At 41.3% G+C, this 57,671-nt stretch carries 40 protein-coding genes and 1 tRNA gene (1 of these 41 running past the window's edge); 8 read left to right on the top strand and 33 right to left on the bottom strand.

Translation table 11 applies throughout. From position 1 onward, the window contains the following. The 9 genes from I2I13_RS03875 to I2I13_RS03835 form a co-directional block, all read right to left on the bottom strand. Positions 1-775: the 5' end (the start) of a TonB-dependent receptor gene (locus I2I13_RS03875; RefSeq protein ID WP_148364068.1), read on the bottom strand. 2,291 nt of this gene lie to the left of the window's left edge; 775 of the gene's 3,066 nt are visible here — the first part of the coding sequence; the start codon lies at positions 773-775; its stop codon lies off the left edge, out of view. Between the two features lie 181 nt (positions 776-956). Beyond that, positions 957-1,847, bottom strand: a complete 891-nt coding sequence (locus I2I13_RS03870; RefSeq protein ID WP_008642866.1) for a PfkB family carbohydrate kinase — start codon at positions 1,845-1,847, stop codon at positions 957-959. 196 nt (positions 1,848-2,043) lie between these two features. Continuing rightward, positions 2,044-4,200: a GH92 family glycosyl hydrolase gene (locus I2I13_RS03865; RefSeq protein WP_195648842.1), complete on the bottom strand. Its 2,157-nt coding sequence runs from the start codon at positions 4,198-4,200 to the stop codon at positions 2,044-2,046. A gap of 22 nt (positions 4,201-4,222) precedes the next feature. Beyond that, positions 4,223-6,331 (bottom strand): family 43 glycosylhydrolase, encoded by a 2,109-nt coding sequence (locus I2I13_RS03860; protein ID WP_195648841.1) that lies wholly within the window; start codon positions 6,329-6,331, stop codon positions 4,223-4,225. 103 nt (positions 6,332-6,434) lie between these two features. Then, positions 6,435-7,613: a glycoside hydrolase family 76 protein gene (locus I2I13_RS03855; RefSeq protein WP_195648840.1), complete on the bottom strand. Its 1,179-nt coding sequence runs from the start codon at positions 7,611-7,613 to the stop codon at positions 6,435-6,437. A 56-nt stretch (positions 7,614-7,669) separates the two neighbouring features. Further along, positions 7,670-8,845, bottom strand: a complete 1,176-nt coding sequence (locus I2I13_RS03850; protein ID WP_195648839.1) for a SusE domain-containing protein — start codon at positions 8,843-8,845, stop codon at positions 7,670-7,672. Between the two features lie 38 nt (positions 8,846-8,883). After that, complete coding sequence (locus tag I2I13_RS03845) at positions 8,884-10,497, bottom strand: RagB/SusD family nutrient uptake outer membrane protein (protein ID WP_195648838.1); 1,614 nt, start codon at positions 10,495-10,497, stop codon at positions 8,884-8,886. Between the two features lie 27 nt (positions 10,498-10,524). Beyond that, on the bottom strand, positions 10,525-13,641 hold the full coding sequence (locus I2I13_RS03840) for a TonB-dependent receptor (RefSeq protein ID WP_195648837.1): 3,117 nt from the start codon (positions 13,639-13,641) through the stop codon (positions 10,525-10,527). A gap of 151 nt (positions 13,642-13,792) precedes the next feature. Then, on the bottom strand, positions 13,793-15,604 hold the full coding sequence (locus I2I13_RS03835; RefSeq protein WP_195648836.1) for a glycoside hydrolase family 2 protein: 1,812 nt from the start codon (positions 15,602-15,604) through the stop codon (positions 13,793-13,795). A 387-nt stretch (positions 15,605-15,991) separates the two neighbouring features. Between I2I13_RS03835 and I2I13_RS03830 the strand changes: the two genes are divergently transcribed. Continuing rightward, on the top strand, positions 15,992-19,999 hold the full coding sequence (locus I2I13_RS03830) for a two-component regulator propeller domain-containing protein (RefSeq protein ID WP_195648835.1): 4,008 nt from the start codon (positions 15,992-15,994) through the stop codon (positions 19,997-19,999). Positions 20,000-20,122: 123 nt separating this feature from the next. On the opposite strand, the gene I2I13_RS03825 is transcribed toward I2I13_RS03830, so the two are convergent. The 4 genes from I2I13_RS03825 to I2I13_RS03810 all read right to left on the bottom strand — a co-directional run bounded on the left by I2I13_RS03825 (position 20,123) and on the right by I2I13_RS03810 (position 24,863). Next, positions 20,123-20,204, bottom strand: a tRNA-Leu gene (locus tag I2I13_RS03825). Between the two features lie 73 nt (positions 20,205-20,277). Further along, positions 20,278-21,312 carry a S41 family peptidase gene (locus I2I13_RS03820; RefSeq protein WP_195648834.1) on the bottom strand — a complete coding sequence of 345 codons (1,035 nt, stop codon included), beginning with the start codon at positions 21,310-21,312 and terminating at the stop codon, positions 20,278-20,280. A gap of 45 nt (positions 21,313-21,357) precedes the next feature. After that, positions 21,358-22,218 carry a DUF3316 domain-containing protein gene (locus I2I13_RS03815; protein WP_008642868.1) on the bottom strand — a complete coding sequence of 287 codons (861 nt, stop codon included), beginning with the start codon at positions 22,216-22,218 and terminating at the stop codon, positions 21,358-21,360. Then, on the bottom strand, positions 22,218-24,863 hold the full coding sequence (locus I2I13_RS03810; RefSeq protein WP_195648833.1) for a DNA gyrase/topoisomerase IV subunit A: 2,646 nt from the start codon (positions 24,861-24,863) through the stop codon (positions 22,218-22,220). The genes I2I13_RS03815 and I2I13_RS03810 overlap by 1 nt, the downstream gene beginning before the upstream one ends. A 384-nt stretch (positions 24,864-25,247) precedes the next feature. Between I2I13_RS03810 and I2I13_RS03805 the strand changes: the two genes are divergently transcribed. From I2I13_RS03805 to I2I13_RS03790, 3 genes are all read left to right on the top strand, one after another. Then, positions 25,248-26,309 carry a hypothetical protein gene (locus tag I2I13_RS03805; protein WP_195648832.1) on the top strand — a complete coding sequence of 354 codons (1,062 nt, stop codon included), beginning with the start codon at positions 25,248-25,250 and terminating at the stop codon, positions 26,307-26,309. A 243-nt stretch (positions 26,310-26,552) separates the two neighbouring features. Continuing rightward, entirely contained in the window at positions 26,553-28,094 is a 1,542-nt protein-coding gene (locus I2I13_RS03795) for a glycine--tRNA ligase (RefSeq protein ID WP_074559048.1), read from the top strand. A gap of 11 nt (positions 28,095-28,105) precedes the next feature. Further along, entirely contained in the window at positions 28,106-28,666 is a 561-nt protein-coding gene (locus I2I13_RS03790) for an FKBP-type peptidyl-prolyl cis-trans isomerase (RefSeq protein WP_195648831.1), read from the top strand. 126 nt (positions 28,667-28,792) lie between these two features. Here I2I13_RS03790 and I2I13_RS03785 read toward each other — a convergent pair whose 3' ends face one another. Next, positions 28,793-29,806, bottom strand: a complete 1,014-nt coding sequence (locus I2I13_RS03785; RefSeq protein ID WP_148364043.1) for a LacI family DNA-binding transcriptional regulator — start codon at positions 29,804-29,806, stop codon at positions 28,793-28,795. Positions 29,807-29,986: 180 nt separating this feature from the next. Here I2I13_RS03785 and I2I13_RS03780 point away from each other — a divergent pair, with 180 nt between their 5' ends. The 4 genes from I2I13_RS03780 to I2I13_RS03765 are packed head-to-tail and all read left to right on the top strand — an operon-like array spanning position 29,987 to position 34,231. Then, positions 29,987-30,919, top strand: coding sequence for an aldo/keto reductase (locus I2I13_RS03780; protein WP_148364042.1), 933 nt, complete (start codon positions 29,987-29,989; stop codon positions 30,917-30,919). Between the two features lie 15 nt (positions 30,920-30,934). After that, the gene (locus I2I13_RS03775; RefSeq protein WP_195648830.1) at positions 30,935-31,858 is read left to right on the top strand and encodes an amidohydrolase; all 924 of its coding nucleotides are present in this window, start codon (positions 30,935-30,937) and stop codon (positions 31,856-31,858) included. A 38-nt stretch (positions 31,859-31,896) separates the two neighbouring features. Next, the gene (gene fucP, locus I2I13_RS03770) at positions 31,897-33,189 is read left to right on the top strand and encodes an L-fucose:H+ symporter permease (protein WP_195648829.1); all 1,293 of its coding nucleotides are present in this window, start codon (positions 31,897-31,899) and stop codon (positions 33,187-33,189) included. A 25-nt stretch (positions 33,190-33,214) separates the two neighbouring features. Then, the gene (locus I2I13_RS03765) at positions 33,215-34,231 is read left to right on the top strand and encodes a zinc-binding alcohol dehydrogenase family protein (protein ID WP_195648828.1); all 1,017 of its coding nucleotides are present in this window, start codon (positions 33,215-33,217) and stop codon (positions 34,229-34,231) included. A gap of 114 nt (positions 34,232-34,345) precedes the next feature. Here I2I13_RS03765 and I2I13_RS24670 read toward each other — a convergent pair whose 3' ends face one another. The 19 genes from I2I13_RS24670 to I2I13_RS03675 form a co-directional block, all read right to left on the bottom strand. After that, positions 34,346-34,504: an AAA family ATPase gene (locus I2I13_RS24670; protein WP_334313148.1), complete on the bottom strand. Its 159-nt coding sequence runs from the start codon at positions 34,502-34,504 to the stop codon at positions 34,346-34,348. Next, entirely contained in the window at positions 34,465-34,725 is a 261-nt protein-coding gene (locus I2I13_RS03760; RefSeq protein ID WP_334313147.1) for an AAA family ATPase, read from the bottom strand. The genes I2I13_RS24670 and I2I13_RS03760 overlap by 40 nt, the downstream gene beginning before the upstream one ends. A 153-nt stretch (positions 34,726-34,878) precedes the next feature. After that, positions 34,879-35,688, bottom strand: coding sequence for an N-acetylmuramic acid 6-phosphate etherase (gene murQ / locus I2I13_RS03755; protein WP_195648827.1), 810 nt, complete (start codon positions 35,686-35,688; stop codon positions 34,879-34,881). Positions 35,689-35,719: 31 nt separating this feature from the next. Further along, entirely contained in the window at positions 35,720-36,571 is an 852-nt protein-coding gene (locus I2I13_RS03750) for an ATPase (protein WP_195648826.1), read from the bottom strand. A 46-nt stretch (positions 36,572-36,617) separates the two neighbouring features. Continuing rightward, positions 36,618-37,901: an MFS transporter gene (locus I2I13_RS03745; protein WP_195648825.1), complete on the bottom strand. Its 1,284-nt coding sequence runs from the start codon at positions 37,899-37,901 to the stop codon at positions 36,618-36,620. A 15-nt stretch (positions 37,902-37,916) separates the two neighbouring features. Continuing rightward, a complete protein-coding gene (locus I2I13_RS03740) occupies positions 37,917-39,248 on the bottom strand; it encodes a SpoIID/LytB domain-containing protein (RefSeq protein WP_148364019.1) in 1,332 nt (443 codons plus the stop codon). A gap of 12 nt (positions 39,249-39,260) precedes the next feature. After that, on the bottom strand, positions 39,261-41,711 hold the full coding sequence (locus tag I2I13_RS03735) for a DUF4922 domain-containing protein (RefSeq protein WP_195648824.1): 2,451 nt from the start codon (positions 41,709-41,711) through the stop codon (positions 39,261-39,263). 13 nt (positions 41,712-41,724) lie between these two features. Then, positions 41,725-43,197 (bottom strand): sodium:solute symporter, encoded by a 1,473-nt coding sequence (locus I2I13_RS03730; protein WP_195648823.1) that lies wholly within the window; start codon positions 43,195-43,197, stop codon positions 41,725-41,727. Between the two features lie 92 nt (positions 43,198-43,289). Continuing rightward, positions 43,290-44,564 (bottom strand): lamin tail domain-containing protein, encoded by a 1,275-nt coding sequence (locus I2I13_RS03725; RefSeq protein WP_195648822.1) that lies wholly within the window; start codon positions 44,562-44,564, stop codon positions 43,290-43,292. A 261-nt stretch (positions 44,565-44,825) separates the two neighbouring features. Next, positions 44,826-45,860 carry a DUF4857 domain-containing protein gene (locus I2I13_RS03720; RefSeq protein ID WP_195648821.1) on the bottom strand — a complete coding sequence of 345 codons (1,035 nt, stop codon included), beginning with the start codon at positions 45,858-45,860 and terminating at the stop codon, positions 44,826-44,828. Between the two features lie 42 nt (positions 45,861-45,902). Beyond that, the gene (locus I2I13_RS03715) at positions 45,903-46,571 is read right to left on the bottom strand and encodes a hypothetical protein (protein WP_004305102.1); all 669 of its coding nucleotides are present in this window, start codon (positions 46,569-46,571) and stop codon (positions 45,903-45,905) included. A gap of 24 nt (positions 46,572-46,595) precedes the next feature. Then, on the bottom strand, positions 46,596-47,483 hold the full coding sequence (locus I2I13_RS03710; RefSeq protein ID WP_195648820.1) for an ABC transporter ATP-binding protein: 888 nt from the start codon (positions 47,481-47,483) through the stop codon (positions 46,596-46,598). 22 nt (positions 47,484-47,505) lie between these two features. Then, complete coding sequence (locus tag I2I13_RS03705; protein ID WP_195648819.1) at positions 47,506-48,072, bottom strand: PepSY-associated TM helix domain-containing protein; 567 nt, start codon at positions 48,070-48,072, stop codon at positions 47,506-47,508. Further along, on the bottom strand, positions 48,059-48,646 hold the full coding sequence (locus I2I13_RS03700; RefSeq protein WP_004322225.1) for a hypothetical protein: 588 nt from the start codon (positions 48,644-48,646) through the stop codon (positions 48,059-48,061). The genes I2I13_RS03705 and I2I13_RS03700 overlap by 14 nt, the downstream gene beginning before the upstream one ends. A gap of 203 nt (positions 48,647-48,849) precedes the next feature. Next, on the bottom strand, positions 48,850-50,466 hold the full coding sequence (locus I2I13_RS03695) for a fimbrillin family protein (RefSeq protein ID WP_195648818.1): 1,617 nt from the start codon (positions 50,464-50,466) through the stop codon (positions 48,850-48,852). 37 nt (positions 50,467-50,503) lie between these two features. Beyond that, entirely contained in the window at positions 50,504-52,015 is a 1,512-nt protein-coding gene (locus tag I2I13_RS03690; RefSeq protein ID WP_195648817.1) for a DUF6850 family outer membrane beta-barrel protein, read from the bottom strand. Then, positions 52,008-53,240: a DUF4876 domain-containing protein gene (locus tag I2I13_RS03685; protein WP_195648816.1), complete on the bottom strand. Its 1,233-nt coding sequence runs from the start codon at positions 53,238-53,240 to the stop codon at positions 52,008-52,010. The genes I2I13_RS03690 and I2I13_RS03685 overlap by 8 nt, the downstream gene beginning before the upstream one ends. A 4-nt stretch (positions 53,241-53,244) precedes the next feature. Beyond that, positions 53,245-56,082 (bottom strand): TonB-dependent receptor, encoded by a 2,838-nt coding sequence (locus I2I13_RS03680; RefSeq protein WP_195648815.1) that lies wholly within the window; start codon positions 56,080-56,082, stop codon positions 53,245-53,247. Positions 56,083-56,322: 240 nt separating this feature from the next. Continuing rightward, the gene (locus tag I2I13_RS03675; RefSeq protein ID WP_004299708.1) at positions 56,323-57,330 is read right to left on the bottom strand and encodes an aspartate-semialdehyde dehydrogenase; all 1,008 of its coding nucleotides are present in this window, start codon (positions 57,328-57,330) and stop codon (positions 56,323-56,325) included. Positions 57,331-57,671: the final 341 nt, after the last annotated feature.

Genomic DNA, 57,671 nt, shown 5'->3' with positions numbered 1-57,671 from the left:
CGAAAGAAGTGTTGATATTCACCAGTGTCTGTCCTTCTTTGGCTTTCTTTGTGGTGATGATGATCACACCGTTCGCACCGCGAACACCGAAGATAGCCAGAGATGACGGGTCTTTCAGAATCTCCATAGATTCAATATCCTCCGGATTCAGAAAATTAATGTTGTCGTTGAATAGCCCGTCGACAATGTACAGCGGTTTATATCCGTTGATGGAGTTTGTTCCGCGAATACGTATTTCCGGATCAGATCCGGCCCGGCCGGAGTTGACAATCTGCACACCTGCTACCTTTCCCTGCAGGGAAGACAGCGGATTCATAGCCGGTTTGTTGGCTATTTCTTCTCCTTTGACGTTGGTGATGGAACCTGTCAAGTCTCTTTTCTTTGCACTACCGTATCCGATAACGACTGTTTCGGCTAGCACTTGTGAGTCTTCTTTCAAAGTGACATTGATTACATTCTGTGCCCCCACTTTAACAGTCTGTGAAGTCATTCCCACGTATGAAAATGCCAGCACGTCCTCCGGTGTGACAGAGATTGAATATTTACCGTCCATATCCGTGATGGTTCCGGTGGAAGTTCCTTGTACGAGTACCGATGCACCGATCAATGGTTCATTGGCAGCATCCGTCACTGTTCCTGTCACCGTCTTTGTCTGTGCAAAGACCGATGTGGAGGTCAATAGCAGGCAAAAAAGCGTCATGATGCTCCTTGACCTGATGGCTTTTTTCTGAAGATGTTGTAAAAGTCTAGTCCTCATTGCATTAAATTTTTCCATTTGTTATTATTTAGGTTGAAGTCTTTTTTCTGCCGTCTTTTGGCGAGAGTAACAAAGGAAACAAACGAAATTCAAAAAAGATTTGGGAAAAAAGAGAGGATGCTTGTTTTTAACACAAAAGGGTGAGGAGACTGTTGAAAAAGTTCAGACATGAACCGGTGTGGTTCATGCCTTTCCTGTTTTAAAACATTTGTTCCGCAGTGGTCATACATTGAATGACATCTTCTTTGCTGCCATTGAAAGGACCTGATTTCTCTATTTTTAATGTAGACATGGCGGCTGCAAAACGACCGGCTTCTTCGATGCCGGCACCTGATACCCGTTGATATAAATAGCCGATGGTATACGTGTCTCCACATCCCGTTGCGTCTACCACTTCTCTGGGCTTATAAGCCGGAATACGATAGAAGTCTTTTCCGTCGAAGATAAGTGAGCCCATGCCGCCTAATGTGACTAATACTTCTTTCACTCCCCATTCATATAATTGGCGGGCAGCTTCATGCGGGTCGGAAAGACCGGTCAGTACTTCCATTTCATGCTCGTTGACTTTGAGGAAATGAATATATTGCAAGGCTTCTCTCTTATCTGTCCAGTCCACCGGATAGACGTGGGTGTCACGCACTTCACGTAAATAGCCTTGTGAGTCTACTGCAATCAACCCTTTTTGAGATAGTTCTTTGATTACTTCCAATGAGAAGTCGTCAGCCAGCAGAGAGCCGAGATGGTAGATTTGCGCATCTATCTCTTTCAACTGACTGGCTGTGAACGGATCGGCTTTCGCTAATACCCGTTGGGTACGGTCGTCCGGATTGGCTCCATAGATGTTCTCGAAGTATACGGAGTGTTTGCTCGGTAAGGCGGTTACGTTAATACCCACTTTGCGCAGCTGCTCTACAACTTTCATTTCAGTGGCACCTACTGCCGTTACCAGCGCATAATCGATATCATTAAAATGGCGGATGGCATGTGAGCAATAAAAAGCTGTTCCTCCCGGCATGTAGACAGTGTTTTGAGGAGTGACTACTTTGTCTAATGTGATGTGACCGATGCAGCAAAGTTGATGTTTATTCATGTTTAACTAATTCAATTCAAAAGCCTCCAAGATAGTATCCTGAAGGCTTCTAGTTTATTTTACTTAAATCAATGAGCTTCTAATTCTTTCGCAAAGGTATTTTTTTATTCTGATAAACCTAGTTAAAGTGGCAAAAAAACACCCAATCTCATACCTTAATCTTTTTGAAATTCGTCTTTTTCTTATGATTTACCATTCATTCCACACTAATTATCAACTCTTTTCCTTCTTTCAACTTATCATGTGTTATGAAGTAATTTTCAACTTTTTCATTGTTATAAGTTATGTTTGTTATCTTTTCTCCATTTCCTTTTTTGCTGATAGTGAAATCTTTGCCATTCAAATTAAATATTGTCTTGTCGAATAAGGGTACAGTGATAATATACTTAGGGTCAGCAGGTGAATATGTATATAAGCCTATGGCATTCAATACATACCATGAAGACATCTCTCCTGCGTCATCCATGCCGCAATATGCTAATTTCTCGGGTCCCATGCGATAATAATCGTTCAAGATCTTATTCAATATTTTCTGTGACTTTTCCTGTTTGCCTACAAAATAATACATATAAGGAATGCTATGCCCAGGCTGGTTCCCATGACAATATTGACCGATAAAAGTAGTCAGATTATGTGCTTCATATCCCTCCCATGGGATCGTAAATAATGAGTCTAATTTCGTTTCAAATGCCTCTTTGCTGGGGAATAAATTGATGAGACCTTGAGGATCGTGGAGAGCAAAGAATGTGGATTGCCATCCATTAGCTTCACGATACATATATTCATAAAATGGTCTCTTGGGGTCGAATGGAGTAACCCATTCTCCATTTTCCAACCGGGGACGCATCTGCTGTGTGGTAGAATCGAATAAATGTTTATAGCTATCTGTTCTCTTCATTAGCTTTTCATAATTTTGCATATCGCCCAATTCTTTTGCCAGCAAGGCAGTGGCATAATCATCGTATGCATATTCCTGTGTTTTTGTCACAGCTGCTTTTGCTACTGTTTCCAATTTGGGATCTTTAATATCCATTTCAGATATCCATCCTCGCTCCATATACTCTTTAATATGAGGTCTGCTACCTTCGCCCTCTGCAAAAGCATTGTTTAATAGTATTTTATATGCTTTCTGCACGTCAAAATCACGGATGCCTCTTAAATAACTCCCTGTAACAAAGGCAGACGCATGATCTCCATGGAAAAATCTCGGCATAAATCCTTTAATTTCTCCATAATCGGTAATAGACTTTATGACATCCGCCGTGACATCAGGAGAGACCATACCCAACAAAATCAACTTATTGCGATAATCATCCCAAAAAGAAGGTTCACTATAGTAACGAAATCCTTTGTTTACCACCTCGCCTTTGGCATTCACATATTCTCCATTTACATCGCTCAATAATATAGGCCATAAGAATGCTTTGTAAAGAGCGGAATAAAAGGTTTCTTTTTGTTCCTCCGTACCACCTGACACCTGAATTTTAGATAACAGCCCTTCCCATGTGTCGCTTGCCTCATTTCTTACTTGCTCGAAATCTTTATTGAGTATCTCTGCCTCCAGATTTTCCTTTGCATTTTCGACACTAACATAAGAGAAGCCAACCTTCATTTCGAGAGGATCATCTATGCTTTCATTGTTGATAAAGTTTATAATACGAACTTCCGCATCTCCATCTTTCAATGATTCTATATCCTTGATCTTATGATTAGTAACTGCATAGAAATAGAAAGTAGGTCCTGTTTGTTGATAGCCGCTGAACACGTTATCGCCCGACTTCTCTATATTCCAGCCTCTTATATACTCATTAGAATGGGATAGGTCGGCCAATAGTTTTTTCTCTTTCCCTTTTTTATAAGTATATTTGTGATAACCACATCGTAATGATGAAGTCACCTCCGCATTAATATCATATTTTTCGAGATAGACCTGATAATATCCGGGACTTGCCGATTCGTTATCGTGACTATACCCCGTATAATAAGATTTTGGATTGACATTTCCGCTTACCGCTATCAATGGAACATAACAGAGATTCCAATGCCCTTTGCTAGTATGAACAAAAGCATGGATAATAGTATCTTCATACTGATAGCCTGAGCCGCTTCGCCACATAGTGACGGGAGTTACTTGTACCATAGAGTTAGGTAAGGATGCACCCGGAAAAGTCTCCCCTCCCCATGCCCTGCGAGTGGGATTGTACCCTAAATCTATACTGTCCCACAAGGTGGTAGTCCCTATAAATGGATTGACATAATCGGTCAAACGTTTGTTCTTACCCTTCTGAATTGAACATCCTACGGTAATAATTAGAAAGGCGAGGATAATAATAGTTTTAATTTTTCCAAACATATATCTTTTATTTAATCATTTTTCATCTGAATACAGGAGCGTTATATCCAGTGTAAGTGGGATATGTGTTATTCACAACAGGCCATCCATTTATCCAATTTACTTTATCAAGCATCAGGCAACGATAATCGAGCTCGTCAACATATCCATGATACAGAATCCAGTCCTGCCCCGTATCGTCTGTGATAATGCGCGAACAATGTCCGGTTGAAGAGAATCGGTTATTGCCTTTCAACATCAACTCATGCTTCACATCATTCATATCTTCCCCTTTTTTATTGGTATATGGGCCCATGATGTGATTCGATTGTCCGACAACTAAACTGTATGTACCACCTTTATGATATTGCCCGGTAGATAATATCAGATTGTATACTCCGTTTCTCTTGATAACATAGGCGGCTTCGTATTGACCTCCGGCGACTTTCTTTCTTACTGCTCCTTTCTTGATAGACATTCCATCGGTAGTTAGTTCTATCACGCTAATTTCACGGAAACTGCCCCAAAACAGGTAGTTGCGACCATCTTCCTGATAAAGGTATGCATCAATGGAAATGTCAACTCCCTGCTCGTTACTGTCTATTAGTTTGCCATAATCGGTAAAAGGACCGGTTGGCGAAGATGAAGTAGCGATGCCGATGGCATGTTTCCATTCGGGTGCAGGCTGTGAATAGTATATTATATACTTGCCATTCACCTTGCTTACAGTAGGTGCCCAGATACCGGCATCACTCACTCCTGTTATTTGAGGATGGGTTTCATTTGTGAAGATGGAACCTGCTCTTGTCCAGTTAATAAGGTCCCGCGACTTCATAATAGGTGCATTTTTCATATTAGCATCTGTCAGAGAGTGTTCCGTCGCATACAGATAGAAATATCCATCATCTCCCCTTATCACATCGGGGTCGGGTAAGGAGAAGGCTGTAAATACAGGATTTTGGTATTTGGCAGTATAATCTCCATGATAAGTGATATCCAGAAAATCATGAGTGTAATTCTTCTCGGCTGTCATTGAGATCAAAATAGTGGTATAATACCTGTTTAAATCATTTTCATCACATAGCTCGGCAGGAAATTTAAACTGCGCCCCATCCCATTGTCCGTTTGCGGTAGGAACCATGTCTCTGTAGCCGGGTCTGTCAATGGCTGGTCTTTGTCCGAATTCAGGCCCAAGTTGTCCCCAGGCTTCTTCTTGTTCGTTCATAGTGAAGATTATTTTGTATCGTTCGTCAAAGCCCCAGTCGGTAGCGAATAATTGTACATTATAATCTTTTAGCTCCCAGTAGCCCTTTGAAATATAATTAAATTCATTTTCCCGTCCTGTCCAGCTAAAACGAATTGCTACCTTGTTTATTTTCTCTATGGTAGCCTGGTATGTACCAAAGTTCAGACGGATACGATAAGTGCCTGTCTGTGTTACTGTTGCTCCAGAAAATTGCTGTCCGGTAGTTTCGTTCAATGTTATACCATCTTCTTTCAGGTTGAATGTTCTTTTTTGCTCACCTAATTGCGAATAAAAAGAATAAGGTTTGTTAGCTTCCAGTTTCGTGTATATTTCATAAATAGTGGAATTATTATATTCTACTTTCTTCACTTCCTGACCGTCTTCTGCTCCCTCACCGGTTATGTATAATTTTTCTCTATCTTTGATGATGCCACCTAAATCCATTGGCAGAACGAAAGTAATACTTCGATATTCTTCAGACAGAATAGACTTTGAACCTTTAATGGTCTGTATAGTCCATTTTAGTTTTATATTGTTGCCGGCAATACCTCCGGCAGCGGTTGCGATATCTTTAAGTTTGCGTTGTGTGATTCTGATATTGGTATTCACCCCTCCATTATCTGATGAAACCTTATATACAGGAGCTGAAAAATTTCCATTCTCTTTATCGAATAGAATCGTGTAATTTACATCTTTTGTTTCGCTTTTTGACCATTCGAATAACAGGTATGTAACAGATTGTAATACAATGTAATCATCATTAATCGGGGCGTTAAGATTCTTCACTGCAATTAGTTCCTCATCTTCTATTTTATCTTTGTCGCCACAAGCAATTAAGTTGATTCCCAACAGACTTATTATGATAGCTAAAGTGAATAAAGACTTCGAGGTTATGTGTTGTTTCATCTGATATTATTTATAATTGGATAGAACAGGGTGCTATTACCCTGCAATCTTGGATAATTGCAGGGTATAAATAGATAAATACTTTATTTGTTATAGATTTTACTTAATCTACAAATCCATTTTTTTCTAATAAAGCCATAGCCTCTATAGTTGTTGTACCGCTAATGGCGGAACGTAAGTCGCCCCATGCTGTATCACCTTGTGGCATTTGCCACCACGTAGGACTCATTTTGATATCCGGTTTTTCGGTACCAAGAGTCCATAGGTAATTCGCATTATTCTTCAGGAAAGCAACAAAACGCATTCTGTCACCGTCCGAAAGGTCCGGATGCTGTATAAGTATGGTAAAGTAGCGTACAAATATACCTTTGAAGAGGTTACAGTCGTGTCCGCCGCCATCACCGGTTTGTTCGCCATAATCCCTCATAACCTTGTAGGCGGTGTTTACATTATTTGCTATATGATAACGGGCTACTTTCACAGCATCATTAAAATATACTTTCTCTTTGGTTATATTATATAACTCGATAGCTGCTCCCATAAATGTTCCTACATCATACGAATAGTCCCCATTTGTAGTGTCATAATTTTCAAATATCCGGCCTGTAGACAATACAGTACGGTGATATTTCATCCATTCATATATCCGTAGTGACCATTGTAGATTAGTGAATCCGTTTATGGTCTCATCCGGGTATTTTTGTGCAAATCTGGCTGCAATAATAGCTGCAGGTCCGTTTGATGGTATACCTTTCCCCATACTTTCAGCATCAGTTCCTACTTTCCATTGGATACCTCCGCCGTCGTAATCATTCCAACCTTCGGTAATCCATGTCCATAGATCGTGAGATGATTTTAAGAACCGGTTATCATTGGTTGCATAGTATGCACGTAGATGAGCCATTGCATGCCAACCCATATCGTCATAGAAATCGTGTCTCCATTTGCCTCCGTTTTTATTTTTTACCCCATCATAAAAATCCCAGATTACTTTTTTATACTTTTCATCATGGGTACGCAGGTAAGCATCTACTACCACATCCAGACCATGAGCTTCGGGCCAGTAGTCATTTTGTGCTATTTGTCCGTCGAATGTATTGTTGAAACACCCCACAGATGTATTCCAATACCTGTTTACAAAAGTCGTTGAAGCGCTGTCGGCTGCTGCTGTCCACGAGTACTTAGGAAACTGATTTACTTCTATATATTCATCATCGTATGAGCCACACGACATCAGAGAACATGAAAATGTAAGGAGAATCCCGAATAATATATTTTTCATAATTGCTTCTGTTTTTAGCAGTCTGTTTCTCGTAAGAGAAACAGACTACGTATGGTTTAGTCACCTGTATTTATATTAGTAAAGTCGTGAGTGTAATTTTTCTCAGCAGTCATAGATATCGTAACATCTGTGAAATATTTGCTAAGATTATTTCTGTCGCAGAGTTCTTCCGGGAATTTGAATTGATTGCCATTCCATTGACCATTATCGGTAGGAGCCATATCACGGTATCCGGCTCTATCTATGCTAGGTCTGTTATCAAAGAACTTCTCTTTTATTTGTCCCCAGTCTTCTTGTTTCCCGTTTACGGTAAATTCAATCTTATAACGTTCGTCAAAGCCCCAGTCTGTCTTTTGTAGTTGCACATTATAGTTCATGAGTTCCCAAACACCTTTCTCGGTATAATTGAAAATACCGCGGACATTTGTCCATGAATTACGTATAGCAACCCTATTAATCTCTTCGAAAGAAATCTTCTTGTTCTTGAAATCAAGTTTAATACGATAGACACCTGCTTTATCTACTGTATAAGTAAGCGCTTCGCCTCCGGCAGTTTCTTCAAGAGATTCTCCATCTTCTTTTATTGATATGATCCTGTCTGAGTTGGCTTGTAATCTAGTGTAGAAATAGAATGGTTCGCCGGCCTCTAGTTTGGTATATATTTCGTAATAAGTGCTCGATTCTGTCTCTATCATCTTCACACGTTGTCCTTGTTCAGAACCTGCTCCACCAATGTACAATCTTTCTCCATCATCCAAATCCTCGAGACCTGCCATGCGGAGTAAGGTAATTGTTCTCGATTCTTGAGCCAAAGCGAAATTCATTCCTCTGTTTGAGCGCACGGTCCACTTTACAACTGCTTCTTCTTCAGATTTTGCACCGGCAAGCCGGGCTATTCTATTCAAGCCTTTTTGCGTAATGGTAGCTCCGGTATTCAAACCATTACCATCTGCCTGATAAATATATATGGGGTTAGAAAAGTCTCCGTCAAGTTTGTCGAACAATATATCGTAATAAACCACGCTATTATCTTCCGCTTGGGCTTTCTCCCATTCAAAGTACAGGTTTGCTACATCTTCTATTACCGCATATCTATCTTCAACCGGTTCGTATAATTTAGGAACTGAAGTGACAGATACATTCTCAAATTCTTTCACTTTCTCACAACTTGTAAATACTCCTAATGCTAATGTCAGGAAGGTTATGGACGTAAATAATATTTTGTTTTTCATCTTTTTATATATTAAATGATTAAAAATAAGCGTCATGATTAATATCCGGGGTTCTGGCCCAGATTGGGATTGATAGTAAATTGTTTTCTCGGCACAGCCCATAAATAATCGCGATCCCTGTTGAATGAGTTCTCATGATAGGAGAAGTAGGTCAGATCACCGCCGCTCAACTTAAATTTGGCTCCTCTGAATGGCTCATTCAGAACTTCTTCTGCTATTTTCCAACGGCGTATATCATAAATACGCGTTCCTTCCAGTGCCAGCTCTACGCGTCGTTCGTCCCTGATAATTTGCCGGATATCTCCACTTGTTGGATAGTCCATTGCCGCAGGTGTTTCATTGAATCCGGCACGGCGGCGGAGCTGTGTTATTGTTTGCTCCCAGATTTCGGGAGTCATTTTCTCCAATTCGTACATAGCTTCTGCGTACATCAATAAAACATCAGCATAGCGCAGTGTTACAAAATTGATATTGCAACTCCATGAAGTACCTACTGTCCATGCACTTGGACTCGGATCATAATACTTCCTATAGAAATATCCGGTTTGCGAACCACTGGCATGACCAATCTTGTCTTTATTATCTTTTGATGCACCGTTAGGATTTACATTTACAGTATAGGAAGAGCCGTCTCTTTTTTGCACTATGCTACCATGACGAACGATTGTCATATCCATACGCGGATCACGGTTTTCATAAGCGCTTTTTGCTTCATCCCATTTGCTTCCATCTCTCATGAGATAAGTGTCTATAAGGCTTTGAGCAGGACTTGCGACTATGTATTGCACCGATTCCAAATTGAATGGAACATATGTTGATATTTCACTCCATGTACGTACTTTAGGCACATACTGGATATCCAGAATTATTTCGTTATTATATTCATTCGCTTTATAAAATAGTTCCTGATAATTAGAGTGAAGCGAGTATCTTCCATAGTCAGCCTTGTCAATCAACTTTTCTGTATACTTTTTCACTCTCTCCCAATCGTTGAAATTTAAGGCTACACGGGCGTTAAAAGCTACTGCCGCTCCGCATGTAATCCGGCCTCTATCGGCTCTTGCATACCGTTCTTTGGTCGGCAGTATTTCTGCTATCTCTTCCAACTCCTGATGTATCCATTCTACGATGGTAGCCTGTTTGGTTCGTCCAATGGTTCTTGCAGTTTGTTCATCAATATCCTGTGTAAAGAATGGTACATCTCCATACCAATTTGTCAATTGGAAATAGAGGAAAGCACGAATAAAGCGGGCTTCAGCTTTCATCCTGTTTTTGAGATTTTCATCCATTTCTACTCTATCGATATTGGCTAAAAGTGTATGGGTTGTTTTTATCCCACCATATATCTCACCCCAAACTTTATCGAAAAGACCTGTCGAGGATGTAGCCTGTCCGTTACTGATCGTTTTGATATCATCACCACCGTATCCGTTATAGAGGTTGTCACTCAATCGTTCGTCACGGAATACCCATTCCGTACTATTCATCTGGTGATATGCCATATGTAAAAGCGAAGATGCTTTTTCTTCTGATGTCCAATAGTTTTCGTCAGTAAATTTATTTGTAGGGGATACATCCAGATCGACGCAGCCGGATGAAAATATGCAAATAAACAGACACCATGAAAAATATTTAATTATTGTTGTTTTCATATATTATACTATATCTGATTATTGTATTTAAAATACGATCTCAATACCACCACCATAATATTTCAATGTAGGATAGTTACGTCCACTGTTTGCACCACCGGCATTCATGCTGTTACCAAATTCAGAAGACTCCGGATCGATAAATTTATTTTTTGTGATTGTTAATAAATTCTGTCCGGTTGCATATACCCGTACTTTGCTCATACCTATTTTCCTTGTTATAGTTTCCGGAATAGTATAACCAATTTGTAAGTTTTTCAATCGCAGATATGCTGCATTGTAAATGTTTCTGTCGGATGAATGCTGGTAATTGTTCGCATAGGAGGATGTTGCATAATCGTTTATCAGCCGTGGATATTTGGCATCTGTGTTGCTCGGACTCCAATAATCTAGCTGGTGTTCGAACATGACAAAATAATAACTTCCATGAAATGGCTCAACCATTTCACCACGTAATGCCATATCGCGTTTGCCTACACCTTGCCACAGCATATTGAAATCAATCCCTTTCCAGTTGAGTAAATAGTTGAATCCAAATATATAGCGGGGGAAAGCATTGCCCAAGATATAACGGTCGTTATCATCTATAACTCCGTCCCCATTGCGATCTACATACTTCACGTCTCCAGGTGACAAGTTTGCTCCAATAAACACTGCTGAATTTCGTATTTCTTCTTCGTTCTGATATAGTCCATCGGTTTTAAATCCATAATAACTATGCAGAGGAACGCCTTCGCGAACAATACGTTCTATTCCGTCGACTTGAAAAATATCCTGTTTGCCATATTTGATTACTTTATTAAAAGAGTCGCCTATATTGAATCCGAAGTTATGAGTAAAGTCGGAATGATTCAGACGATAGTTGATAGACAATTCCCATCCTCTGTTTCTCATTTCTCCAATATTTTTATAGGGCACAGCTCCTCCTAAAGTACTCGGAGTTTGTGGAACTAATAAAATATCGGTAGTGTATTTATTAAAGTAGTCGAAAGATAGACTCAATGTATTTTTCAGCAAAGTAGCATCAAAACCGATGTTGAATGTCTTTGTCTTTTCCCATGACAATGATTCATTGCCAAAGGTATATCCTGTACCTGTTACCGGAGTTTTATTAAATCCATATTGATTTTTGTAAATATCGTATGTGGTGAAGTACTGGTAGTCTGGCACAGACTGCGTTCCCAACAAACCATACGAACTTCTAATTTTCAGGTCGCCTATTTTTTCTTTCCAGAAAGAGAAAATTTCTTCTTCTGAGATTCGCCATCCAAGAGTTGCTGATGGGAAGAATGCCCATCGATGTCCTTTTGCCAATAATGACGAACCATCGTAACGCCCACTCACTTCAACATAGTATTTGTCCATATATGAATAACCCAAACGACCCAACCACGAATGAAGAGCACGTTCTACAGTTCCACCAGGTGTATTGTAGCTACCGGGATCTATTTCGGTGTCATCTGTATCTGTATAGAGATCAGGATCGACATATTTTCTTTTTATCTCATTAGCTTCTCTGCGGTATGACTCTGTTGTATATCCAAATACCCCCGTAACATTATGTACTTTGTTGAAAGTACGGTTATATTCTAGTAGGAATTGGGTATTCAACATTGTTATTTTTCCGTTATAGTCTTCAATACTATAGTCTTTCTTATCACTCTCATTTGTTATTTTATCCCTATCGATATAATCATATACTGGGTGATAACGTCTTTTTATAAGACGGTGTTCCGACCTTAGGTCATAGCCTAATACGGCCTTCGCTTTCAATCCTTTCCAAATGTTTAGCTCTCCGGATACAACCCCTTGAAAATGGTCGTCATTGTTTGTTGTAAGACCGCCATGATATAAGGTTGCAAGGAAATTACCTCCAGTGGTTATGTCTGTATTGTAATATTTTCCATCTGCATCGGGGTATATGTCATACGTGTTGTATGTTGGTACACGCATCACATCTGACAACCACAAGCCACCTCTGTCCGAGCGTCCTTCTTGCCTGTCGTATGCCAATAATGCAGTCAGTTTCAAACGTTTAATGTCAGTTACAACATTACTTCTGAAATTGTATCTTTTAACACCAAAGTCCTGTCCCTTATAGTTACTTTCCTGATCGTAATATCCGAAAGAAATATTGTAAGAGGTAGATTTAGAGCCTCCTTGTACGCCTAAATTATAACTTTGTTGCAGAGCATTCTTCAGTATAGCTTTATATCCCCACTCACTATCTCCTTTGGCAAACTGATGTATTTCCTCTGCAGTATAAATAGGATCTTTTCCTGCGTTTACATACGAGTCATTGCGCAACAATGCGTTTTGATAACCCGGTAGCGGCTTCAATAAGATATCTGGATTTTGTGATCCGACGGAGGCACTGAAAGATACTTGTGGCTTCATATCCAAATGCCCTTTCTTTGTGGTAATCAGTATGACTCCATTAGAAGAACGTGATCCGTAAATGGCGGCTGTACCGGCATCTTTCAATATGGAAACATTTTCTATATCACTAGGGTTAAGCATATTCATTGCTTTAACATCGTCGGCAATCATTCCGTCTATAACAATCAGAGGATCGTTGTTATTCATAGAACTGACGCCTCGAATATTAATATTCATCGTGTTGTCATTCGGATTCATACTACGTTGCTGGATAGTGAGACTCGGTGATGCTCCTTGCAATGCCTGAGTCAGGTTGGCTACCGGACGATCTTTAATAAGTTTATCTTTTACCTGATCGACTGCCCCTATCACATGTTTACGGGTAGTAGTACCATAACCGATAACGATAACTTCATCCAATAATTTCGAGTCTTCTTTCATAACAAGAGCAAGCAATGATGTGTTTCCTGCTTTTCTCTCAATGGTATTAAAACCGACATACGAGATTACTAACATATCATCACCGCTGCAACTGATGGAGAATTTTCCATCTGCATCCGTGATTGTGCCATTGGTTGTGCCTTTTATGGCAACACTCACGCCAATCAACGGTTCACCTTGCTCATCCTTCACAGTGCCTTTTACAGTTTTCTCTGTTCGGGATTGTTGTGTGACACCTGTTTGAGCAAATCCTTTTGTGGTATTTCCTGCGTATAGCAGTATTAAACCGGTTAACATTAATAGTTTACATATTCTATTAGTCATATTATAACTATTTTATTGATAATAAATTGTGATTTAATAGTTCGATTTTTCGATTGTACTTATTCGTAGATTGTTGTTTTACATAGTTTTAGTTATTTATTATTATACTTGAAATACTATTTTGCTTCGTCTAATCCCTTTGATACCTTCTTTATTCAGACAGTGAATTGATGATTTCCTGGTTAATCTTTCTAATACGATCTTCCTCTACTTTAATAACCTTTCTGTCATAAGTTATTAAGCCATTTACTTCTCCTTCGACATCTGTAGTTTGTGTGTATACACCACCGGATATTCCACTTTTTACCAAATTCAGTAATTGTCGTCCGTATTTCACATATTCGTCTGTAACTTCTTTTGCGCTCTTGAATTGTACATATCCCCAGTTTTTATCTGGTTGCCATAAATGATCTGTAAGCGGCATACCTATTCCTCCATATTCACCGATAACAGTAATTCGTTCGTTATCATACATCATCATCTCCGGTGAAGGATATTTATGGAAATCGAGAATGTCTCCAACTTTAAGATAATGATTGCCGCCACTTGCCGGGTTTACTAGACGTGATGGGTCATAATACTGCGTCCATTCTGTAATTTCTTGCGTTTTGAACTGTCCCCATGCCTCATTGAACGGAACCCATATGGCAATAGACGGATAAGGCATCAAATAATCCATTATTTCTTTCCATTCTTTACGGAAATTTTGTTCTGATTCGATAGAGCGCGTAACCTCTTTTCCATCAAAGTAGTGGTGCATATCCCAATGAGGCCCTTGGTCGCCATTTGGCATATCTTGCCATACAAGTATACCTAAACGATCGCAATGAGTATACCAACGTGCAGGTTCTACTTTTACATGTTTGCGAATCATATTGTAGCCGAAGTCTTTTGTCTTCACAATATCATATTTCAATGCTTCATCTGTTGGTGCTGTATAAAGTCCATCAGGCCACCATCCCTGATCTAATGGTCCAAAATGGAATATATCCTTGTTATTCAATTGCATACGTATTATGCCATTTGCATCGCGTTTTTTCGACACCTTGCGCATTGCGGCATAACTACTGACTTTATCTACTGATTTTCCCCTTTCGATGAGGGCAACATCCAGGTCGTAGAGGAATGGAGATTCGGGCGACCAAAGTTTCGCATTCGGAATAGCGATATCCAATGTCTGCCCTACAACGCCTTTTGCCGAAGCGATCACTCTATTGTTATCCTTTAGTTTTACTTCTATAATATCAGATGACTCCGTATTCTTTGTACACACTTTCACTTTTAAATTGTTATTGTCTATATTGGCAATGGGGGTAATGCCGACAATGTGCTTGTTATTTACAGGTTCCAACCAGACAGTTTGCCAAATACCAGAAACAGGTGTGTACCATATTCCATTAGGATTAGTCACTTGTTTGCCTCTTGGTATAGAACTATCGCTTGTAGGATCCCATACTTTAACTACCAGTTTTTGATTTCCTGCGGTAAGGAATGGGGTTACATCGAAGCAAAAAGGTGTATATCCTCCAGTGTGACTTCCTATTTTAATATTGTTAAGGTAAACTTCTGCTTTCCAGTCCACTGCTCCGAAATGTAGTATTACATTTTTGCTTTTCCAATCCGAGGGGATTGTAAACGTACGTCTATACCATAGCTCTTTTTCTTTACCCAGTTTTTTTTGGACACCTGAAAGGCTTGATTCTACAGCAAAAGGAACAAGAATTTTTCCATCGAACGTCTGAGGTTCCTGTTGTCCCATAGGCAAAATGGCATAATCCCACAAACCATTCAGATTTTGCCACTTATCACGTTCCATTATCGGACGAGGGTACTCAGGCAAAACATTATTAGGATCAATTTTTTCTGCCCAAACCGTTTTAATTTTATCACCCGCAGGTTTCCACTGTGCAAATGATGATACGGAGGAAAAGAGTGAAATAATTAATAAAAGAAATGTTTTCATTGATAATAGATTTTTGTATGTAATTAGTTTAAATATTTAAAGGCTGTGGAAATGCGAAGCCTGAATACTGTTTCCATAAGAAAGGAAGATTACTGTATATTTGATAAGCGGTATTTTTTTGTTTGTCAGTTTTTTCATGGTATTGAATATATGGTTATAAACTTATCTTTATATTAAGATAGGGTTAACAAGCTCTCAACTTGATTGATGGCAAAAATAGATAAATTAACTATTGCAGAGGTGATATATTTGGGTAAAAAAATGGCAATAAAAGGTTTCTGTAGCTATATTGACTAAAATGTGATATAAATAAATAATAATTGATATTTTTCCACTACTGATAAAAGCGTATATTTGTCGAAACTTTCACGTTATACCATTCTTTATATGAAAAATCACTATTTGTACATCTTGCTTTGTTTCTCTCTTTATAGCATTGCCTCTTTTTCGCAGGGATATTCTAATTTTCATTTCAAGAAGTTGCAGGTGGATAATGGACTTTCAGCAAATTTTGTCTTTTGTATCATGCAAGATGCGAAAGGTTTTATGTGGTTTGGGACAAAAGATGGTTTAAATAAATTCGATGGGAATAGTTTCAAGGTATTCAGACATAATCCTCGGAAAGAGAAAACGATTGGAAACAATATTATACATTGTATGATAGAGGGGGATAATAATAAGCTCTATGTAGGTACAGAAGCTGGACTTTATATAATGGACATAGCCGACGAGACTTTTGAAAAAGTGGAAAATACAACAGCCGATAATTTCAAAATTACCTATACTGTGACCACTATTTTTAGGGATCGCAAAGGAAATATATGGATAGGAACCAATTCGCAAGGTATTTATACTTATAATCCCGAAAAGAATGAGTTGAAGAGGGTGAGGGTAAACGGATATGATTTCGATTCGAATATAGTATGGTCTATATACGGAGATGCCTCTGATAATATATGGGTAGGTACAAGACTTGGATTGCTCAGATATAATTCAAATACAGGCTTTTTTGATCCGATAGAAAGATTATATAGTCTCTATGATAACTCTGAGCATGAGACACAAACAATCGTCGAAGATACCAATGGTGACTTATGGCTTGGAACATGGGCTAAAGGCCTGCGTTTATATAAAAAACAGTCAAATGCATATACTACTTTTCTGAGTTCAAATAAAGAGTCTTCTGCCGTAACACGTATTATGGCTATTTGCCAATATCGTGACAATGCTCTGCTCGTAGGATCAGACAATGGATTATATATGTTCGATATTGAAAATAGAACATCCAAGCGAATCGACATTCCTAATTCTTATCATAGTTTGAGTGATCAGGCTATTGGTTCAATCTACAAAGATAGGGAAGGGGGAATATGGATTGGTACATATTCGGGTGGAGTAAATTACTTAAGTCCAAGTGTATTCAGTATAGACACCTATTATCCCGACATCTTGTCCGGATCCTTATCGGGAAAGACAATCAGACAGTTTTGTGAAGATGAAAATGAGAATCTATGGATAGCTACGGAAAATGGAGGTGTAAATTACTTTAATACGAAAGATCAAACTATCACTCAACCGATAAAAGGATCGTACTATAACGTGCATGCTTTATTGATAGATGGAGATAACCTATGGATAGGTACCTATGCGAGAGGGATTCATGTATATAATACTAAAACTAAGTCTCTATCTGTATTCAAACACAGTTCTGATAGGAAGAACAGTATTAATGATGATGGAATATACGCCTTATGTAAAACTAAAAATGGAGATATTTATGTAGGAACTCATGCTGGATTGAACAAGTACGATAGGGACAAAAATGAGTTCATTAACATAGAGCAGGCTTCGAAATTTATATACGACATAAAAGAGGATGATTTTGGTAATCTATGGTTAGCAACTTACGGTTCAGGAGTCATAAGATATCATATACCAACTAATGAATGGATATGTTACGATTCAATATGCGATAATAGTAATCCATTAAAAGAAAGTAAATTAACTAATATTTATATTGACTCTAAAAAAACTTTGTTATTCGCAAGCGAAGGACAAGGCATTTTCTTTTACGATTATAAAACCGATAGTTTTAAGAATATATCCGAAACTGATGGTTTGCCCAATGGGGTAATATATGGCATATTGGATGATCCACAAGGTAATTGGTGGATGAGTTCGAATAAAGGAATAATCCGGATGAACATATCAGATCTGCATAATATTAAACTATATACAAGGGACGATGGATTGCAGAGTAACCAGTTCAATTATAAATCAAGTTATAAGGCTTTAAATGGAAAATTCTACTTTGGCGGAATTAATGGGTTCAGTTCATTTTATCCACAAGATCTCAATAAAAATAAGAATACAGTTTTGCCATCAATCGAAATAACTCAGATTGATATTCTAGGTAATGGAGATTCGGAACTGAATGAAGCCATACAGCAAAAGTTAAACAAGCAACAAAAGATAATATTACCCTATAATAAGTCTTCTTTTTCTATATCTTATACAAGCTTAAGCTATATAGCACACTCGAAAAATAAATATGCGTATAAGTTGGAAAAAACGGATACAGAGTGGAATTATGTAGGTAATAAACAAAGTGTGACTTATGTAAATTTATCTCCAGGTAAATATTTATTCAGAGTGAAAGGCTCTAACAATGACGAATTATGGAATGAAGAAGGGGCAAAAGTGGAGATAGAGATATTACCCCCGTTTTGGTTATCCATTCCTGCCAAGATTGTATATGTTGTTTTGATTTTGGTTATGGCTTATTTGATTATCTCATTTTACATAAAGAAAAGTCGGGCAAAACAAGAAAAGCAATTGGAAGCATTCAAGACCGAACAGGAAAATTTATCTTTTAAATCGAAAATAGATTTCTTCACTACTATAGCTCACGAAATAAGAACTCCGCTGAGCTTAATCTCTGCGCCTTTGGAGGAAGTTGTTAATTCAGGAGAAGGAAGCCCTGAGACTAAAGAGAATATATTGATAATCGAAAAGAATTGTGACAGGTTGACTGATTTGATTAATCAGTTACTGGATTTTAGAAAGATGGACTCAACTCAATATATTATAAATCCGGCAAGAGTAGATTTGCGCCATCTCTTAACGGATTTGTACGGACGCATCAGTAAAACAGCGCAGAAGCAGCATATTGATTTTATTCTCCAGCTCCCTCAAGATGAATTTATAGTAAATTCAGATACAGATGCATTAATCAAAATAATAGGGAATTTGCTTACAAATGCACTCAAATATACTAAAGATAAGATAGTCTTATCTCTCGTAAAGAATAAAGATGCAACTTATTCTGTTTTTGTCGAAGACAATGGCAATGGCGTCTCTGATACCTATAAGAAACTGATATTTGATCCTTTTTATCAAGTACAAAATGATAGTGGGAAAATGGGTACCGGCCTGGGATTATCTTTGGCTAAAAAACTAGCAGAGATGTTAAACGGTAATATTACTGTAAAAGACAATGAAGCTGGGGGAGCTACATTTATATTCAATTTTTCCGATTTGCCACTTCTATGCCAGCATAAATCCGAACTTGATAGTATTCCTCTCGAAAAGGAAATAATAAAAAATAGAAGTGTGTCAGAAAACAAAAACAGCATACTGATTGTCGAGGATAATATCGAAATGGCATCATTTATAAAGAACTCTTTGAATAAAGACTATGCTGCCGATACCGCTTTCAATGCCGAGGAAGCAATGTTATTATTAGAAGAGAACAGCTATGATATTATAATCTCAGATATTATGATGCCAGGGATAGACGGTATCTCATTTACTAAGAAATTGAAGTCGGATCTCAATTATAACCATATACCAATCATTCTGCTTTCAGCTAAAACAGAAAATGCAGTTAAGATAGAAGGATTACACTCCGGTGCGGATGTTTTCATCGAAAAGCCGTTTTCTATTTCATTTCTGAAGGCACAAATTATAAGTTTACTCGAGAATCGCAGAACTGTGCTTGACGCCTTTAATCGTTCTCCTTTTATTTCTTACTCTACATTAGTTACCAGTAAAAATGACGAGCTATTTCTGAGTCAGTTAAATGAAGAAATAGAAAAGCATATCGCAGATGAAAATTTCTCGGTAGAATCACTAACTGATATTTTTAATATCAGCCGTTCTCACCTACAAAGAAAACTGAAAGCCATAGGAGGTGTAACGCCAGGCGATTATTTACGGAATTATCGTCTGAGAAAAGCCTGTCAATTATTGTTGGAGACCGATATGAGGGTAAATGAGGTTGCATATAGTGTTGGTTTTAGTACAGCTTCCTATTTTACTCGTGTATTCCAGAAAGCTTATGGTATTCTACCTAAGGAGTTTATAGTGAAACATGCGAATAAAACAAAGAAGTAACCATGAAAGGGACCCCGTCACCGAGAATGTTACCGCATTTTTTAGATGACCTGTGGAAAGGATATAAAAAAGCCTCTAAATGAATATTTAGGGGCTTTTTGTCTGTTTATACTACAGGAAGTGTGCGGATGATAGGACTCGAACCTACACGCCTCACGGCACCAGATCCTAAGTCTGGCGCGGCTACCAATTACGCCACATCCGCATGTGTAGCTTTTTTGTTTAGCGGTGCAAAGATAGGAAGATTTTCTGATTTGGCAAATAATTCGACAATAAAGTTATTCACTTAAGATTTCGAATGCTTTTTCAATCAGAGTGTCTTTGTGCTTAAGTTGATCTGATTCAGACATATTGATGGCAATGTCCGGCTCAATACCTTCTTCCAAGGGCTGCTTGTTTTTGCCGAAATGCGGACTGGCGGAAAAACGGACGCTCCATCCATTAGGTAATTCCGATGAGAAGGGAAGTCCCGAACCACCTCCGGTCCAGTCACCTAACTGGATGATTCTTTTCTCTTCGTTGTCCTTGTTTAAGCTACGCATCGCATTCACAAAATCATTGGTGGCACTATAACAACGACGATTGGTCAGAATGATTACTTTCTTCTGCCACCGGATGCTGTTGGATGGTTCCAGATAGATCGGCTCCATCTTGGAGAAATCATTATGTCCCGGTCCGGTTTTGTGCTGTATATATCCGGTAAGTGTTTTCTCGTTGGTAAACCGGGCGGCAATGCGGGTGGAGTTGGTCAGGTTTCCGCCTCCATTATCACGTACGTCGATGATAAGTCCATTGCAAGGGGACAGGTAGAGAAGAACTTCATCCAAGTTGCCATCGCCCACTCCGGAACTGAAACTTTCATAACGAATATATCCTATATTATTATCGAATATTTTATACTTTAAACCGGCGGATGTATAGTATCCTGTGCTGGCACTGCCCAGATAAGTTTGATAGAGAATATCTTCCCGGTAGTTCCAGTCGTAACCCTGATACCATTCATCGTAGAAAGAAGTACGTTTGGCAGAGGATAGATTGACATGTCCGTCTTTTAAAATGTATAGCATCTGGCTTAGGATGTCGAACAGGTCGTCATTAGACATTGTCGGAATAATCAGTGGGCTATATTTGTCGTGAACGGCATCCCAGTCAATACCTTTTGCTTCCAGAAAACAATACTGTTCGTCGATGATCTTCCATAGTTGTTCGAAGTTTCCTACAGGATCATTGGCGTAGTCTTCTTCTCCGATGCAACCGGTCAATACCGGAAGACAGCAGAGCAGCCAAAGCATTTGTCTAATCTTATTTCTCATTCTTAATTGATCTCACTTGAAGTTTCAACATTAAATTTTGTTCTCTTAGTAGGCTCTGACCGATGAAGGCAAAGCTGTTCCTTTTTTGTTTCGGATACGGTATAGGTCTTTCACAAATCCTACCATGAATACGTGCGAGTAGGTATGTGTCTTGATATTGTTTACATTGGATTGTTGCAAATCAGCCAGATAGCTGAATCGCATTTTTGTATATCCTATCGGTAAGTCGACCGAGAGCATCTGCCGCAGTGAAGGCTGGTTGTGCAGGGAGGTGAACTTTATCACTCCACTCGAATTTCCCAGAGAGAATATCTCGTAGTAAGATTGTCCGTAGTGCGGTGAGAACATTACTCCCATCACCGGTAGATTGACTTGATAGCGTAATACCATCGGGTACCGTTTGATTTTCAAATGCCAGATAGCCATTCCGGAAGCATCCAAATTGACGTATGCCCGTGCGGATGCCGGATTGTTGGTGTTCCGGAGATTATAGACAAAGCCTCCGTTGGCATCTATCAATCCTCCGGCTAATAATTTGAAATTCTCCGTCAGTCGAAACTGGTAGTGTAATCCGTAATTCCAGTTGACTAATCCGGAGAAGGTGTTATTGTTATCGGCACGGTTATGGGTATAACCGATGTCTGCCTGAAAGAAATTCTGCACAGACACATTTCCATCGAATAACTTAGTCATCCGAATCGTCTCGCGGGAAATACGGAAGTCAATTCCTTTGTATTCCTGCGGTGAAAGATAGGTGTCGAATACGTTGGTAAATCCTACACCGTACATGGTGGCACGTGTTACATACCGATGGGTTTGCAGACTGTCAATCTGCGCTTGTAATCTGGTGCAAAGGGCGAACAGGATGCATCCTGTCAGCCCCAGATATATTAGTTTTTTCTTCATCAGAATAATTTCATCTGCCCGGTGATCTCATCAATAATATCGCCTTCGCTCTTATCACTGTCCGGGTCCAGATTTTCCGGTTCCTCTTCCGGGCTTTCCTGCTGCTCTTGTTCAGGTTCGGGGAAGCGGGTCGGTTCAAGTTCGTTGATCGTATCCACGGTATAGGTCGTGATGCGTTTTCCTTTGGCTTTGAACCCTTTGACAGCTATGAATTCATCTGCATCGATATCCAACGGATCACGGAAGCTGTCGTGTCCGCCAAATATAACTTCCAGACGCGGATAGTACTCATCGGTCAGCAAGATGAGACGGTTATTCTTATTCTCTCCCAGATAGTTCTGTTTGCGGTTGGAGGCCTCGAAGCAGAAGCGTTTCAGGTACGGGTAATTCTGTTGATCGGCATCATAAAGTGCAGCGGTCCATACCTTATGGGGATCGAATTTCTCAACGATGCTCACATTGTCTTCGTAGTGATTGCTCAAATCGAAGTTGGTGGTGTAGAAATCACCATTGTTCAGTACAACCAGAATGGAGTCGTCACTTTGGAATTCTCCCAGATATTCGCCTCGTCCGTCATAGTTGAGACGGAGTATGTCACGGTCAAACCAGACTTTACGTCCACCGAGAGTAGAGCCGCCTTTTTGTTTCAGGGATATTTTGTGTACCGGCAAGCGGGTGAGAATCACACCCCGTGCTTGGCGTCCCTTGATACTGACTTCGCTGAAGTCATGTTCGAAGATAATACGGCGTACACGCGGGTTCGGCTTCAATGTCACCTTGATGATTTCGGCTTCTCCGTTCGGGTTGGCGCTGAAATAGGTGATCCGTGAATCGGGAGTTCCCTGTGTTACATCATATTCACGGTCGCGGACCACGGAAGTTACGGCGAAGCGTTTTACGTAGGTCGTTCCTTCTTTTCCGTCACGGTAGGCTACGTTGTAGATCGTGCGTTTATCGTTCTTCTTGAATACATTGACATAAAGAACGTTCTTACCGACAAATTTTTTATCTGCAACAGGAGTAACAATGTACTTGCCATCACGGAAGAAGACAATCACATCGTCAATATCCGAACAACAGGCCACGAATTCATCTTTCTTTAATGCCGTTCCGATAAATCCTTCTTCACGGTTGATATAGAGTTTTTCGTTAGCTTCTACTACTTTGGCTGCTTCGATGGTGTCGAAGTTCCGTAATTCCGTGCGGCGCGGGAAATTCTTGCCGTATTTGTTTTTCAACATCTGATACCAGTTGACGGTATAATCCACGATATGGGCCAGATGGTTATCAATCTCGGCAATTTCCTCTTTCATCTTGGCGATCAGTTCATCCGCCTTGTCCGAGTTGAATTTCAGGATACGTCCCATTTTGATTTCCATCAACTTGAGAATATCTTCTTTTGTAACTTCACGGATAAATGTCGGATAATAGGGTGTCAAGCGTTCATCGATATGTGCACAGGCTGCATCCATGTCTTTGGATTGCTCAAACTCTTTATCCTTATAGATGCGTTCTTCGATAAATATCTTTTCGAGAGAAGAGAAATGCAGGGATTCCAGTATTTCTCCTTTCTTGATTTCCAGCTCCTGCTTCAGCAAATCCATCGTATTGTCTGCCGACTTTTTCAGGACTTTGCTCACAGTAAGGAAATGTGGCTTACTGTCATCGATAATACAACAGTTGGGCGAGATACTAACTTCACAGTCTGTGAAAGCGTAGAGAGCATCAATCGTTTTATCCGATGAGGTGCCGGGTGCGAGGTGCACCAATATTTCTACGTTGGCAGCCGTGTTGTCGTCTACCTTACGAATTTTGATCTTTCCTTTATCAACAGCTTTCAGGATAGAGTCGATCACTGTCGAAGTCGTCTTTCCGTATGGAATTTCTGTGATAGCAAGCGTTTTATTATCAATCTTGTTGATCTTGGCACGTACTTTCACGGCTCCGCCACGCTCTCCGTCGTTGTATTTGGCTACATCGATAGAACCTCCCGTTTGGAAATCAGGATATAGTTGGAATTCCTCTCCGCGTAAATAGCTGATAGAGGCATCACAAAGTTCGTTGAAATTGTGTGGTAAAATTTTTGAAGAAAGTCCCACGGCGATACCTTCCACTCCCTGTGCTAATAATAACGGGAATTTCACAGGAAGAGTGACCGGTTCCTTGTTTCGTCCGTCATAAGAAAGTTTCCATTCGGTAGTTTTGGGATTGAAGACAACATCCAGCGCAAACTTGGACAAGCGTGCTTCGATATAACGGGGAGCAGCTGCGCCGTCTCCGGTGAGGATATTACCCCAGTTACCCTGACAATCGATCAACAGGTCTTTCTGTCCCAACTGTACCAGGGCATCCCCGATAGAAGCATCACCGTGAGGGTGGAACTGCATGGTGTGCCCCACAATGTTAGCCACTTTGTTATACCGTCCGTCGTCCAGACGTTTCATTGAATGTAAAATACGTCGTTGCACAGGCTTCAAACCGTCATTGATATGAGGCACGGCACGTTCCAGTATAACGTATGAAGCATAGTCCAGAAACCAATTCTGGTACATGCCTGTTAACTGATGCTTTACGTTTTCGTCCCGCGTGTCCGCCGGTTTGTAGTCTGAATGTCCTTCCGTTATCTCATTGATTTCGTCACTCATATATCAATCTTCGCTTTGCTTTAACAACAAATTATCTTCCTGAACATCAAAAAAGGGGATGTCCACGCAAAAATACGAAATAAATTCATATGAGGACGAAAAGAACTCACGTTTTTTATGATACTGACAGTTCTGTTAATCCTTTGATTTCACATTCCATACCAATAAAGCAAAAAAGACGGAGAGTAATGCGGCTCCGATCCAAAAAATATTGATATAAGAAAAGTTGTAGATTTCTTTGGGGGAAACAAAGAGTTAATTGTAATGAGCCACTATCTATTTAACGAAAACAAAAAAAAGAAACGGAGTGCTTAGTGAAACTGGATTTTTTTTGTTTATTTGTAATCATATTAAATGCAATCTTCAAACTAAAAAAACAGAATTATGATACTAACTAATGAAATGCTTGAAGCAGCGTTTCGTTTCCGCAGCATTTGTTTGTGGGAGGAGCTAACTGACAGTGATGTGTTCGCTTTTCGCTTGTCGGATGGTGAGACGGGCTATTGTAGTGTGATGGGCAATGCAGGTGAGCATTTCTCTCTTGGATTCTATAGAGGTAAGAATGGCTTTTCCAGCTACTTGAAGACCTTGGATATGGGAAGGCAACAATCTTTTGGTTGCGAGACGTTTGAAACTGTGATGACTTTTGACTGCATCAATTGTGACTTCGTGGCGGCTTCTACCTTGGATGACACGACGAAGAAGAGAATTCGCAAATATGTCAATGACGCTGGTCTAAAAATTAGTCGCTCCAACGGATGGCCGGACTTTACCCGGTTCGAGCCATACAAGGCGCAATATGGCATCACGTGTGAAAAAGATGCTCGTGACATTACGGAAGCGCTTCGTGCGGCAATTGCTGTGAGTGAAAAGTTGACGATACATGATTTTGAAAGTCTTGGTTTTGACAAGAGGGGAGCTTATCCCACGGCAAAGGGAAGTAAGCTTGTGCCTTATCTTATCCCTACCGCTGATGGAACGTATGAATGGAGTACTGTGAAATTGCCTGCCCTTGTGCAAGACAAGTATGCTACGGTGAAGTTCGAAAATGATATACTTGTAAATATGGTGAAAGCTCTTCCTGCATCTTGCATTTTGCAACTGCGGATTATTCATATACCTACTCCTGTAAATGACGGAGTGAGTGAGGTTCCTTATTTTCCAGCTGTGCTGATTTGTATAGATGCTGATTCAGAATATCTATGGCCCATTTTCTGTAAAGAGGATTCCGAGAAAAATCCTATACTAATACTTGCGGAACTAGCCGATACTTTTCGTCGGAATGCAGGAAAGCCGCAAAAGATGCAAGTGGAAGATGCGAAAACCGAAGCGCTTTTAGAGGATTTCTGTCATCAGTGTGGCATTGTTCTTGTCCGCGAACAAAATTTGTCGGCACTCAATGAAGCTTGGGTGTCCCTTCTCGACAACTTTATGAGCTTTTCATAAAACTAAATGCACCAATCTGTCGGAACAGGTGACGCCGGGAAAGTATGCTGACTAAAGAGATGAAGAAAGCAGATGAGGAGACAGAACTGGCGGAATTCGAGGTAGAAGGGCTGGAAATCGGTGAAGAAGTTCAGGAATAAGATAAATTAATACCCTCTCTGTCTTATTTATGAGATAAATACCTATCTTTGTGGCACTTTTTACGAAAAAAGCAAATTCAAATTAATAGATATAGAAAAGAAAATGGCACAAGAAGACGTTTTTAAGAAGCTTGTATCGCATTGCAAAGAGTATGGTTTCGTATTCCCTTCGAGCGATATCTACGACGGACTAGGCGCTGTGTATGACTACGGTCAGATGGGCGTTGAATTGAAAAACAACATTAAGAAATACTGGTGGGACAGCATGGTGCTGTTGCACGAAAACATTGTCGGTATCGACTCTGCCATCTTTATGCATCCTACTATCTGGAAGGCTTCCGGACATGTAGACGCATTCAATGACCCTTTGATTGACAATAAGGATTCTAAAAAACGTTATCGTGCTGACGTACTGATTGAAGATCAGTTGGCAAAGTATGATGATAAAATTAATAAAGAAGTAGCGAAGGCTGCCAAGAGATTTGGCGAATCTTTTGATGAGGCTCAATTCCGTTCAACTAACGGACGTGTATTGGAGCATCAGGCAAAACGTGACGCACTTCACACTCGCTTTGCTAAAGCTCTGAACGACGGTAATCTGGAAGAATTGCGTCAGATCATTATTGATGAAGAAATCGTATGTCCGATCTCCGGCACAAAGAACTGGACAGAAGTTCGTCAGTTCAATCTGATGTTCTCTACTGAAATGGGTTCTACTTCCGACGGAGCCATGAAAATTTATCTTCGTCCGGAAACTGCACAGGGTATTTTTGTAAACTACCTCAATGTACAGAAGACGGGTCGTATGAAAGTTCCTTTCGGTATTGCACAGATTGGTAAGGCTTTCCGTAACGAGATCGTTGCCCGTCAGTTCATCTTCCGTATGCGTGAGTTCGAACAGATGGAAATGCAGTTCTTCGTGAAACCGGGGACAGAACTTGACTGGTTCAAGAAATGGAAAGAAATCCGTCTGAAATGGCATAAGGCACTTGGCTTCGGAGATGCAAGCTATCGTTATCACGATCACGATAAACTGGCTCACTACGCAAATGCCGCTACTGACATCGAGTTCCTGATGCCGTTCGGATTCAAAGAAGTAGAAGGTATCCACTCTCGTACTAACTTCGACTTGTCTCAACATGAGAAGTTCTCCGGCAAGAGCATTAAATACTTCGATCCGGAACTGAACGAATCTTATACTCCGTACGTAATCGAAACTTCTATCGGTGTTGACCGTATGTTCCTTAGCATCATGAGCGCATCTTATTGCGAAGAACAGCTGGAAAATGGTGAAAGCCGTGTTGTTTTGAAATTGCCTGCTGCTTTGGCTCCGGTGAAACTGGCAGTTATGCCGTTGGTAAAGAAAGACGGTCTGCCTGAAAAAGCCCGTGAAGTTATTGACAGCTTGAAGTTCCACTTCCATTGCCAATATGACGAAAAGGATAGTATCGGTAAGCGTTATCGCCGTCAGGATGCTATTGGTACTCCGTACTGTGTAACAGTCGATCATCAGACATTAGAAGATAATTGTGTGACATTGCGTAACCGCGATACCATGCAGCAAGAGCGTGTCGCTATCTCTGAACTGAATAATATCATCGCAGACAGAGTAAGCATCACTTCTCTATTGAAAACTTTACAATAAACCTTTGACGAATGAGTAAAAAGATCTATTTATTCTCCTTAGTATTGCTGGCTCTTGCGTTCACTGCTTGCAGTGAGACGGAAGAGACGAGTCGTTATGATAATTGGCAGGCACGTAGTGTGGCTTTTATAGACTCGATCGCTAGTGTGTATGATAGTCCTGAAAATCAGGCTTTAGCTAAGAATGATCCGGAGAAACTTTATCGTTATCAAGATGAGGTAACTGGTCAATGGATATATGTTAAGAAGGTGAAAAAAGGGACGGGCAAAGAGGTGCCTCAATATACTTCTACAGTAAGTGCACATTATTGTATGTCTTATTTCAATGGAGATGTAGTTCAACAGACTTACACAGGAACAGAACCTACAGACTTTGATTCTCCGGCAAATTTTACTTTGAATGGTGTTATTTCCGGCTGGTCTTATACGCTGATACATATGGTAGTTGGTGATTTTTGGACTTTGTATATTCCTTATCAAAGTGGATATGGCTCAAGCACTAATGATGGTAATCTGCAAGCTTATTCGGCATTAGTATATAATGTTAGATTAGAGAAGATTGTAGAGAGATAATCTTATAACAATATAATAAATATAAATAAGGTGTTGTATCGTTTAGATGCAACACCTATATTTTTTATTTATCTCAATAGCAGAATTTACTTTTTCATTTTTCTACTATATATTTCTTTCCTGAATTTATTTTATACTACTCTCCCTAATCTGCAGATGTGTCGGAATTGTAACCTGTTTGATTGTCTTATTTCCTTTAATCTGATCTATTAATAGTTGGCAGGCAGTTTCTCCCATTTTATAGGTTTGATGCGAAACGGCAGATAATTTAGGTTCTACGTAATTGGCATGCTGCTCGTCGGTATATCCGATAATAGCAATGTCATTCGGTATACGAAGTCCACGGCTTTTGATAACTTCCATAGCTGCAAAAGCCAGCGTATCATTCATGGCAAGGATAGCATCGGGAGGTTGGGGGAGAGATAACAGTGTCTCTGTGGCAATCTTCCCCTCTTCATAATCAATCTTCCGGCAAACGACTAACTCTTTTTCGATAGGAATCCGATTTTCGCGTAGAGCTTCCAGATAACCGTGCTTTCTTCTCTTTACAATATCCAAGTGATTCGCTCCTCCGATAAAGGCTACCCGTTTGCTTCCATTATTGAGAAGATGTTGCGTTGCCATTTGTGCAGATTGCACTCCGTCCGCTACCACTGAAGAAAATTGGTCGGTCAAACAAACGCGGTCGAATAGGATAAGTGGCATATTGATGTTTTTCAAGGCGGATAAGTGGGAAAAATCGGTTGTTTCTTGAGATAGGCAGGCGATAATACCCTCTACCCGCATATTCACCAGATTCTCAATATTCCTTTTTTCATGTTCGTACGACTCATGCGACGTGGTGATAATCACGAAATATCCGTTGGCAATGGCCATATTTTCTATTCCGTTCAGAATAGACGCAAAGAAGTGAGTCACAATATCCGGAACTACTACTCCGATGATGCGCGGTGCATTCTTCCGTAAGCTCATGGCAAAAGGATTGGGACGGTAGTTCATCTCTTTGGCCAGTTCTTTTGCTTTGGCACAAAGTTCACGACTGATCTCCGGACTGTCTTTCAGTGCTCTGGATACAGTGGGAATCGATACCCCCAGTGCTTGGGCGAGATCTTTGAGTGAAGTATGTTTCCGGTTTTCCATTTGAAAGTCTGTAACTTAGATTCTTTTTACAAAGAAAGCACATTCCCGGAAAATTAAAAACATCTGAAGCAATCTTTTTTACGTAAACCGTTACGTTGGTTTTTCGACTGTTCTCTGCTGCACTGAAACCATTCCTTACCTACTTTTGTCACATACAAAATGATTTAAAACCTAAAAGTTATGCAATACCATGAAATCGGAAAAACAGGGATGAAAGTGTCATCTCTTAGTTTCGGAGCTTCTTCCTTAGGAGGAGTTTTCCATGATTTGAAAGAAAAAGAAGGCATTCAGGCCGTGTTCACAGCTGTTGAATCGGGAATGAACTTTATAGATGTCTCTCCTTATTACGGACATTACAAAGCAGAGACAGTTTTAGGAAAAGCACTGAAAGATCTTCCCCGCAATCGCTATTATCTCTCTACCAAAGTGGGACGCTATGGAAAGGACGGAGTGAACCTGTGGGATTACTCTGCAAAACGTGCGACGGAAAGTGTGTACGAGAGCATGGAACGCTTGAATATAGATTTTATCGACCTGATTAATGTGCACGATGTGGAATTTGCCGATTTGAATCAAGTGGTCAATGAAACACTGCCGGCTTTGGTCGAGTTGCGTGAAAAAGGTGTGGTAGGTCACGTAGGAATTACTGACCTGCAACTGGAAAACTTGAAATGGGTCATCGATCATTCACCCAGCGGTACGATTGAATCTGTACTTAGCTTCTGCCATTACTGCCTGTGTGATGATAAATTAGCAGACTTTCTGGACTATTTTGAATCCAAAGCAATCGGTGTGATTAATGCTTCTCCGCTTTCAATGGGATTGTTGAGTGAACGTGGTGTTCCTGTCTGGCATCCGGCTCCCCAACCATTGGTAGAAGCTTGCCGTAAAGCCATGGAACATTGCAAGGCAAAAAACTATCCGATAGAGAAACTGGCTATGCAATTTTCCGTCAGCAATCCCCGTATAGCAACGACTTTGTTTAGTACGACTAATCCGGAGAATGTGAAAAAGAACATCGCTTTCATCGAAGAACCTATTGATTGGGAACTCGTTCAGGAAGTGCAGGAGATTATCGGAGAACAGAAACGGGTAAGCTGGGCAAATTCATAAAACAGAATCATTTGTATGGACTATACAATTATTGATGCGCACGCTCATCTGTGGATAGAGCAGAACACGGTAGTAGATGGTTTACCCATTCGTTCTTTACAGAATGGACGTTCGGAATTTATGGGAGAGATTCGCCAGATGCTTCCTCCTTTCATGGTGAATGGGGTGAATGATGCGGAGACGTTTCTTTCGAATATGGATTATGCGCAGGTAGCTGCCGCAGTCATCACGCAAGAATTTATTGATGGAATTCAGAATGATTATCTGACAACAGTAGAGGAACGTTTTCCCAATCGTTTTATTGTTTGCGGCATGTGTGAATTCCGTAAACCGGGATTTCTGAATCATGCCAAGGAACTTATTGATAATGGCTTTAAGGCAATCAAGATTCCGGCACAACGGCTATTACTGAAAGAAGGAAGAGTGATGCTGAACAGTGAAGAGATGATGGATATGTTCCATTATATGGAAGATAAGGACGTTCTGCTTTCTATTGATTTAGCCGACGGAGCCACACAGGTTCCTGAAATGGAGGAGATTATTCAGGAATGTCCGGATTTGCGGATAGCTATCGGACACTTCGGAATGGTGACACGGCCCGACTGGAAAGAGCAAATCCGTCTGGCACGTCATTCCAATGTGATGATTGAATCCGGTGGAATCACCTGGCTTTTCAATGACGAGTTCTATCCTTTTAAAGGAGCCATAAAAGCCATTCGTGAAGCGGCAGATCTGGTAGGTATGGAAAAATTGATGTGGGGTTCGGATTATCCGCGTACCATCACAGCGATCACCTACAAAATGTCTTATGATTTTGTGGTGAAGTCTTCCGAATTGACGGAAGAGGACAAAAGACTCTTTTTGGGAGAAAATGCCCGGAATTTCTATGGATTTACAGATCTCCCCGTGCTTCCTTACATCAAGAACATGTCCGAATGATTGAGAAAACAACCTTATTGTGAAACAGTATTTATACCATGAAAAAGAATACATATACAATACCCTTAGCTTTGGTTTTCTGCCTTTTCTTCTTGTGGGCGATAAGCAGTAATCTGCTTCCTACGATGATCCGGCAATTAATGAAGACCTGCGAACTGAATACCTTTGAGGCTTCTTTTACAGAGACAGCCTATTGGCTTGCCTACTTCATTTTTCCTATTCCGATAGCTATGTTCATGAAACGATATAGCTATAAAGCGGGAATTATATTCGGACTTATCCTGGCCGCTATCGGAGGTCTGCTCTTTTTCCCTGCCGCCATACTAAAAGAATATTGGGCCTACCTTTGTATCTTCTTTATCATTGCCACCGGAATGTGCTTTCTGGAGACGGCTGCCAATCCGTATGTAACAGTGCTGGGTGCCTCTGAAACGGCTCCCCGCCGATTGAATCTGGCACAGTCTTTCAACGGACTCGGAGCTTTTATCGCTGCCATGTTCCTAAGTAAACTCATCCTTAGTGGGAATCATTACACACGGGAAACGCTTCCTGTAGATTATCCGGGTGGTTGGCAAGCCTATATCCAACTGGAAACGGATGCCATGAAACTTCCTTATCTGATATTGGCCTTACTGCTCATTGCCATAGCCGTTGTATTTGTCTTTTCAAAGTTGCCGAAGATTGGGGACGAAGGAGAAGCGGCTTCTTCCGGTAAAACGATCTCTTCGGGTAAAACGAAAGACGGCAGCCGGAAAGAAAAACTGATAGACTTCGGAGCATTAAAACACTCGCATCTTCGTTGGGGAGTGATTGCCCAATTCTTTTATAATGGCGGGCAGACAGCCATCAATAGTCTTTTCCTGGTCTATTGCTGCACCTATGCAGGATTGCCGGAAGATACGGCTACCACTTTCTTCGGACTCTATATGCTGGCTTTTCTTTTGGGGCGTTGGATTGGTACAGGCTTGATGGTGAAATTCCGTCCTCAAGATATGCTGTTGCTCTATGCCCTGATGAATATCCTCCTGTGCGGAGTGGTGATGATATGGGGAGGAATGATCGGACTATATGCGATGCTGGCTATTTCGTTTTTTATGTCCATTATGTATCCCACTCAATTCTCATTGGCTTTAAAAGGACTTGGAAATCAGACGAAGAGCGGTTCGGCCTTTCTTGTAATGGCGATCGTTGGTAATGCCTGTCTCCCGCAGTTGACAGCTTATTTCATGCATGCCAATGAGCATATTTATTATGTGGCTTATTGCGTGCCGATGATTTGCTTTGTCTTCTGTGCCTACTATGGCTGGAAAGGTTATAAAGTAATCGATTAATAAAATTTTATCAAATACATATCAAATGAAAGCAGTTCAAATTATCAATCCCTCCGAAATGAAGGTGGTTGAACTGGAAAAACCGACCGTTGGAGCCGGTGAAGTATTAGTAAGAATCAAGTATGTTGGTTTTTGTGGTTCCGACTTGAACACATTCCTGGGGAAAAATCCGATGGTGAAATTGCCTGTGATACCGGGACACGAAGTAGGAGCAGTCATTGAGGAAATCGGCCCGGATGTTCCGGCGGGTTTTGAAAAAGGTATGAATGTGACCTTGAATCCGTATACCAACTGTGGAAAATGTGCTTCTTGTCGCAATGGCCGTGTTAATGCCTGCGAACATAATGAAACATTAGGCGTGCAACGCAATGGAGTGATGTGCGAATATGCTGTATTGCCTTGGACAAAGATTATTCCGGCCGGTAATATCTCTTCTCGTGACTGTGCCTTGATCGAACCGATGAGTGTCGGTTTTCATGCCGTATCTCGTGCACAAGTAATCGATAATGAATTTGTGATGGTGATTGGTTGTGGTATGATTGGTATCGGTGCCATTGTACGTGCCGCTTTGAGAGGTGCAACGGTAATTGCTGTTGACCTGGATGATGAAAAGCTGGAACTGGCGAAAAAGGTAGGCGCCTCTTATGTGATTAACTCCAAGACAGAAAATGTGCACGAACGGATGCAGGAGATTACAGAGGGATTGGGTGCTGATGTCGTGATTGAAGCTGTTGGCAGTCCGGTGACTTATGTAATGGCAGTGGATGAAGTCGGTTTCACAGGACGGGTGGTTTGTATCGGCTACGCTAAAAGTGAAGTTGCTTTCCAAACGAAACTCTTTGTTCAGAAAGAACTGGATATTCGTGGTTCCAGAAATGCCTTGCCGGCAGACTTCCGTGCAGTCATCAATTATATGAAAGAAGGAAATTGTCCGGTAGAAGAGTTGATTTCGAAAGTTGCCAAACCTGAAGGAGCTTTAGAAGCTATGCAGGAATGGGCGGCTAATCCGGGGAAGGTATTCCGTATTCTGGTGAAATTCTAAACTCTCGTCCATATTGATTATAAAAAAGATGAAAGGTTTCATGCTTTTCATCTTTTTATCGTCTGCTATCCCTCAATTAATTCATGAAACTCTAGAAACTCTGGATATGAAAGACTATATATTGAATTCAATATATATACCACTTAAATAGGTTGCAAGTTCTCCAGAAAGCATCTTTGCATTACTTCCTGTAATATATATATTATTGTCTTCGTTGAGTAATAGAGAATGTATTACCTTTTTGAATTCGGGAATGCCTTGTATTTCATCAATAAAAATATAGTTCCTCTCTTTTTCTTTATTTTGAGAAGTAATGTAAGAATGTAGGCCTTGTGCTGTTTTTGCAGTGAACTGAAAGCGAAATCTTCCAGATTAATATAGATAGTATTGGCGTTTGGCTCTTTATTTAGAATTTCTTCAATCAGCTGATATAGCAGGAAGCTTTTACCCACACATCGTTGCCACGTTAATACTTTAGCTACAGATTTCCGCATGAAGGGTTCTATTTGTTCAACATACCCTTTTCCTTTTTTGAGTATTCTGGAAAACTTTATCATTCTAAGAACTTTAATTATACTTTAAACTTTCCGTGAGTTTCGTGTAAGTTTGAAGTATAATTAAAACTTTTAGGGGATGAATGCTATCGTTTATAACCGCTGATGATAAGCGTCAATCGCTTTTTTAACCGAACCGTATAACAGCAACAATTTTTGTGCATGGTCATGCTCTAATCCCAATTCCTCCATAATCATTCTGGTTCCTCTTTCCACTAGTTTATGGTTACTAAGCTGCATATTTACCATCTTATTTCCTTTCACCCGTCCGAGTTGAATCATCACCGACGTACTAATCATGTTCAGAATCATTTTCTGTCCGGTGCCTGATTTCATTCTCGAACTTCCCGTGACATATTCCGGACCGACAATCATTTCGATGGCGACATCTGCTTCTGCCGCCATCGGAGAATCCGGATTGCTGGTGATGCAACCTGTCAGAATGCCATGCTTGCGAGCTTCCCGCAAGGCACCGATTACATAAGGAGTAGTGCCCGAAGCAGCAATGCCAATCACGGTGTCTTTGGGGTTGATATGATATTCCGTAAGTTCTTCCCATCCCCGGTTCATATCGTCCTCGGCACCTTCTACCGGATTGCGCAGGGCGGTATCTCCACCGGCTATCAATCCGATAATCCAGGTAGGAGGCATTCCGAATGTCGGTGGTATCTCCGAAGCGTCCAGCACTCCCAAGCGGCCGCTGGTACCTGCGCCCATGTAAAAGATACGTCCACCCTGTTTCATGCGGGGCACAATCTGGTTGACGAGCAGTTCGATTTGTGGAATGGCTTTTTGAACGGCTAACGCTACCTTTTGGTCTTCCCGGTTAATGTCTTCTAATATTTCCCGTACGGACTTCTTTTCTAAATTGTCGTAGAGCGACGATTGTTCGGTTATCTGCATATTGGTAATGGCGATTGACTAAAAATACAAATTACAAGGATTGAGATGAAGCGGTATGATATAAAATTAATCCCTCCATCGGACTTTGCAGAATCTTTCCAATTCTGATTCCTGTCTCTTGTGCAGCTTCTTGTAATATCTCCCTGTAGCAGTGAGCCACTGATCCGATAAAGTGTATAGGATACTGCGTGTAATCATATTGCATTACGTTTCTTCGGAAGAAAGCAATAAAACTGCCAAGCACTAATTGTCTTATCCCCGGCTCTTCCAGATGTTGCGCTATAAAAGGTGACAGACTTGCCAGAAAACGATTCGGGAAGGGCTGACGGTAAACCCGGTCGATGATTTCGGGAGCTGTCAGGTCGAATTGTTTTAGAAATGCTTCTTTGATGGCAGGCGAAAGTTGATTCTTCAGAATGTCTCCCACCAGTAATTTGCCAAGGACGGCTCCACTTCCCTCGTCTCCCAGGATAAAGCCTAAAGGAGAGATGTTGTTGACAATCTCTTTTCCATCATAGAAACAGGAGTTGGAGCCTGTTCCCAGAACGCAGGCAATGCCTGCTTCGTGGCCGCATAATCCACGGGCAGCAGCCAACATATCCGAGTAGGCTTTGATATTTCCGACAACAGGTAAACTGTCGGCTATTGCCCGGCGGAGAACGGGAGCTTTTTCGGGTGTACAACCTGCACCGTAAAAGTAAACGGAATTGATGGTCCCTTCCGGCAATTGTGGCAGGAGGGAATGTGTCAGCTCTTGCTGAATTTCTTCTTCTGACTGGAAGAAAGGGTTAAGCCCTTTCGTTCCAATCCGTTTGATAGGTGTGCCGTTGAGGATGACACACCAGTCGGTCTTGGTAGAACCACTATCTGCAATAAGTATCATATCTTGATGTATCTTTTTAATGTATTAAGTTATTCAGTAAGTAAGTTCATTGTTTCTTTCCAAAAGAATCTTCCAGCCGGTTACGAATCATTAGTGCGGCAATAATACCAGGCAGAGTACAGATACAAACCCATATAAAGAAATGAGTATATCCGATATGTTCCTGTATCCATCCTGCCGGCATGCCCGGAAGCATCATTCCAAGTGCCATGAATCCGGTTCCGATGGCATAGTGGGCAGTTTTGTGCTCACCCTCCGCAATATAAATCAGGTAAAGCATGTAAGCGGTAAAGCCGAAGCCATACCCTAGTTGTTCGATGGCTACGCAACTGGCAATCAGTATTGTATTGTCCGGAGTAGTGGCTGCCATCCACACATATAATAGGTCGGGAATATTGATGGCTAATGCCATGGGCAATATCCACTTCTTGAAACCGTCACGGGAAACGAGAAAACCGCTGATAATTCCTCCCAGTAGCAAAGCTACGACACCTATGGTCCCGTAGATCATTCCGACTGTTGCCGTAGATAGGGACAGACCTCCTTTTTCAGCGGTATCCAATAGAAAGGGGGAAGCTATTTTGGCTAGCTGCGATTCTCCCAATCGGTAGGTGAGCAGGAAAAAGAACATGAGACCCAGGTGTTTCTTTTTGAAGAAAGTGACAAAAGTCAGAAGAAAGTCTTCTAATAGCTTACCTGCTGTGAGTCCGGGACGTTTGACATCGGAATCGGGATGGGGGAGGATAAAGCGATGGTACAAAGTAAGAGCCAGGAATAATCCGGCCAGGAGGTAAAAAGTGATGCTCCATGCCAGAGGGATATTGCCTTGAGAGGTTTCCAACCATCCTGCCAGCATGACGAGAATACCTTGCCCGAAAATATTGGCGAGTCGGTAGAATGTGTTTCGGATGCCTACAAAGAAAGATTGTTCCTTGTTGTTGAGTCCGAGCATATAAAAACCGTCTGCTGCGATGTCATGCGTAGCCGAACTGAATGCCAATAACCAAAAGAAAGCAAGAGTGAATTGTACGTAATGTGTCGTTGGAATAAAAAAGGCGATGCCTGCAAATCCGGCGGCGATGAACCCTTGCATGGCGATAATCCAGGAACGTTTCGTTTTTACCAAATCGACGAATGGACTCCATAACGGCTTGATAGTCCAGGGAAGATAAAGCCAGGAAGTGTATAAGGTTATTTCGGTATTGGATAATCCCAGACGTTTGTACATGATGACGGCAATAGTCATTACCGCTACATAAGGCAATCCTTCTGCAAAATAGAGGGTTGGAATCCAACTCCAGGGATTTCTTTTTATAGTGGGTGTTGTCATGGCATTCGTTCGATTTTATTTATATTGTTTTTCAAGTGTACTACCGGGGTAATAGTGGGATAGTATTTCTTCATACTTATAACCTTGTTCTCCCATCACGGCGGCACCGATTTGGCAAAGTCCCACTCCGTGTCCCCAGCCGGCTCCGGTGAGGATAAATCGGGAAGGAAATTCATCTCCGTACTCCTTGTCTACTACAAAAGCGGAACTGTAAAGATGGGAAGTCGATAGAGTGCGGCGTATCTCCAACTCTTTTCCAATGATGAGTGTCCGTAAGGTTCCTACAATCTTTAGCCGGACAAGACGTCCGGATGTTCCCCGTTCTACAGGAATTAAATCAATGATTTGTCCGAAATCAATCCCTGAACGTTGATGAATCAGCTCTGAAAGCTCTTGTTGGGAATAACTGACTTTCCAACGATAGAAGTCTGCAGTTTCCTGATCGTAGTTGTTTAATACTTGACTTAGGATTTTCTTATCCTGCGTGTTACAGAAAGCAACAGGTGAGGTACGTATCCATTTATCAGCTTCCGTCTCTATGGTCAAATCGGGAAGTCGTTTTTCAGTCTTGCTATCCCGTTGTCTGATTAGATAAGGATGCTTTACGTTTTCCCAACAATTTTGGAACTCTTCAAAAGCTCCGCCACAACATTTAGAGAAACGGGCATCACAAATTGCTCCTTTATACATCAGTACTTCCCCCCGCGTGGCGGAGACTGCTTCGATGGCTTGTGGTGTTGAGGCTCGTGTAATTCCCTGATAACGCTGGCAATGATCGTCTGCACATACATCGAAATTCTTATGTGCTTCATGGTCATACCATTTTATAAATTGAGAATTGAGAATTGAAAATTGAGGATTGGCTGCGCTGTTTGACGGCATCGTATTTTTTAATTTATCATTCTCAATTCTCAATTTATTAAGTAACCAGCTTCGGGAGATGACGGCGTGAGCCTTTAGTAGTTCTAAAGAAGCTGTTGCGCTCATCTCTGATGAAATGACACTGGTGAGATATTCTTCAATGGAAATCACATTGATAGCGGTTAGTTGTTCTCCTTCGATGATAATTTTTAATTCCCCTTTGAATTTTTGGACTTCTTTGCGTTCCCAATGGAAGTTGATTCCGATAGTCACATCTTTCAGTTCAAAGAAAGCATGTGCATTTTGTTGGGAAGTGAAAGATAATTCATTATATTCTTTCCCTTGCCAATGAATCTTTCCATTCTGATAAATAACTTTCTGTGTTCCGGAAATTTCCGTTCCGACAGAAGAATTAAATTTCACCGGGAAAGAGAATTCAATCTCTTTCCCGGAAAGGATACCAACACTTATTAGAGGGATTTGCATACTATTTTATTGCTATTCCTTTTTGAATAATTGATCGCATAGAGTATTTAACTGTTGGGGAGATAAACTTATCTCCTTGTAAATCTCTGTGAGTTGTTGGGCGTTTAATTTATCCATGTCTTCTTCTCTGACAATCGGGAATATGCCACCCATTTCTGCAACAGCCGGACTTATTAATAGCCCTTTTTCATTTGGGGTATAATAGCAAACGGGACGATGTTTTGAGCGTAGGAAAATGATGCAATTCCATACTTCTACTTCGTCACCTCCGAAATGGCTGATTTTATCGAGGCCATACCAGGTTATCATGTTGATTAAAGGTTCTTTATCCGAATAAATGGCGGAAAGATTTTTGTAGACCTTTTCAAATTGTTGCATTAATTCAACTTTCAGGCTTGATGTAATACCTATGCAAGTTGTAAATAAATCGTCTACATAAGTTGTTACGCAGTTTCCATTTTCTAATATATCCGTCAAGAAATTCAGCTCAAAAGGATTAGTCAGTTCTTCTTCTTTTCCTGCTGCCTGGAAATGCATGTGGTCAGGGGCGGAAGCACCGCACTCCGGTCCGTTATAGAGTATATAGAACTCGTCCAGATTTTCAGCTAAGTGAAGCATATCTTCAAAACGTCCTTTCATGCTTTGTGGAGTATGTTCCTTGTCGATGATTGTCAAGTGACGCTGAAAAATGGGGTAAGGATTGAGGCATACCTCATAATGTCCGAATGGTAGATATGTTTGCTCTGCGGGGCGGTTTTTCCCGCATAAGAAACAAGGTCTTTCTTGGATAGAATGACTATCTGTTTTTGCCATGGTCGAGAGGATGCGTTGAGGATTTGGGAAAATTATAACTTTCATCTCTCTGTCTTCTTTCTTCAGCTTCAATACTTTTTTCTTTTCCAGATTTTCTTCCAACGCTTCATAGTTCCTTTTCGCAAGTTCCCAGTTTTCTTTTTGGTTTTCTATCATTTCTTCTACAAGTTCCTGAAACTCTTGATCGATAGTATGCATCTGGATTCTGCTCTTAATTTCCCATGTGCGGATTCGGTCTTTGTAGAAGTTGTTCCGATTGATCTTTTCTGTGCTTAATGCGGCGTCGGAGTTACCTTCCCAACGGCGACAGAGGTATATTACATCATAGATACGTCCGATCTTATATTCCCGTGAGATTCGTAATCCTATGGCATAATCTTCTCCATAGCTGGTATTCGGCAATTTGATATCACGAAGAATAGGAGTGTAGAAAGCTCGTGGAGCACCCAAACCATTGATACGTAGAGCGTTGTTCTTTCCATTTTCCGGTGTCCACTCTTTGTGATCAATAATACCGGGGGCTATTTCGTTTAGCTGGAAGTCGGTCATTAGATAAGTGCCTATTACCATTGCGCAACTTTCCTTATAAAAAGTATCTACGACTTTCTGTAAAGTGGATTCGTCTTTGTATAAATCGTCACTGTCTAACTGTATGGCGAACTTTCCACATTTTTCGTGATGTATACCTTTGTTCCAACAACCTCCTATGCCTAAATCATTCTCTTGGGGAATGATATGGATCAATTTCTTATCGGTACTTAGTTCCTGGAGTATTTCCGTCGTTCCATCGGTGGAATGATTGTCGATAACAATAATGTTAAAAGGAAAAGTGGTCCGCTGGTTTAAAGCCGAGTTGACAGCATCACGGATGGTATGAGCACGATTGCGCACAGGGATGATGACAGATGCCTCGAATTCAAAGTTTTCGCTGTGAAGATTTACAGACCGTGAAGAAGTAGGCATGAAATAAGCATCAATACATTTCAGGTATTCGGTGCAGGCAGCTTCCATTTCAATTTGCACTTCCCGATTTTTGGGGTTTACATAGTCGAATTGTTTCTCTCCGCTTTTCCTGGTATCTGTTTCAATTTCGGTGTATAGATATTCATTGATGTGCACAATTGAATATTTGTAAGAAATGAATAGACGCATAGCATATAGTCCTGCGTATTCGTACTCTTCACGCAAAGCATTTGCTATTTTAGTGAAGGCAGAAGAACTGAATAGAAGCATAGAGCCGAAGTCGAAATCATCCCGGACGCTTCCTAATTGGTAGTCAATGACAGGTGCTTGTTTAAGTTCTCCGTTAATCAGCTGATAGTGGTCGGCATAAACTATTCCATTCTTTTTATCGTTCTCCATGATTTGCACCATGCGTTCCAAGGCATACAGTCCCAGTTTTAATGGAGTTTGTTTCAAGTAGAACAGAGTATATTCCGAATTGGCATTGGCTGCAATTGTTTTCATTGTGTCTGTGGAATAGAACCCTTTAACAGAGAGATATTCACACCCCGGAAGAGCTTTCTTACCGGGCGCCGAACCTAATAAATAGATTTTATTTACTAGCTCTGACGCTTGTAGTTCTTTCACTGTCTGCATGATATCTTCCGGGGTGCCGAAAGGTATGAAGCAATTAATTTTCTTCTTCATCTTGATTTTAATATTAAAGAACTGTCGTATTGTCCATAGTTGATTTCTTTCGAATGAGGAAGCAAAGTCCGATGAAAGTAAATGCAGCGTTAAATAATAGCAGCTCGTAACTAATTTGGTAACCGTTGAACCATGCTTCCGAATTTCTTTGCAGGATATAGCAAAGAATAGGAGAAGCGATAGCTACCAACGGAATATATTTATCATAAACTTGTTTCTTGGTGAAGATGCCGAAAGCGAACAACCCTAAGATAGGACCATACGTGTAACTGGCCAATGTGTAAATCGCATCAATCACACTGGTGTTGTTCAGCAAATTGAATACGAAAATGACTGCCCCCATCACAATTGCCATACCGATATGTACATGTTTGCGTATCTTGCTAAGTGCCGCATCTCCTTTTTTCTGTGCATGTAAAATATCTACGGTGAAAGAAGTGGTCAGTGCCGTCAAGGCAGAACCTGCCGCAGAATAGGCGGAGGCTATCAGTCCGATAATGAATAATATTCCGACTATGCCGGGAAAATAATTTCCGGTAGCGATCATCGGAAACAACTCGTCGCTTTTTCCCGGATTCTCGATGCCTTGCTGTGCTGTAAACGTATATAGGAGTACTCCCAGCATCAGAAAAAGCAGAATAACAAAGAACTGTGAGATTCCACTGGTAATCATATTCTTCTGTGAGTCCCGGAAGTTCTTGCAGCTAAGATTGCGCTGCATCATATCCTGATCGAGTCCGTTCATGGCAATAACGGTGAATACACCTGCCAGGAATTGCTTGAAGAAATATCGTTTATCATTGACATCGTCAAAAAAGAATGTCTTGGAAAAGTCACTATCCGAAATCGTACTAACCAAACCACTGAAATTCAGATGCAGACTGGAAGCAATGTAATAGATGCAAAGTACAACCGACACTACCAGGCAGAATGTTTTTAGAACATCCGTCCATATCAATGATTTCACTCCACCGCGGAAAGTGTAAAGCCATACGATAAATACCGTAAGGATCACGTTCAACAGGAATGGAAGATGAAAAGGAGCAAAGATAAGAAACTGCAATGTCAGACATACGAGAAAGAGCCGGACAGCTGCCCCTAACATCTTTGAAATAAAAAAGAACCATGCCCCCGTCTGGTAGGAGGAGCTTCCGAACCTGTTCTCCAGATATTCATAAATGGAAACCAGGTTCATACGATAAAAGAGAGGAACGAGTACAAACGCAATGATAATTTGTCCTACTATGAATCCCAGCACCATCTGCAGATAAGAAAAGCTGCTTGCCTGTACCATGCCCGGAACGGAAACGAAAGTGACTCCGGAAATGGTGGAACCGATCATGGCAAAGGCAACGATATACCAGGCTGATTTACGGTTTCCTACAAAGAATCCTTCATTGTCGGCTTTGTGTCCTGCTATATAAGAGATAGTGAACAGGATGATAAAGTATGCCACAATAGTAATAGATATAACGGCTGGACTCATATCTGCTGTTTTAAATTCGTTTGAGGATGAATATCCGGAACTTGTTTACTTTGCCTACAAATGTAGGGAATTTATCATAGATATGTATAATCTTACATATTTTTTATTCCGGGTGTACCTCCAGTCGTATGCTTCGATGAATGCCAATTCTTATTGAGGGAGGGCAACTCCGGGGATTTCTTTTCGAGTGAAACTCCGGTTATTTTATCAATGGTGTGCATTTCATCTCTAAAACAACAAGTGTCAAAAGTATGTCCTGGTGCAGTCTCTTTACTACTTGAAAGTGCCAGATACCCGCCATTATTGTTCAGTGCCGGGAAGTTCGGTATAATTATTATATTTTCTCCACCGACTTTATGTTTCTGAACGACTCTGTTGAAGTATTTCGTGAAGCAAAGATAAGCTTTGGCAGGAATGGTTAGGGGAGTAGAAGGACTTTCATTTTGAAGGATGGTAGTATTGTATATTGCCCCGTCTTTATACATCTTATATAGATAAAGTGCCGGTAAAATGATAGCCTGTTCAGTCGGATTGTAGATTTCTATATATTCTGCACCATCAGTAGCATTGTTATACATGATTTCATTGAAAAGAAGCATACCTCTCACATCTCTCGGTAGTTCGGAAGTGTCCGGATTATCAGGAATGTCCGTTTCGGGATTATCGGGTGTTTCATCAGGTGTAGTGTTCGTTTCTACATCGTTGGACAACTGTATGTGATGGAACGTGAATCCTTTGCATCGTGTTTTGGTGTAAATGCAGTATATACCGCAGTAGCGGGAGGTTTGTATATCGGTATCTTTTATCTGTTTTTCTTTTACGTATTCATTCTCGGATTCAAGCCGTGTCCAAAAAGTCCAGTAACCGTTATTGTCACATTCTACTTTTATGTATAGTTTCGGTGATGAGTCGCCTTTCATCAGTTCTCTTCCCGAAGCCAGCAGTTTAGACTGGTCTCCGTTTTGACGATAAAGAGCTACATTATCTTTGGCTCCTCCTATCTGAATATAATAACCGTTTAAATTCTCGGAAAGAATGTTTGAGGAAGAAGTCAGATAAAACCGTGCATAATTGTTGGCGGAAGGATTGAAGGTGAGGTGAACTCCAAATTCCCAACGGGTATTCTTCACCGAAGTGGACGGTATAGTGACATAAGCCGCTCCGGCATCTTCTTGTGGGTCATTCAGATGAATTCCTTCTTTAGAATTGATGGTGAACTTATCTGTTTCTCCTTCCCAGGGAAGTTCGGAAGTAGCCGTATCTTCTCCTTCTACATCTCCTTTTTCTTCGTCATCAGCAGGAAGTGAACAATGATAGAATAACATCATGAAGATACTTAGGAAAGCAAATGCTTTGTAAACTTTCATACAGTTTTTAATTTGAGTTTTTTCGTTTTACCGTATTTGTTTGTGTATAATGCAGAAGCAATTGCGGTTTTAATAGTTGAATGAGTCGGCAAAGATAAACTTTCTTGCCGGAAAAAGCCCGTACTTACAGAAGAAAAGATTGTAATTCTTTTTGTTTCCTATACACGCATGGGAAGAAAACAGTAAGGGACTACCCTAAGTCATATTTAATAGATTGACTTTTGATAGTCCCTTACGACTGTTACATTCAATATGGGAATACTATTCGAAACGTGGCATTACATATTTATCTGTATAAGATGTGAAAGTAATACCGGGCATGGAATGAGTGGACGATTCGTTCTCTAATTTTTTTATCAATGAATAATCGTCGGCATTCAATGCGTAATAATTATCAGAGGTCGGGGTAGTTACACGTACCGTCCAATCGAACATATTACCGATGATGGTTAATGCATCCGTTTCGGGATTAAATACAGGAATTCCTGTTTTTACCACTTCGTATGTCCGGTTCTGCAGTACATAGAAAGCATTGTTGACATCGGTCATGAAAGCAAGTGTCTTCTTGTTTCTGAACTCTGTCAGATACAGATGTTCCAGTGTCAGTCCTTCAGGCAAGGTGATGGCACGAACATACGGACGCCCTTTCACCTGTTTCAGATGAAACAGACGGCGGTCGGCATCCAATAGAAGATAACCTTCGTCATACTCCTTTTTCACTGTTGGATTTCCTACGATTTCCGTTGCCGGAAAGTGGAACTCCTTTTTAGTCATAGCTTCGGTAAACTGAAGACTCTTGTCTTCCTTCACGCTGTTGGAGGCCATGTCGATAAACTCGATTCCTTTGGAGGTGATGCGGAATACGTCATCCGGCATTTTCAGGTCTACACGTCCCGACATGGATTCCATCAGAGGATAAAGTCCGATAGAAGGCGCATTGATATCCGAAGGAACACTACGGAAGTTGAAGTTCTCCGTCTGTACCATTTTAGGAGTTACTGCTATCCCTTTAATGGTATCCGGGAAACGCTCATCAGACATCAACTGACGAAAATAAAACATAGGCAGGATACTGTCGAAAGCTGCTTCCGAATAAATATTACCAGCCAGGTCGCGACGTACACTTCCTTTTCCCTCTTCCTGTCCCATCTGTGCGAAATCGCCAATTACGAAACTGTACAGGGTAAAGGGAGTCTTCTCCGGCTTTACGACAAAGAAATTGTAACACCAGGGCAACTGCCAAAGAAGCAGAAAAGCGATGGTTACATATAATAATATAGTACTGAAACGTCTCATTACTCAATCTTTTAATTTTTAGTCTTTAATTTTTAATTGTTCCTAGTCCTGCTTTCCGGCCTTGAATCGTACGATAGAAAGCCACGAGAAAGAAGCTGTCAACAAAGTATAAACCACTAAATAAGGGAGGAACTTGTTATATGCTTCCGGTGTGGGCGACAGAAAGAAGATTCGGAGTAATAATACTGCGATAATGAGATTCAGAATACGACGTTTCCATGCCGGTTCGAGGCAGATCCATGCCACAAGCAGGTAGCCGGAAATCCCGGCAAGATACCACGTTAAAGCGGTGAGCAATATGTGGTTCTTCAGTTCATGGGCAAGTATTCCGTTCAGGTATACTTCCATTAACAGGAAATTGGAAGCGAAGCAGACAAGTAGCAACACTAATCCCGAAAGTAACATATTACCTGTCATCTTCAACTCCGGATAAGGCAGATGAAGAGTCAGTTTCAGGCATTTGCGCTGCATTTCGGGAACAAACTGCACAATAGCCATCAAAATTCCCGCAATCAGAGGGATATATTGCAACATATCAATGAAGATGACATCTCGTTGCAGCATCACTTCCCACACATGAGCAGCCCCTTTCATTTCTACCACCCGGTTGATGCGGAGCATACAGTAGCCTGTAAAACCAAGTGTGGCGAGCACGGCAAGTAGAAAATACCACCGTGTCTTTATCCATTCTTTATAAAATATAGCGTACATTGTTTTTATCAATTATCAACGATTCTAGTATTTGCCTGTCAGGCCGATAAATGCATCTTCCAGATTCACCTGTTCACTATGAAAATTAGTGTAGGGCACTGACATGGATTTCAGTTTGGCTTCTGTTTCTGCCGGTTGAAGGAAGGAGAAAGTCTCCAACTGGTTCCGCATGACAGAAGGATGATAGAAATCATCGGATGCAGGAAGTTCGTAGCCCTCGGGAATAGTGAAGGTGTAGCGACGTCCTTTTTCCAGTAGTTCGGCGATTGGTTTCTGAATCAGTATCTTTCCGTAGTCCATGATGATGCAGTCGTCAACAAGCCGTTCCATGTCCTGAATGATATGCGAGGTCAGGAAGACTGTTTTTCCTTCTGAACGGGCATAGTCGCGGAGATAATCGACAAACAGGCGACGATAGCCGGGATCGAGTCCGAGAGAGAAATCATCCAGTACGAGAAGTTCCGGGTTCTGTGCGAGAATCAGTCCGAGGGCTACTTGTGAACGTTGTCCGCAGGACATACGCGAGATACGTTGTCCGGTGGCTACTTTCAATTTATTCATCAGTTCGTAGTAGGCTTCCTTTTTCCATTGACCGGGGTAGAAAGCTGCATAGAATTTCTCTATCTCGGTGATGGTCATGAATTGGTATTGCACATGACCTTCGATGAGCAGTCCGATATTGCGACGCAGAGCCGGTGCCATTGTCTGTATCTCCTGTCCGAAGATGCGACATTCTCCCGAACGAGGCTTCAGGTAACCGCTCAAGATATTGATAGTGGTGGTCTTGCCCGTACCGTTCTTTCCCAACAGTCCCAGGATGCGCCCTTTGGGTACTGTGAAACTAAGATTTTCGTAAATCAGCCGTTTGCCATAATAGTGCGTCAGGTTGTTACATTCGATAATATGTTCCATTTGATTTTATCTGTTATTCTATTCAAAAGAAGAAAAGGAAAAGAATGGGAATCAAGATTCCGACAATTAGTTCGATTCCTCCTCTGCCGATAATGCCCTTATTTCCTTTCAGCATGATGATGCCGGAAAGAGTAATGATAATAAGAGCGATAGCGAAAATATCAGCAAAGTAAGTCCACCATTGTCCCGGGTTGTAATGTAAGCGGGACATTGCTCCGATAAGCGGACGACGGGTGACGGATTCATATACCGCTTCCCCTGTTTTCACATTTACGAGGAGGTTGGATCCGCCTTTCAGGAATACTTTCATTACGTCCGTTTTCGGGAAGTAATGCTTGGTATAGTTGCCGCTTTCTCCCAACGGTTCCAAGAGGGTGAGTACTTCTTCCTTATTCATTCCTGCTTTATCCGGTAGCTTTTCTGCTATCTTATACTCTTTCCGTGTGATGGAGAAGTTCGGGTTAATCGTGTCACGGTGATTCATTACAATTCCGGAAATGGCATATATCAATACCATTCCGGAAAAGAAAAATGATAAGTCACGGTGTATGAGTCGACTCCACTTACGGATGTTACTACTCCACTTCATACGAGTTAGCTTCCATGAAATAGAAAGATAAATACTCTTTTCCCGTCTCTGCTTTGCGGTCGGCTATTTTTGCACGGAAATCTGCAATGCGGGCTTCGGGGCTGTTGGCTGTTTCGCCACGTGCTTTCTTTTCAGAGTCGCATCCGGCTTCACCGGTTCCGTGTTTCTCGGCAGCCTGTGCTTTGAGTTGTGCTTCCCAGTTCTGGAGGTAGGCTTCGTCAATGCGTTGTTCTTTCAGTGTTCCGGTAACACGAACGATGGAGTTTACACATTTAGGGTCGAATGCTCCCAAGGTTCCTGCTTCTACACGGATCACTTGGGTGTCGTCGCTACCCATCAGGAAGATTTTCTTTGCTCCATGTTTGCAGGTGTGTGTGCAGACGCCTTCAATGGTCACTTCTTGTCCTGCAAGGCTTTCGGCATTGGCAAGGAGAGAGTCGATTTCCAAAGCGGAAGAAGCAGACTGTTCTGTAGTCGCTTCTGATGCGCTTTTCTGTTGTTTGTTACCACATGAAGTTCCGATAAAAGTCATTGCCACGATGGCAATTGCGATTGTTAGCTTTTTTGTTTTCATTGTTCTTGCTTCGTTTTTATATAGTTTGTAATCTGTTTATCGTTTGTTTATAGCTTATCATAGTTCGCCTTACGGGCGAGGAGTCTTAACCTTACTTGGGACTTTGAGTTTCATGCCGGGAAACTGTTGTTTCCTCACCGAGAAACTGTTGTTTCCCCGTAGGGGAACTAAAGGTTTCCCGGTGTGAAACAAATGTTAGCCCTTTAGTTGCCGGCTTGATCCCTTACGCAACGGAGTTGCATACCGGACTTGGTGCTGATATAACCTAACGTTAATCTGCCTTCCAAATATTTGGAAGTAAACGTACTCATTAATGCAAAAAATTGTATGTTGGTAAGTTCGTTGTTAGCATTAAGTATTGCTTTATATGGAGTTGAAGTCATATAATAATTCAATGCTGGTTTTCCAATCCACTCGGTTATTGTACTAGTAGTGCTGGATATTACAGTTTTCTGGTAACTTGGAGTAGATGCGAAATTTGCCACCATACGCACTCCTGAAAATTGGTAATTGAATCCTGCATTATGAAGTGACAGTACTTTAGCTCCATCATAGATTGCATCATAAAAGAGAGCTTTATCACCATCTGCTGGAGTATTTCCATCTTCATCATTGTTGCTTTTGCCAACAAGATTAAAATATTCCATTTGCGTCGGTATGTGCCACCCTTTCGGACAGATACCTTGTGCGCCTTCAAAGTCTTTCAGATTATTTTCAGTAATTTCCTTACCACCTAGCGCAGCTTGCAAATCATAAAGATAGCCTAATTCTTTTATAGCACTTTCGTCTGTTGTGGCTACGGCTACATTGTTAACAATCTCATATGGATACCAAATATGTGAATCAGCTGTCGGATCAGTAGAGGGTGTATATCCTTTAGGTAAATAGCAAAGTGGTTCAGCCATCCATGTCGTACCGTTTGAGAAAGTTACAGTCTTATATTTCACATTATCATACAGGAAATAGTTCTGATCGAGATGTTCCTCAAAAGGAATTTCATTATCAGCTCCAATTTCGCCCTCATCTGTCCAGTTCTCAATGTCACCGCTAAGTTTGACTTCTATATCGTCAGGTAACACGCGAATGTTCACACTGTATTGTCCTCCTTGTGCCAAAGTGGTAGATGTGAGCTTCTGTGACAAGGTCTTGCCGTCGGATGTTGCTACTTCAAGCGTCAAGGCTACTGTTTGGGGAACGATAATAGCTCGGTATGTCTCATTCGCTTTAACGGCTTGTGCAACAATGCTTGTAGCAGAGGCATTTGCATCAGCAGTCACTGTGAGAGCACTCAAATCAAGAGTTGCAGTCGGGATAGAACCTTTCAATGCAATGGACGAGATGTTAGCTTCTACTTCCTTTGTTACATTAATCACTAATTTAGTAAACATGTGTTTGAAGTTCATGCTTATAACGTTGGTAGTCGGAAGTACATCCGATTTCTTTGCTGCCATAAAATCTGACGCTCCATATCCGCTAGTCTGATCGGTTTCTACAGTAAATGAAGCCGGAGTATTGCCCTCTTTATAGGGATAATAGGCTACTATTTGCGATTTGTCATTTCCTTCCGGATACCAAAGTAAATCACCGGCAAATACTCCGTCATTGTATGTCATCAGTTTATTTTCCGCATATACGAAGTCACCGTTTTGGGTGATTGTAACACCGATTTTATCTCCGGTCTCAAAGTTAACTTCCGTAGCACGTGTAATAATAGGAGAGATAGTAATACGACTGTTTGCAGGAGTCGTAGCTTCGTTCTCCTCTTGTTGGCAAGATACCAAAAGTGCTGCTGCGAAGATAAATGTCAAACTCTTTTTCATTGCTTAATAATTTAGTTTATATATATATTCATTGTTTTCAAAAAGTATATCCTAATTTGACAGCCTCGTTCCAACGGTTCGAACCATCTATATATTGCAGGTTGAAACCGTGCGTATAACTACCCTGTACTTCCGCATAAATTCCATAGTTGAAATGGTAGCGCAATCCGAGATGAAATGTCGCCTGCGGGGCGGTTGCATATTCATTTTTCAGATGGTAATAATCAGTCAGCCGATAAGGCGGATCACCCGGTTCCGTATCTGTTGCCGTAGTCCTGTTTTTCCCGGTAAAGTTTCCTATGGCAAAGGATGCAGCCGCTTTCAGGTCGAGTTTCCCCAGATGAAATACACTGGAGATATAAGTCCGGCTGCAAAGCATCTTTTCCGAAGTCACATAAGGATACATCTGTGTGGTCAGTCGTCTGAATGTTGATATATTCGTTCCCAAACGAAGTTCCGTGCGGGGACTTATGAATTCATATTCAGGATGGACGGAGAAAATATCCTGCTCAAAAATACGATTGGAACCATGTACGTAAGTGGTCGTTATCCCGTTCACAGTTTCTTTAGTTATCACATTCTCGTTGTTGGCCAGATGTGACCATTGCAGGTTCAGTCGCAGAAAATGCTCTTTCTTTCCCTGTTTGAAATGATAACTCAAATGGGAGGTAATCCGGTGGGTGGGAAATTTAAACCAGATAGCATCTTTTTCACCGGCAGAACCTGAAGAATACGTGTATTCAATATCTCCGTAAATTCCTTTCCATTGAAGTTGCAAGGCTCCCCCGTTCGACAATTCTTTGATGGGAAAACCGTTGACACCCGATTCACTAAGATGGATTCCGCTGCCGTCCCATGCCTCGTAAGCTCCATACATAAGTCCTTTATCCAGAAAAGCATTGTAAGAGTTTTCGGCTGTACCAATGACCTCTGCTTTCACTGATTCGCTGTTTTTACCGAGAATATAGGAAAAACCGATTGCCATATCTCCCGAATGATACATGACGCTGGGGGCTACTTTCAAATCCAGTCGGTAATTGGTATGCCGCAAGTCTTTTCGTTTGGAATAGTTGGAGGCGGCAAAGTCAATCTTTCCTCCTAATCGCCAGTTGGGTGCAATATCAGTTGCAATACCACCCATGAAAGCGTAGGTTTGCAAGTCTTTGCGTCCGGGCGTGAACTCCAGGAGATCTACGGGATAAAATCCCGGGTGGATGAACATCGAACCGCTCATATCCTTGCCGGAAGTATGGTCGAAGGAGAACGAACCCGTCAACGAATAACCTTTCAGATGAGTGATGGACTTTGCTACCGCTCCGGCACTCCATGCTTCTTTTGCTTCGTAATAGTTGCGGAAATCACCGTGGTTATTCTTTCCGTACAGTTCGGCATAGGAAGCAGAAATACTGTCCGTCATGATACCTGTGACATTTGCCCCGGCATTCCAGGAGTTACGGCGTTCGATGATGTCATAAGTCTGTGCCGAAACTCCGGATGCCAGACATAGGAGCCAAAGGCCTGTTATATATATTTTCTTCATCTCACTCATGCAAAGATTGTTTTTCCCGTTCATAAAAATCGGTAGAAGAATTGTTCGTATCTACCAGTACTTCATAACCCGCTTCCTGTGTCGCTTCTTCATCCACATGACGGTATAAACTGCGTCCGTTGTACGTGGCACTTTGAATGACATATCCCGCATCAATGGATGGGGAAATGCGCTTTTTATTGTTGGAGGAACCGCCATAATACACTTCCGTCCCATCAATCACCCAGTTGAGCGGTACCGCTATCACCCGTTCGGTGGTGCTTCCCGGCTTCTGTATGACGCTGCCTTCTTTAAGAACGAAGTCCTGTATCGTGGTATCCTTGGCTTTAAAAATAATCGTGGCCGGAGAAAAGATGGAGAATGTATAAGCGTTCGCCTGTCCTGTTTTCAACACTACGTTCAGGTAATGGTCCGGTGTAATCTGATCGCCGGGAGCCGGATGATATTGCGTGTTCGGGAAATAAACATTGTTGTAACATACAAAATATCCGGGTTTGTTCAGATTAACAGATTGCGGATATTGTGCCGCATGGTCAACTGCTCCGTTGATGGCAATCACCGCATCTTCTCCCGGTTGAAGCGGAAAAGTTTTGCCGGTACCGCCAAACTGCCAGATACACTGTGCGATAGGAGCGAAGTCGGGGAAGATGGTTGCTCCGGTTGCTTCGTCCTGTGTCACCCATACATTGGTGGCTTGTGAATTGTAAGGGTCGAGAGCTCCGAAACACAAGCTATCCAGATATTGCACTTCCGAGTCGTTATTATGCAGGATAATGTACTTGTCGGACTGATAATTTCCTTCCAGCGGTAACTTGGTACATCCTCCGCAGTAAATCTCTTTAATAATGATCGTTCCGGCTCTGGAGTGAATCAGCGGGAGATTAAATGATATATCACTACTGGTCAGTTTTACATTATCAGCTAACCCGTTGAAAATATCCTGTCCGTCTTTGTCACTGATTTGCACACGGTATATACCTTTGGTCAGAGAGAATTGTGCCACTCCATTCTTGTTGGTTTTAGCCTTATAAGAATTTCCACGGTCGACATCTTCAATCTTTACGGTCACTCCTTCCCTGAGATGCTCCGTGTATCCGTCCGGATATACGGCGGTAACCTGCAGGTTGTGCAATTGGTTGTCATACGGATTCTCTTTATCGATATCCGTGCATCCTGCAAAGATGCCGGTCACTGTCAGTAATAATATGTAGATGGATTGCTTCATATAGTTAGAATTTGATACGGCAAGTAAGTCCATAATAGAAATCCGGGGTGAAAAGAGCGCTTACACCCGTTGCATGAGATTTTACATAAGGCCGTGAGTTGGTGAAATTAATCGCATTGAGAGAAAGAGATACATAGTCTCCAATCTCTTTGGTGATATTGATATTGGCAGAAAAATAAGGATCATATCCGTCTGCAGCAAATGTATAAGCATTGCCCGATTTACGTATCAGGTAGGAGAATTCCGGATTTGCGGCTTCCGCTGACGTGAAAGGATGCATCTCATTATTTAGGTCGAGGTATGCCACCGGCCAGATTGCAGTATAAGAGTCGCCGTCATAGATACTTCCTCCGGTTTGGGTATTGCTGCTTTCGCTCACATTGAAAGCATATTCTTTTCCTTGGTATTCGGAGATATTCTGCGAACGCTTCACAAGCGAAGCTTCCAGTCGGCACGAGATAATCAGTCTGGCTTTCGGAATACGGGTGATGGCTGTGATATTGGCATCCAGCGAGTGGGTACGCTTGCCGTTGGCAGTACTCGATAAGTTGTCGCCGTTGGCGTAGATACCTACATATTGGTAAGAACGATTGGCAAGACTGGTGTGCGACCATCCATTCTGATAATAATACGATAAAGAGTTGTCGATGTATTTCGTATAAGTATAAGCGGCATCTATCCGGAATTGCGTGCGAATCGGAGTAATTTCCGGGAAATCAACGATCATTTCCGCTCCGCGACGAATCACGTCCATTCCATTGTCGGGAGAAGTTGACTTTACAAAAGTCTGGTCGGTCACTTTGACATCCATAGGAGTCCAGTAACTGGATGCATTGTCGCGTATGTAAACCATACCTGTCTGGTTGTCCACATTGATTTGCGGATTAGTAGGCATAGTGAATCCTTCCGGCAATTGGAGAACATCGTAGGAGAACGGAGTATAGGTATTTGTGTATTTATACGGCAACTTGGTACGGTTGAAATAACCGACTAATGAAATTCTGGTACGGGCGATGTTGACGTCCAGACCGATTTCAGCGTTCTGATTCCGTTGCCACCGAAGGTTCTCATTGTGCAATAACGTGTAGGGCTGACTATAATATATATAAGATGATTCAATCTTATTATAGGAAAAGCCGAAGGTCTGTATGTCCCGATATTCCTGTTTGGGATACAAGGTATAAAAAGAGGGAAGTTTTTCGGTAATCCCCCAACCGCCACGGATAGCGATATATTCGTTCAACTGCCATCTGGCATTGAAACGCGGAGATAGAGTATTCAGATTTTTATAGTTCGTTCCCTTGATAAACAAGTGTTCCCAACGTACCCCTGCCATCAGTCTAAGCATGGTATTTCCCACAGGAAATGAGAGACTTTCTTCTGCATAAAGCGAAACATTATGCATATATGGGTAAGTAGTGTAAGGACGGGGACGATAACCGTTCGGAGCCAATGCTGGGTCTTTGTAATATTCTCCTTCGCCCACATTGCCTGTTGCTTTCCATTGAACGCCCGCTTTCAGGTTGCTGTTTACAGTCTTAAATCGTCTGTTCCATTCATATTTTAACGATGCGGCATAATCCAGTTCTTTGGAGTCGATGATTTGGTCGGCAAAGTAAGTATATGGCAGTTTGTTTGCCATAAAATATCCTTCCTCCGTGGCATGAACAGCTGGTTGCTCCGATGCATACGAGTAGAACGTATGCGCGTGGGAGTTGTTATCATTATAATATATCGATGCGTCGAACTTGAGGTTGGTTATCCACGATTTATTGAGCAGCCAAGCGAGTGACGTGTTTGCCCGGAATACGTTGTCTCTCACTTTGTTGTATTCTCCCGAATAGGCATCGGGATCATCTTTGGTATTCATTCCTCCGATATTGCCTGTAACACCGATGTCGAATCTCAATACGTTGTGGAATGTGTTGCTATATCCGGCAGAGAATCCCCTTCTTGTATAAGAAGAATAGGGAGATACCAACTTTTGAGTAGCTTTGGTCCATTCACCGTTTATGTTGATGACTCCTTTATCGTTTCCTAAATCCAATCCTTTAGAGAATGACACCTGTTCGGTGCGAGGATTGATAGACAGCAATATGTTCCAGGGTGTTTTCCCTTTTCGGGTGTGAATTTTGACCATACCACTATTCAAGTCTCCATATTCTGCCGAGGGCACTCCCGTAATGACTTCCACCGATTCAATATCTGCAACAGTGATATTCCGGGTATCCGCTCCGCTCATATTGCCAAACGAACCATTGTTTCCAATACGCACCCCATCCACTTCCACAGCAGTTCCGAATGCGGCATTACCGGCTGTTGACCCTCCGTCACGTAATGAGAAGATATGGTTGGCGGTGAGATCCGGTACTTTGGTCTTTCCCCCCGGAAGAAGAGCGGAGATATCGCTCACATTCGACACCTGTAGATGTTCCAATGCATTATTTCCGATAGTGAGCGTGGTGTTTAATTCATTCTTGGGTGCTTGTGCAGTAACGACCACATCATCCAGTGCAAGTGTATTTTCTTTGAGTATGATAGGAAAGTTATTGATATTGCTGCGTACATTTACGGGAATGGTTGCCGGTACATATCCAAGAAAAGAAACCTCCAGATTGTATTTTCCCTCCTGTACTCCATGTATCGTAAATTCTCCTTTCTGATTGGATACAGCCCATAAATAGGTACCTTTAATGAGAATAGAAGCACCGGGTAAAGGGGAATTCGTTTTTGCCTCGGTCACACGTCCCGAGATTGTATAGATGTTTGAATTAGCTGCGGCTTCAAATAAATTGAAAAATAGTAGCCCCCAGAATGCTATATTAAAAAGACAATATTTCATAGATAAGTTTTGCGCAAAATTCGATAAAAACCGAGTTTGTATCAATCGCTATAAATAGTTATTTTGGCAAATTATGATACCTATAACTAGTGACTTCTTACCTACGAATAGGTATTTCCCCTCTAACTATAGCTTAGAGAATAAAAAACCGGCTTGCACTGCGATCACTATCACATTGCAAGCCGGTTGATTTATTGGGCTTATCTATAGCTGTCCGGATATTATTTCCAGTCCGCTATATTAGATATTTTTTACTTTAATCAGATATTCGGCAATCTGAACTGCATTCAGGGCAGCCCCCTTCTTGATCTGGTCACCTACAATCCAGAAAGTCAATCCGTTTTCGTTTGTCAGGTCTTTGCGGATACGGCCTACGTATACCGGGTCTTTACCTGCCAGGAACAACGGCATCGGGTATTCTTTTTCGGCAGGATTGTCCTGCAGAACCAGACCTTCACCGTTAGCGAATGCTTCACGAGCTTCTTCTACGGAAATCGGACGTTCTGTTTCTACCCAAATACTTTCAGAGTGAGCGCGTAATGCAGGAACACGTACACAAGTTGCACTAACCTTTACGTCAGAATGCATGATCTTACGCGTTTCATTATACATTTTCATCTCTTCTTTCGTATAACCGTTTTCTGTAAACACGTCGATCTGCGGAATCAGGTTGAAAGCCAACTGATAGGCAAACTTTTCTACAGTCACAGGTTCGTTTGCCAATACCTGACGATATTGTTCGTACAATTCGTCCATGGCAGCGGCACCCGCACCACTTGCTGCCTGATAGGTAGACACGTGCACGGTTTTTATATGAGAAAGCTTTTCGATGGCTTTCAGTGCAACTACCATCTGGATAGTCGTACAATTCGGGTTGGCAATAACGCCGCGCGGACGTTCCAATGCATCCTCTGCATTTACTTCAGGCACTACCAAAGGCACATCGGCATCCATACGGAAAGCGCTGGAGTTGTCGATCATCACAGCACCATACTTGGTGATTGTTTTCTCGAACTCCTTAGATGTTCCTGCACCGGCAGAAGTGAAAGCAATGTCTACCCCTTTAAAGTCATCGTTGTGTTGTAAGAGTTTCACCTCGATCTGTTTACCGCGGAAAGTATATGTTGTTCCGGCACTACGTTTAGAACCGAACAAAACTAACTCGTCCATCGGGAAGTTTCTCTCATCGAGCACGCGCAGGAACTCTTGTCCTACGGCTCCGCTTACGCCAACAATAGCTACTTTCATCTTTTTCTTTTGTTAAATTGTGAATATTGAATTTCTCTCCTTCATCCTGTCGAATCGGAAAGATTTGGCTGCAAAATTATAACAATTTAGCATATAAACATCGCTTTTGAGAGAAATATTTCAGCCTTTCGGAGGATTTCTTTAACCTTACGTATCGTCAGGTATGGTTGTTGGACGGGATAAACGTACCCAAAGGGAGCCATTTCCTGTCGCGATGCGAATCGGATTGATTCCGTAGCCTGATAAGATTCTCTTTATTGCCTACAGGGCAGACGCATTAAAAATCATTATCCTGTAAAAGTTTTGATAAATATTTTTCATCCCACCCAGCTTTTAGCCTT

It is taken from the genome of Bacteroides sp. D55t1_190419_B8 (assembly GCF_015558905.1).
Lineage (GTDB): Bacteria > Bacteroidota > Bacteroidia > Bacteroidales > Bacteroidaceae > Bacteroides > Bacteroides vicugnae.
The sequence above is the reverse complement of the archived record's forward strand: the minus strand, read 5'-3'. Positions and strand labels throughout refer to the sequence as shown.

Coding starts and splice junctions, on each gene's coding strand:
- I2I13_RS03870 (WP_008642866.1), bottom strand. CDS start 1,847: ATGAATAAACATCAACTTTGCTGCATCGGTCACATCACATTAGACAAA.
- I2I13_RS03865 (WP_195648842.1), bottom strand. CDS start 4,200: ATGTTTGGAAAAATTAAAACTATTATTATCCTCGCCTTTCTAATTATT.
- I2I13_RS03860 (WP_195648841.1), bottom strand. CDS start 6,331: ATGAAACAACACATAACCTCGAAGTCTTTATTCACTTTAGCTATCATA.
- I2I13_RS03855 (WP_195648840.1), bottom strand. CDS start 7,613: ATGAAAAATATATTATTCGGGATTCTCCTTACATTTTCATGTTCTCTG.
- I2I13_RS03850 (WP_195648839.1), bottom strand. CDS start 8,845: ATGAAAAACAAAATATTATTTACGTCCATAACCTTCCTGACATTAGCA.
- I2I13_RS03845 (WP_195648838.1), bottom strand. CDS start 10,497: ATGAAAACAACAATAATTAAATATTTTTCATGGTGTCTGTTTATTTGC.
- I2I13_RS03840 (WP_195648837.1), bottom strand. CDS start 13,641: ATGACTAATAGAATATGTAAACTATTAATGTTAACCGGTTTAATACTG.
- I2I13_RS03835 (WP_195648836.1), bottom strand. CDS start 15,604: ATGAAAACATTTCTTTTATTAATTATTTCACTCTTTTCCTCCGTATCA.
- I2I13_RS03830 (WP_195648835.1), top strand. CDS start 15,992: ATGAAAAATCACTATTTGTACATCTTGCTTTGTTTCTCTCTTTATAGC.
- I2I13_RS03820 (WP_195648834.1), bottom strand. CDS start 21,312: ATGAGAAATAAGATTAGACAAATGCTTTGGCTGCTCTGCTGTCTTCCG.
- I2I13_RS03815 (WP_008642868.1), bottom strand. CDS start 22,218: ATGAAGAAAAAACTAATATATCTGGGGCTGACAGGATGCATCCTGTTC.
- I2I13_RS03810 (WP_195648833.1), bottom strand. CDS start 24,863: ATGAGTGACGAAATCAATGAGATAACGGAAGGACATTCAGACTACAAA.
- I2I13_RS03805 (WP_195648832.1), top strand. CDS start 25,248: ATGATACTAACTAATGAAATGCTTGAAGCAGCGTTTCGTTTCCGCAGC.
- I2I13_RS03795 (WP_074559048.1), top strand. CDS start 26,553: ATGGCACAAGAAGACGTTTTTAAGAAGCTTGTATCGCATTGCAAAGAG.
- I2I13_RS03790 (WP_195648831.1), top strand. CDS start 28,106: ATGAGTAAAAAGATCTATTTATTCTCCTTAGTATTGCTGGCTCTTGCG.
- I2I13_RS03785 (WP_148364043.1), bottom strand. CDS start 29,806: ATGGAAAACCGGAAACATACTTCACTCAAAGATCTCGCCCAAGCACTG.
- I2I13_RS03780 (WP_148364042.1), top strand. CDS start 29,987: ATGCAATACCATGAAATCGGAAAAACAGGGATGAAAGTGTCATCTCTT.
- I2I13_RS03775 (WP_195648830.1), top strand. CDS start 30,935: ATGGACTATACAATTATTGATGCGCACGCTCATCTGTGGATAGAGCAG.
- fucP (WP_195648829.1), top strand. CDS start 31,897: ATGAAAAAGAATACATATACAATACCCTTAGCTTTGGTTTTCTGCCTT.
- I2I13_RS03765 (WP_195648828.1), top strand. CDS start 33,215: ATGAAAGCAGTTCAAATTATCAATCCCTCCGAAATGAAGGTGGTTGAA.
- I2I13_RS03760 (WP_334313147.1), bottom strand. CDS start 34,725: ATGCGGAAATCTGTAGCTAAAGTATTAACGTGGCAACGATGTGTGGGT.
- murQ (WP_195648827.1), bottom strand. CDS start 35,688: ATGCAGATAACCGAACAATCGTCGCTCTACGACAATTTAGAAAAGAAG.
- I2I13_RS03750 (WP_195648826.1), bottom strand. CDS start 36,571: ATGATACTTATTGCAGATAGTGGTTCTACCAAGACCGACTGGTGTGTC.
- I2I13_RS03745 (WP_195648825.1), bottom strand. CDS start 37,901: ATGACAACACCCACTATAAAAAGAAATCCCTGGAGTTGGATTCCAACC.
- I2I13_RS03740 (WP_148364019.1), bottom strand. CDS start 39,248: ATGCAAATCCCTCTAATAAGTGTTGGTATCCTTTCCGGGAAAGAGATT.
- I2I13_RS03735 (WP_195648824.1), bottom strand. CDS start 41,711: ATGAAGAAGAAAATTAATTGCTTCATACCTTTCGGCACCCCGGAAGAT.
- I2I13_RS03730 (WP_195648823.1), bottom strand. CDS start 43,197: ATGAGTCCAGCCGTTATATCTATTACTATTGTGGCATACTTTATCATC.
- I2I13_RS03725 (WP_195648822.1), bottom strand. CDS start 44,564: ATGAAAGTTTACAAAGCATTTGCTTTCCTAAGTATCTTCATGATGTTA.
- I2I13_RS03720 (WP_195648821.1), bottom strand. CDS start 45,860: ATGAGACGTTTCAGTACTATATTATTATATGTAACCATCGCTTTTCTG.
- I2I13_RS03715 (WP_004305102.1), bottom strand. CDS start 46,571: ATGTACGCTATATTTTATAAAGAATGGATAAAGACACGGTGGTATTTT.
- I2I13_RS03710 (WP_195648820.1), bottom strand. CDS start 47,483: ATGGAACATATTATCGAATGTAACAACCTGACGCACTATTATGGCAAA.
- I2I13_RS03705 (WP_195648819.1), bottom strand. CDS start 48,072: ATGAAGTGGAGTAGTAACATCCGTAAGTGGAGTCGACTCATACACCGT.
- I2I13_RS03700 (WP_004322225.1), bottom strand. CDS start 48,646: ATGAAAACAAAAAAGCTAACAATCGCAATTGCCATCGTGGCAATGACT.
- I2I13_RS03695 (WP_195648818.1), bottom strand. CDS start 50,466: ATGAAAAAGAGTTTGACATTTATCTTCGCAGCAGCACTTTTGGTATCT.
- I2I13_RS03690 (WP_195648817.1), bottom strand. CDS start 52,015: ATGAGTGAGATGAAGAAAATATATATAACAGGCCTTTGGCTCCTATGT.
- I2I13_RS03685 (WP_195648816.1), bottom strand. CDS start 53,240: ATGAAGCAATCCATCTACATATTATTACTGACAGTGACCGGCATCTTT.
- I2I13_RS03680 (WP_195648815.1), bottom strand. CDS start 56,082: ATGAAATATTGTCTTTTTAATATAGCATTCTGGGGGCTACTATTTTTC.
- I2I13_RS03675 (WP_004299708.1), bottom strand. CDS start 57,330: ATGAAAGTAGCTATTGTTGGCGTAAGCGGAGCCGTAGGACAAGAGTTC.